This is a genomic window from uncultured Salinicola sp. (genome assembly GCF_937921195.1).
In the GTDB taxonomy this organism is placed as follows: Bacteria; Pseudomonadota; Gammaproteobacteria; order Pseudomonadales; family Halomonadaceae; genus Salinicola.
The window spans coordinates 1-49,677 of record NZ_CALFQK010000191.1 but is presented as its reverse complement, the minus strand read 5'-3'; the positions used below and the strand labels follow the sequence as shown (position 1 = coordinate 49,677).

General features: G+C 63.3%; 45 protein-coding genes and 1 tRNA gene. 28 read left to right on the top strand and 18 right to left on the bottom strand.

Translation table 11 applies throughout. The annotated features are described in order from the left end of the window. The first annotated feature begins 109 nt into the window (after positions 1 to 109). The gene (locus Q0602_RS22725; protein ID WP_298848275.1) at positions 110 to 763 is read left to right on the top strand and encodes a TetR family transcriptional regulator C-terminal domain-containing protein; all 654 of its coding nucleotides are present in this window, start codon (positions 110 to 112) and stop codon (positions 761 to 763) included. A gap of 372 nt (positions 764 to 1,135) precedes the next feature. Here Q0602_RS22725 and modC read toward each other — a convergent pair whose 3' ends face one another. From modC to Q0602_RS22665, 12 genes are all read right to left on the bottom strand, one after another. After that, positions 1,136 to 2,269, bottom strand: a complete 1,134-nt coding sequence (gene modC / locus Q0602_RS22720; protein ID WP_298848273.1) for a molybdenum ABC transporter ATP-binding protein — start codon at positions 2,267 to 2,269, stop codon at positions 1,136 to 1,138. Next, entirely contained in the window at positions 2,266 to 2,979 is a 714-nt protein-coding gene (gene modB / locus Q0602_RS22715) for a molybdate ABC transporter permease subunit (protein WP_298848271.1), read from the bottom strand. The genes modC and modB overlap by 4 nt, the downstream gene beginning before the upstream one ends. 7 nt (positions 2,980 to 2,986) lie before the next feature. Then, entirely contained in the window at positions 2,987 to 3,778 is a 792-nt protein-coding gene (gene modA / locus Q0602_RS22710; protein ID WP_298848270.1) for a molybdate ABC transporter substrate-binding protein, read from the bottom strand. Positions 3,779 to 3,871: 93 nt separating this feature from the next. Continuing rightward, complete coding sequence (locus Q0602_RS22705; protein ID WP_295040633.1) at positions 3,872 to 4,288, bottom strand: winged helix-turn-helix domain-containing protein; 417 nt, start codon at positions 4,286 to 4,288, stop codon at positions 3,872 to 3,874. Positions 4,289 to 4,349: 61 nt separating this feature from the next. Further along, positions 4,350 to 5,759 carry a PepSY domain-containing protein gene (locus tag Q0602_RS22700; RefSeq protein ID WP_298848268.1) on the bottom strand — a complete coding sequence of 470 codons (1,410 nt, stop codon included), beginning with the start codon at positions 5,757 to 5,759 and terminating at the stop codon, positions 4,350 to 4,352. Between the two features lie 118 nt (positions 5,760 to 5,877). Further along, positions 5,878 to 6,276: a DUF2946 family protein gene (locus Q0602_RS22695; RefSeq protein ID WP_298848266.1), complete on the bottom strand. Its 399-nt coding sequence runs from the start codon at positions 6,274 to 6,276 to the stop codon at positions 5,878 to 5,880. A 105-nt stretch (positions 6,277 to 6,381) separates the two neighbouring features. Continuing rightward, positions 6,382 to 6,918 (bottom strand): methylated-DNA--[protein]-cysteine S-methyltransferase, encoded by a 537-nt coding sequence (locus Q0602_RS22690; RefSeq protein ID WP_295040639.1) that lies wholly within the window; start codon positions 6,916 to 6,918, stop codon positions 6,382 to 6,384. Further along, on the bottom strand, positions 6,915 to 8,279 hold the full coding sequence (locus tag Q0602_RS22685; RefSeq protein WP_298848264.1) for an AlkA N-terminal domain-containing protein: 1,365 nt from the start codon (positions 8,277 to 8,279) through the stop codon (positions 6,915 to 6,917). The genes Q0602_RS22690 and Q0602_RS22685 overlap by 4 nt, the downstream gene beginning before the upstream one ends. Positions 8,280 to 8,445: 166 nt before the next feature. Further along, on the bottom strand, positions 8,446 to 10,581 hold the full coding sequence (locus Q0602_RS22680) for a YjbH domain-containing protein (protein WP_298848262.1): 2,136 nt from the start codon (positions 10,579 to 10,581) through the stop codon (positions 8,446 to 8,448). Between the two features lie 9 nt (positions 10,582 to 10,590). Continuing rightward, entirely contained in the window at positions 10,591 to 11,427 is an 837-nt protein-coding gene (locus Q0602_RS22675; RefSeq protein WP_298848260.1) for a capsule biosynthesis GfcC family protein, read from the bottom strand. Positions 11,428 to 11,500: 73 nt separating this feature from the next. After that, complete coding sequence (locus Q0602_RS22670) at positions 11,501 to 12,181, bottom strand: hypothetical protein (RefSeq protein WP_298848258.1); 681 nt, start codon at positions 12,179 to 12,181, stop codon at positions 11,501 to 11,503. After that, a complete protein-coding gene (locus tag Q0602_RS22665) occupies positions 12,181 to 12,396 on the bottom strand; it encodes a hypothetical protein (RefSeq protein WP_298848256.1) in 216 nt (71 codons plus the stop codon). The genes Q0602_RS22670 and Q0602_RS22665 overlap by 1 nt, the downstream gene beginning before the upstream one ends. A 1,019-nt stretch (positions 12,397 to 13,415) precedes the next feature. Here Q0602_RS22665 and Q0602_RS22660 point away from each other — a divergent pair. The 13 genes from Q0602_RS22660 (at position 13,416) to Q0602_RS22600 (ending at position 29,684) form a co-directional block, all read left to right on the top strand. Next, positions 13,416 to 14,546, top strand: a complete 1,131-nt coding sequence (locus tag Q0602_RS22660; RefSeq protein ID WP_298848254.1) for a polysaccharide export protein — start codon at positions 13,416 to 13,418, stop codon at positions 14,544 to 14,546. Further along, on the top strand, positions 14,515 to 14,985 hold the full coding sequence (locus Q0602_RS22655) for a low molecular weight protein-tyrosine-phosphatase (protein ID WP_367277006.1): 471 nt from the start codon (positions 14,515 to 14,517) through the stop codon (positions 14,983 to 14,985). The genes Q0602_RS22660 and Q0602_RS22655 overlap by 32 nt, the downstream gene beginning before the upstream one ends. 18 nt (positions 14,986 to 15,003) lie before the next feature. Further along, a complete protein-coding gene (locus Q0602_RS22650) occupies positions 15,004 to 17,208 on the top strand; it encodes a polysaccharide biosynthesis tyrosine autokinase (RefSeq protein WP_298848250.1) in 2,205 nt (734 codons plus the stop codon). A gap of 55 nt (positions 17,209 to 17,263) precedes the next feature. Beyond that, positions 17,264 to 18,607 (top strand): oligosaccharide flippase family protein, encoded by a 1,344-nt coding sequence (locus Q0602_RS22645; protein WP_298848248.1) that lies wholly within the window; start codon positions 17,264 to 17,266, stop codon positions 18,605 to 18,607. 105 nt (positions 18,608 to 18,712) lie between these two features. Further along, positions 18,713 to 19,873: a hypothetical protein gene (locus Q0602_RS22640; RefSeq protein WP_298848246.1), complete on the top strand. Its 1,161-nt coding sequence runs from the start codon at positions 18,713 to 18,715 to the stop codon at positions 19,871 to 19,873. 4 nt (positions 19,874 to 19,877) lie between these two features. After that, the gene (locus tag Q0602_RS22635) at positions 19,878 to 20,963 is read left to right on the top strand and encodes a glycosyltransferase family 4 protein (protein WP_298848244.1); all 1,086 of its coding nucleotides are present in this window, start codon (positions 19,878 to 19,880) and stop codon (positions 20,961 to 20,963) included. Then, positions 20,956 to 22,173: a hypothetical protein gene (locus Q0602_RS22630; protein ID WP_298848242.1), complete on the top strand. Its 1,218-nt coding sequence runs from the start codon at positions 20,956 to 20,958 to the stop codon at positions 22,171 to 22,173. The genes Q0602_RS22635 and Q0602_RS22630 overlap by 8 nt, the downstream gene beginning before the upstream one ends. After that, positions 22,173 to 23,018, top strand: a complete 846-nt coding sequence (gene kdsA / locus Q0602_RS22625) for a 3-deoxy-8-phosphooctulonate synthase (protein WP_295038807.1) — start codon at positions 22,173 to 22,175, stop codon at positions 23,016 to 23,018. Before Q0602_RS22630 ends, kdsA begins: the two co-directional genes overlap by 1 nt. Before the next feature lie 20 nt (positions 23,019 to 23,038). Further along, positions 23,039 to 23,593 (top strand): HAD family hydrolase, encoded by a 555-nt coding sequence (locus Q0602_RS22620; protein ID WP_298848239.1) that lies wholly within the window; start codon positions 23,039 to 23,041, stop codon positions 23,591 to 23,593. Positions 23,594 to 23,911: 318 nt separating this feature from the next. After that, positions 23,912 to 24,844 carry an SIS domain-containing protein gene (locus Q0602_RS22615; RefSeq protein ID WP_298848237.1) on the top strand — a complete coding sequence of 311 codons (933 nt, stop codon included), beginning with the start codon at positions 23,912 to 23,914 and terminating at the stop codon, positions 24,842 to 24,844. 168 nt (positions 24,845 to 25,012) lie between these two features. Further along, the gene (locus Q0602_RS22610) at positions 25,013 to 26,374 is read left to right on the top strand and encodes an undecaprenyl-phosphate glucose phosphotransferase (RefSeq protein WP_295038803.1); all 1,362 of its coding nucleotides are present in this window, start codon (positions 25,013 to 25,015) and stop codon (positions 26,372 to 26,374) included. A gap of 136 nt (positions 26,375 to 26,510) precedes the next feature. Then, entirely contained in the window at positions 26,511 to 27,569 is a 1,059-nt protein-coding gene (locus tag Q0602_RS22605) for an acyltransferase (protein WP_295038800.1), read from the top strand. Between the two features lie 147 nt (positions 27,570 to 27,716). Next, the gene (locus Q0602_RS22600; RefSeq protein ID WP_298848235.1) at positions 27,717 to 29,684 is read left to right on the top strand and encodes an acyltransferase family protein; all 1,968 of its coding nucleotides are present in this window, start codon (positions 27,717 to 27,719) and stop codon (positions 29,682 to 29,684) included. Between the two features lie 405 nt (positions 29,685 to 30,089). On the opposite strand, the gene Q0602_RS22595 is transcribed toward Q0602_RS22600, so the two are convergent. The 3 genes from Q0602_RS22595 to Q0602_RS22585 all read right to left on the bottom strand — a co-directional run bounded on the left by Q0602_RS22595 (position 30,090) and on the right by Q0602_RS22585 (position 33,707). Continuing rightward, a complete protein-coding gene (locus Q0602_RS22595; RefSeq protein WP_298848234.1) occupies positions 30,090 to 32,450 on the bottom strand; it encodes a right-handed parallel beta-helix repeat-containing protein in 2,361 nt (786 codons plus the stop codon). A 163-nt stretch (positions 32,451 to 32,613) separates the two neighbouring features. Then, entirely contained in the window at positions 32,614 to 33,342 is a 729-nt protein-coding gene (locus Q0602_RS22590; RefSeq protein ID WP_298848232.1) for an LrgB family protein, read from the bottom strand. Continuing rightward, positions 33,339 to 33,707, bottom strand: a complete 369-nt coding sequence (locus tag Q0602_RS22585) for a CidA/LrgA family protein (protein WP_298848229.1) — start codon at positions 33,705 to 33,707, stop codon at positions 33,339 to 33,341. Before Q0602_RS22585 ends, Q0602_RS22590 begins: the two co-directional genes overlap by 4 nt. 257 nt (positions 33,708 to 33,964) lie before the next feature. Between Q0602_RS22585 and Q0602_RS22580 the strand changes: the two genes are divergently transcribed. Beyond that, positions 33,965 to 34,041, top strand: a tRNA-Pro gene (locus Q0602_RS22580). 125 nt (positions 34,042 to 34,166) lie between these two features. On the opposite strand, the gene Q0602_RS22575 is transcribed toward Q0602_RS22580, so the two are convergent. Then, positions 34,167 to 35,621, bottom strand: coding sequence for a DASS family sodium-coupled anion symporter (locus Q0602_RS22575; RefSeq protein WP_298848227.1), 1,455 nt, complete (start codon positions 35,619 to 35,621; stop codon positions 34,167 to 34,169). 184 nt (positions 35,622 to 35,805) lie between these two features. Between Q0602_RS22575 and cysQ the strand changes: the two genes are divergently transcribed. From cysQ to Q0602_RS22515, 12 genes are all read left to right on the top strand, one after another. Next, positions 35,806 to 36,612 (top strand): 3'(2'),5'-bisphosphate nucleotidase CysQ, encoded by an 807-nt coding sequence (cysQ, locus tag Q0602_RS22570; protein WP_298848225.1) that lies wholly within the window; start codon positions 35,806 to 35,808, stop codon positions 36,610 to 36,612. 90 nt (positions 36,613 to 36,702) lie between these two features. Then, positions 36,703 to 37,185, top strand: coding sequence for a DUF2489 domain-containing protein (locus Q0602_RS22565; RefSeq protein ID WP_298848223.1), 483 nt, complete (start codon positions 36,703 to 36,705; stop codon positions 37,183 to 37,185). 377 nt (positions 37,186 to 37,562) lie between these two features. Next, on the top strand, positions 37,563 to 38,444 hold the full coding sequence (locus Q0602_RS22560; protein WP_295040476.1) for an OmpA family protein: 882 nt from the start codon (positions 37,563 to 37,565) through the stop codon (positions 38,442 to 38,444). 297 nt (positions 38,445 to 38,741) lie between these two features. Continuing rightward, positions 38,742 to 40,652: a threonine--tRNA ligase gene (gene thrS, locus Q0602_RS22555; RefSeq protein ID WP_298848221.1), complete on the top strand. Its 1,911-nt coding sequence runs from the start codon at positions 38,742 to 38,744 to the stop codon at positions 40,650 to 40,652. 34 nt (positions 40,653 to 40,686) lie between these two features. Next, a complete protein-coding gene (infC, locus tag Q0602_RS22550) occupies positions 40,687 to 41,226 on the top strand; it encodes a translation initiation factor IF-3 (RefSeq protein ID WP_295040483.1) in 540 nt (179 codons plus the stop codon). Between the two features lie 90 nt (positions 41,227 to 41,316). Continuing rightward, positions 41,317 to 41,511, top strand: coding sequence for a 50S ribosomal protein L35 (rpmI, locus tag Q0602_RS22545; RefSeq protein WP_071230088.1), 195 nt, complete (start codon positions 41,317 to 41,319; stop codon positions 41,509 to 41,511). 36 nt (positions 41,512 to 41,547) lie between these two features. Next, entirely contained in the window at positions 41,548 to 41,898 is a 351-nt protein-coding gene (gene rplT / locus Q0602_RS22540; RefSeq protein WP_149434914.1) for a 50S ribosomal protein L20, read from the top strand. 148 nt (positions 41,899 to 42,046) lie between these two features. Next, entirely contained in the window at positions 42,047 to 43,066 is a 1,020-nt protein-coding gene (pheS, locus tag Q0602_RS22535; protein ID WP_298848220.1) for a phenylalanine--tRNA ligase subunit alpha, read from the top strand. Between the two features lie 28 nt (positions 43,067 to 43,094). Beyond that, positions 43,095 to 45,476 (top strand): phenylalanine--tRNA ligase subunit beta, encoded by a 2,382-nt coding sequence (gene pheT / locus Q0602_RS22530; protein ID WP_298848218.1) that lies wholly within the window; start codon positions 43,095 to 43,097, stop codon positions 45,474 to 45,476. 28 nt (positions 45,477 to 45,504) lie between these two features. Continuing rightward, complete coding sequence (ihfA, locus tag Q0602_RS22525) at positions 45,505 to 45,813, top strand: integration host factor subunit alpha (RefSeq protein WP_110599554.1); 309 nt, start codon at positions 45,505 to 45,507, stop codon at positions 45,811 to 45,813. A 187-nt stretch (positions 45,814 to 46,000) separates the two neighbouring features. Further along, on the top strand, positions 46,001 to 46,462 hold the full coding sequence (locus Q0602_RS22520) for a flavodoxin domain-containing protein (protein ID WP_298848215.1): 462 nt from the start codon (positions 46,001 to 46,003) through the stop codon (positions 46,460 to 46,462). Then, positions 46,459 to 46,845, top strand: a complete 387-nt coding sequence (locus Q0602_RS22515) for a hypothetical protein (protein ID WP_298848213.1) — start codon at positions 46,459 to 46,461, stop codon at positions 46,843 to 46,845. Before Q0602_RS22520 ends, Q0602_RS22515 begins: the two co-directional genes overlap by 4 nt. A 235-nt stretch (positions 46,846 to 47,080) precedes the next feature. Here Q0602_RS22515 and ppnN read toward each other — a convergent pair whose 3' ends face one another. Beyond that, positions 47,081 to 48,445, bottom strand: coding sequence for a nucleotide 5'-monophosphate nucleosidase PpnN (ppnN, locus tag Q0602_RS22510; protein ID WP_298848211.1), 1,365 nt, complete (start codon positions 48,443 to 48,445; stop codon positions 47,081 to 47,083). 33 nt (positions 48,446 to 48,478) lie between these two features. Next, complete coding sequence (locus Q0602_RS22505) at positions 48,479 to 48,766, bottom strand: YfcL family protein (protein WP_187775944.1); 288 nt, start codon at positions 48,764 to 48,766, stop codon at positions 48,479 to 48,481. 330 nt (positions 48,767 to 49,096) lie between these two features. Between Q0602_RS22505 and Q0602_RS22500 the strand changes: the two genes are divergently transcribed. Further along, positions 49,097 to 49,677: LysR family transcriptional regulator (locus Q0602_RS22500; protein WP_298848207.1), on the top strand; the 581-nt coding region annotated here is incomplete at its 3' end.

The following is a 49,677-nucleotide window of genomic DNA, read 5'->3' as shown; positions in this document are numbered from 1 at the left end:
GCCGCCGGCAGACAACCCGCCCGATTCAGCATAGCATCGGCACCGTGGGCCACTAAGCGCGTCCCGGGGCGGGCGATTTCATTCCGATAGAAGTGTGCAAGGAGCTCAGGTGGATAATCACGATCTTCCCGAAACCACGGCTCGGGAGCGTAACGAGCAGCGGATTTTCGAGGCGGCGGAGAGCGTCTTCGCCCGACACGGCTATCGGGGTGCCAGCATTCAGGCGATCGCCGCGGCGGCCGGAATCCCCAAGTCCAACGTCCTCTACTACGTCGGTAGCAAGCGGCGCCTCTATGTCACCCTGCTCGAGCGCACGATGTGGCGCTGGAACGAGATGCTGAGCGATATCAGCGTCGACGACGATCCGGCGGAGGTGCTGGAAGCGTTCATCCGCAGCAAGATGCAGCTGAGCCAGACCCATCCCAGAAGCTCGCGGCTCTTCGCCAACGAGATACTGCAGGGCGCCCCGTTTCTGAAGGAGTCGCTGTTCGGCGAGATGCGGGAGTGGGTGGAAGCCCGCGCCGAGGTCTTCCGCCAATGGGCGGAGCGCGGGTTGATGGATCCGGTGGATCCCGTCTGGCTGATCTTCCTGATCTGGTCGGCTACCCAGCACTACGCTGACTTCGAGACTCAGATCGTGGGTATCACCCATCGCGACAAGCTCGACGAACGAGACTTTCAGTCGGCCGGCGATTTCCTGTGCCAGGTGATCATCAAGGGGTGTGGGGTCCGAAGGCGCGATGGCGCGGTCCGGGAGCCGTGACGGATCGGAGTGGAGCACGACAGTCGTCGAGGGGGAGAAGGTCGGGGGGAGGTCGGCTGGCCGTGGCGGCGATCGACCCGGTAACGGAAGCGAGTCCTTTCGCGCTCAACTTCCTGTCGAGTCTCAACCTTGAGGGCCGGCAACGTCCTGTTGCTCTGCTGTCGATCCCTGGATGCTGTCCCTAGCGCGATCCGTGCGTCGTCGCATCGTCCTTGAAGGGGCTTCCTTGCGGCAGCGGCATCCTGCCACCGGCAGTGTATACGAGATTTCCTCCCCAAAGCGAAGGGAAAATCGCTAAAAAGCGTTAAGTTACAAAGTGATACGCTTGGCGGGGGCGCTATGGGGTCGCATGCTCAAGTCATTGTTTCACGGCTAGAATCGGGAATCGAAGGCGACACTCCGGATCAGCGCGACTATGGGCCTGCCAACCGCCAGTTGCATTTCGTCACAGGCCTGGCGGGTAAGCCGGGCCCGCAGCCGCTGCCGGCCGACCATCAGACGCACTTCATTGGCGCTGGGTTCCTGGGTCGAGGGCTCGATGGCGTCGATCACCGCCGCCAGCCCATTGCGATAACTGGTGCCTTCGGGCATGGCGTGGGCGAGGGCGACATCGCGCACCCCCACGCGCAGACGTATCGGCGTGCCTGGGTGCTGGTCGAGCGCCGGGATGCGAAGCGTCTGTCCATCGTCGAGGACGACCTGGGTCAGGGCGTAGGCGTGGTCGTGATCGACCACCTGGGCGCGCAGTCGCGTGGCGGCATCGAATCCGCCCAGTCGCTCGGTGAGGTCGAGTCGCATCATCAGCTCGTCCAACTGACCGTGCGCCGTCAGCCGCCCCTGCTCGATCAGGGCGAGATGATCGGCGATGGCGGCGATCTCAGCCGTGTCGTGGCTGACGTACAGCACCGGCAGATCGATCTCCCGGGTCAGGCGGACGAGATAGCTCAGCAGCTCCCGCTTGCGTTCGCCATCCAGCCCGGTCAGCGGTTCGTCCAGCAGCAGCAGGCGAGGCTGGGTCAGCAGCGCGCGGCCAATGGCGACTCGGCGCGCCTCTCCCCCCGAGAGGGCGCCGGGCAGGCGCTCGAGGAGATGGCCGATCCCCAGCAGGGTCACCAGGTCGTCGAATCGGGCGCGGCCGCTCCTCGGCATGCCATAGGTGAGGTTGCCGCGAACCCGGTAGTGGGGGAATAGCCGCGCTTCCTGAAAGACGATGCCCAGCTGGCGTCGATGAATCGGTACGTGAATCTTCTGCTGGGTATCGCTCAGCATACGCTCGCCTAGCCGGACGTATCCGCCATCCGGGCGGTCGAGACCGGCAATCAATCGCAACAGACTGGTCTTGCCGCTGCCGGACTCGCCAAACAGCGCGGTCACGCCGCTGGCCGGCACCGTCAGCGCGATATCCAGATCGAAGGTGCCCAGGCGCTTGCGCAGCCGGCACTCCAGTGCGGTGCCGGCCGGGGCGTGGATCTCGCCCGGGGTCGAGTGGTGAGCGTTCCCGCTCATCGGTCACGCTCCTGGAGGCGCTGTCTGGCGCGGCGGGCCAGCCATTCCGACGCCATCAGCGAGAGCATGGCGATGACGATCGACAGCACGCAGAGCCTGGCGGCGGCGGCTTCCCTTCCTGGCGTCTGGATCAGGGTGTAGAGCGCCAGCGGCAGGGTGCGGGTCTCGCCGGGAATGTTGGAAGCAAAAGTGATGGTGGCGCCGAATTCGGACAGCGCGCGGGCGAACGCCAGGACCGTGCCGGTCAGCAGTCCCGGTACCGCCAGGGGCAGGGTAATCGTGAACAGTACCCGCCAGCGGTTGGCGCCGAGGGTGCCCGCGGCCGCCTCCAGCTTGGGATCGACGGCTTCCAGCGAGAGCCTGACGGCACGAACCAGCAGCGGGAATGCCATCACGCCGCCGGCGACGGCGGCGCCCTGCCAGGTGAACGGCAGCGACAAGCCGAAGCCCTGGTAGAGCCACTGGCCCAGCCAGCCATGGCGTCCCAGCGATAGCAGCAGCAGGTAGCCCACCACCACGGGAGGGAGCACGAGCGGCAGATGGAGCAGGCCGTCGAGCAGGGCCTTGCCGCGAAAGTCTTGACGAGCCAGCAGCCAGGCAACGGCGACGCCGGGCACCAGAATCCATCCCACGGCACTGCCGGCGATCTTCAGGCTGAGGATGATGGCCTGCCACTCGGCGTCGGAGAGCGCTATCGCCTCGAAAAGCATCCGGGGCTCAGTCGGATTCGACCGGCGTGAAGCCGTAACGGCTGAATATCGCCAATGCGTCGTCACCCGCCAGCCATCGTCGGAACGCCTCGGTGTCATCGCTCGGTGTCGGATCGACCACGGCGAGAGGGTAGGTGATGGGCTGGTGGCTGTCGTCGGGGAACACGCCGACCTGCTTGACCCGGTCACTCGCCTCGGCGTCGGTCTGGTAGACGATGCCGAGCGGGGTCTCGTTGCGCTCCACCAGCGCCATCGCGGCCCGGACGTTGTCGCCGCTGGCCAGGCGCGATTGCAGCGCGTTCCACTCGCCGATGGACTGCAGCGCCTGCTTGGCATAGATACCGGCCGGCACATGGCTGGTCTCGCCAACCGACAGGCGCTGACCGTCGCCCAGCCGGGAGGCTATCGTGGTCCCGTCGCCCGGAGTGAAACCGGCGATGTCGCTGGCCGTCGGCGCGATCAATACCAGCCGGTTCCTGAGCAGGTCGACGCGCTCCCCGACCGGCAGGTCCTGCGCTGCCAGCCAGTCCATCCACTGCTCGTTGGCGGAGAGATAGATGTCGGCGGGAGCGCCGCTGGCGATCTGGCGCGCCAGTGTCGATGAGGAGGCGTAGACCGGGACGATATCGACATCGTGGTCGGATTCGTAGGCCTGGATCGCCGCGTTCATGGCATCGGTCATCGAGGCGGCGGCGTAGATCCGGACCGGATCGGCTCTGTCGCCGGCATCGGCGACCGCCGGGATACAGAGCGCCAGTGCCAGCAGAGCGGGCGGGACTTGACGGGCCGAGAGATTCACGGGCTTCTCGCTATGTCTGAATGGAAATAACGGGAAGCCACTATAGCCGCCGGCAATGCGGTGGTCGAGAGGGAATCGCGCGAAGCGATGGGCTCAGTCGGAATCGGCATCGGCCGCCGGTGCGTCGGCCTGGCTGTCCTCGGCATCGATGGCGCGGGGCGGCGCGAGACGATTCATCAGCGCCTGTCCATGGGGATTGTCGTCGAGATCGGCCATCAGCCGGCGATAGTCGTCGACCAGGGCGCGGCCCTGTGCCGTCAGGGTCGCCCCGCCACGCCGGGTGCCGCCGATGACGGTATCGACCACCGGCGCGGCGAGGTGCCGGTTCATGGTGTCGAGAAGTTGCCACGCCTTCTTGTAGCTCAGGCCCATCTCACGGCACGCCGCGGCGATCGAGCCGTGCCGCTCGATCGCCTCCAGCAGCTCGATCTTGCCCGGGCCGACGACGATCTCCCGGTCGGCGACCAGGCGAAGCTGAAAGCGTGGCGAGGGGTGGTGGGTGCGGGTCATGGCAGCATCGTGGCGGTGGCGAGCGCCTGTTGTATCACAGCCGCTCGCCACCGGCCCAGGATCAGGCCGTCTGCGCCACCTGCTGGCGGACACCGGCACGCCAGTGCAGATAGTCCACGGCGACGAACAGCAACAGGCTGACGCCCATTACCGGCAGGGCATAGCCGAAGGCGGCCGCAACGAGCAGGACGACCAGCCGCGACCGCCGATCCATCAGCCGGAAGATGGCGGTCAACGTCTGCGGCTCGCGGGAAGCGGCGGTGCGTCGACGCCACCACATCGCGTAGCCCCAGCAGATCAGGGTGACGAGGCAGGAGGCGAACGCGACCAGTGCCAACTGGTTGGGCAGTCCGAACAGCACTCCCATGTGCAGGTCGATCCCCCAGCGGGTCAGTTTGGCGGCCAGCGGGGAGGTGGCGAAATCGGCACGATCGGTGACGGTAAAGGTCTGCGGGTCCAGGGCGATCTGGTCGACCTGCGTCGGCCACCCGCGCCCGATTTCACGAATTTTCCAGGCGGTCATCGGTGAGTTCGGCGGCACGATCTCCAGGCTGTCGGCATCGATGCCGGCGGCTCTCGCGGCGGCGAGCGCCAGGTCGAAATCAGCGGGCGACGATGCCGGCCGCGACGCGGCCATGCCGGTATGGCTGGCGGCGGCGTGATGCGCCGCATGGGGATCGCCGGGGGCCGCGCCGGCCGATCCCTCTGCCGTTGGTGCCGGCGCCGCGAGATCGGTGGACACGCTGGGCGTGCCCCAGCCCCAGGCGTGTCGCAGCTGGGCGATGTTGCCGCCGGCCCACTGCGACCAGGTCAGGCCCGTCGCCGAGAAGAACAGCAGCCCGATCAGCGCCACTGCCCCGAGGGTGGCGTGGCGCTGGCGCAAGCGCTGCGGTCCCGCTGCCTGGCGGCGAGTTCGACGGCGGCGCCACCACAGGAAGCCGCCGCCCAGCGCGGCGATCCAGAGCCAGGAGGCGGCCAGCTCGCTGTAGAGACGACCCGTATCGCCCAGCAGCAGGCTGCGGTGGAACTGATCGATGGCGGTACGCAGGGGGAGCACGCCGCTGGTGCCGTAGACCGTCATGTCGCCCCGAACCGCCAGCGTGACCGGATCGATGAACAGGGCACGATGCTCCGAGGGCCCCAACCCTTCACCCGCGAACATGACCCGCGTGGTCGCTCCCGGCGCCGGTGCGGGACGAACGGCGGCGGGACTTGTGCTGATCCCCGCGGCGACCTGGGCGGCGGCGATCTGGCGTGCCAGCGGCTGCGCCTCACCCTCGCTCTGGGTGGTCAAGGCATCATGGTAGAGCCAGTTCTCGAGCTGGGGCGTCAGCGCATAGGCTATCCCCGATAGCGCGGCAACGAGCAGAAACGGCCCGACGAACAGGCCGACGTAGAAGTGAAGGCGAGTGATCAGTGCGACCCACAAGGGGGGCTGGCGGCGATCGGTCGCCGCTGAAACGGTGTCCATGGGTGAACTCCAGGCCTGAACCGGATGGCAGCGCCCGACGACGGTCGTCGGACGGGCATGACATGGGGCTCCGGATACGCATCGGGTCACGATGGGCATGCGGAGCGAGAGAACGGCTTCAGGCCAGGGGCGGTGCGCGGGAGGCGTAGCGGGGATAGACCGGCGTCGGCGACGGCGGGGCGACGACCTCCGGCGGATGTACCACCGCCGGTGGCGGCGAGACCGGGGGTACGGCTCGCGGCGGCTCGATGCCGGGGGCGTGGAGAAACAGCTCGCAGTAACCGCAGGCGGCCAGGTGCCAGTGGTCGTCTGCCGTCATGGTTCGGGCGGACGATGGCATTCGGTGGTCGACGCCGGTGGCCGCGTGATGGGACGGAGCCATCATCATGCCGCCGTGGGCCGGCATCTCCATCAAGCGCTGCATCTGGCTGATCAACGGGCCCGTGAACGCCATCAGCATGGCGAACAGCGCGAGCGCGGTCAGCGGGCGGTAGCAGCGATGCCAGAAATGCGTCATATCTCGTCCAGGACGCCGTCGTCAGAGGGGGACTCTACGCGCTGGCGCTTGCGCCGCCAATCACCACCGGCCGGGTGTGTAATTATGCCGCACCGGAATCCACCCCTACAGCGCCAGCCGTTCACCTGACACTGTCTGTTCGTGGCGTAGTAGCCAGTGCTTTCTGCCGATACCGCCGGCATAGCCCGTCAACCTGCCGTTGCTGCCGATGACCCGGTGGCAGGGAGTGACGAGAGAGATTGGGTTGCGCCCGTTGGCGGCGCCGACCGCCCTGACCGCCGACGGGGCGCCGATGGCGACGGCAATCTCGCGATAACTGCGGGTCTGGCCATAGGGGATCGCTCGGAGTGCCTGCCACACCTTCGCCTGGAAGTCGGTGCCCCGGGGGGCCAGCGGCAGGTCGAACGTCGTCAGTTCGCCCAGGAAGTAGGCTTCCAGTTGCCGTGCGCAGCGTGCGGTGACGGCGTTGGGGTTGTCGACATGGCCCGGCGTCGTCGAGAAAGCGATCCAGGTTAGGCCCAGCGCGGTGGCGCGAATCTCGATGGGACCCAGGGGGATCGACGCCGGTGGCTGATAGCGCTGGACGAATTCGTCGTGACGCGCCGGCAGGCGGGCGTCGCACTGGGGGAAGTCTGTATTCATAGGATCTGGTTCCAGAGCTGCATCGTGAGATAGCTGCGCCATGGGGACGCGGTGGCGACATCCACCGGCGTCTCCAGGCGGGCGAGTGCGCGGCGCAGGCCGACATCGCCGTCCAGCCAGATGTCGGGGTCGCCGTTTCCGCGCATGGCGACGACCTTGGCCGTCCACGGCCCGATTCCCTTGAGCGAGAGCCACTGCCGCGGCTCCTCGCCGAGCTCTCCCCGATCCCAGGCGGTCGCCAGCCGCCGGACGGTTTCCCGGCGACTGGCGGGCAGTTTCAGGAAAGCGAGATCGCTGGCGGCGATGGCCCCGGCGGTGGGGAAGCGCCGACGTCCGCCGGCATCGGTTTCCCCGAGATGGTCGACCAGGCTCTGAATCAGGCGGTTGGCGGCGGCAATCGAGACCTGCTGGCCCAGTACGGCACGGATGCCGGCTTCGAAGACGCCCCAGGATCCCGGCAGGCGCAGCCCTTCGGCCAGCGGCAACTCCGGTAGATGCCGCTGCAGATGGGCTTCGATGGTGGCGGTGTCGGCGTCCAGGTCCAGCATTCGCCGAATCTGGCGCACGATGGCACTGAGGTCGCCGAGCTCGCTCAGGACCAGCGTGACCACGAACTGATGACGCTCGGGATCGTGCACGGCCTCGAAGTATCCGGTGGTCTCCCCCTGTCTCAGGGTCCGTCCCAGCGAATGGTCGTCGACCCACTCCAGGCCTTCGATGAGGTGGAGCGCGTAGAAATGGCGCAGCCGTTCCCACTGGTAGGGCGGGCGATAGGCGAGCTTGATGGTCAGGGCTGCGTTGCGTCGTTTTTGTCGCCGGATATCGCTGGGGGTCAGCGCCATCTGCCGCTTGAAGGCGTCGTTGAAGCGCCGGAGGCTGGAAAAACCGCTGGCGTGGGCGACGTCGGTCACCGGCAATGCGGTCTCGTGCAGCAGCTTCTTGGCGAACAGGCACTGGCGGTAGAGGGCGTACGCCTTGGGCGATACCCCGAACCGACGCTGAAACAGCTGGCGCAGGTAGCGCTCGCCGATACCCAGTCTGTCGCAAAGCGCCGTCACGTTGCCCTGCTGCAGTGCGCCGGCATCGATCAGGCGGATGGCCCGTGACAGCGTGGTCTGGGATCCCTGCCAGGCGGGAGAGTCCGGTGCACTGTCCGGACGGCAGCGCAGGCAGGGACGAAAACCGGCGCGGGAGGCGGCGACCGCCGATTCGAAGTAACGAACGTGCCGCTCCTGCGGCAGCGTCGCCGGGCAGATCGGGCGGCAGAATATCCCGGTGGTCTCGACGGCAATGAAGAAGCGGCCATCGAAGCGGGCATCCCGGGCCAGTCGGGCACTGCGGCATTGCTGGGGGTCGAGCATGGGGGCGCGTCCTGATCATCGTCTCGAGCTCATTGTAGCGGGGCGAGGCGGCGGGGCTGGCCGGATCCGGCACTCAATGATCGCCCCGGCGAGGATATGGCGTCGAGGGAAGAACGGCGCCGGCGAGGCGCCGTCTTGGGGGCGGGACGGCAGGTCGCGAGAGTCGCTACTTCCAGAGCTTGTCGTAGTCGTCCCAGTAGTGGCCCATGTCGCGATCCTGGGTCAGGCCATAGAGCGTGTAACGCCGGGCGAGGCGCGCGCCGCCATCGCGGGTCAGGGGTTGCCAGGCGAGGGTCGTGCTGCCGCGGCTCGATTCCGAGAAGAAGACGTCGAGGGGGATCGAGACATAGAGCCCCTTGTCGAAACTGCCCTCGCCGTAGTCGTCGCCGGCGTCCGTCAGCGTCGCCCAGGCGCCGATCCGCACCCCGGAGTCGAACTCTCGGGAGAGATCGAACGTCGCGCCCAGGTCCTTGGCCAGATAGCGACCCACGCTGACCTGAGCGAGAACGTCCTCGATGCCGGTTTCGATATAGGCGGTCGCGTGGCCGGTCCAGGTGTCGTAGTCGCGCATGTCGAAGCGCTGGTCGAAATCCCGCTGCTTGACCCAGTTGAGATCGACGCCGAAGGCCACCGGGCTGTTGAACGGGCGATAGAGCACTTCGCCCCCGGCGCCGGCATACATCATCTCGAGCAGACCGCCGTAAGCCATGCCGTACCAGTCCTGGCCGAATCGCAGGGTACGGGTGTACTGCAGGTTGTAGATCCCGAGGCTGGTTTCATCCAGATAGCTGTTGATGTTGGTGCGAACGCGAGGCAGCTTCGAATTGGCGACGTAGTCGAAGTCATCGAAATTGTCCGCCAGGTTCAGGGCGGCGCGGCCGCTGAACCAGCCGTTGGGGTCGGTCCGGTATTCGGCGTCGAGCTTGGCGTAGATCTGGTAGAGGTAGCCGTCGGGCCCTCCCAGGTTCTGATTCAGGCCCGGCGACAGGCTCCAGGTGAACTGGTCGAGATCGTTCTGGTAGAGCAACTCCCCGTCGGGGGGCGTATCGCCGGGTTGCGTCAATGCCGAGGCGTACAGCCCGTAGTGGTACTGCTGGTCGTAGGCCGTGGAATCGGCCGCCTCGAGATAGGCCTGGCGATCATGGACGTCGTCGCGCAAGCCCATGCCGACACTCTGCCAGCGGTAGCGGTAGGTGCCGATATCTTCCGCGGTATGGTTGTTGAGAATGCGATTGGCGCGACCTTCGCTTTCCAGCATCGAGCGATATCTGGTCGCTTCGGCCTCGACGATCAGCTCGTCGTCGTCGCGGGTGATACGCCGCACCCGCATCCCGGCGTTGTTCTGCAGTTCCGAGCTGACGGCGTTCCAGTCCTGCGCGGTCCGCTCCGGTGCCGCCTGGATCGGCACCGGTCTCGGATCATCGGTCTTGGGTTGGGAAATGCCGGCGAGATTGCCGCGGAAGGTGATGCCGAACATGGCGGTGTCGCCGCGCTCCCACCCGGCGCTCAACGAGATGTTGTCGTTGAGGCTCAGGCGGGCACCGAGATTGACCGGAGAGTGCTGAGTCAGCGTGGTCTCGAACGGTTCGCTGCGGTAGTCGTTGCCATCGTACTCGAGCTGGAGCGACAGCGGCTCCCAGCCGGTCTGGTATTCGATGCCGCCGAACAGGCCAACGTCGCCGCTGAAGATGTCGCCGAACTCGAAGTCGCCGGCTTCCTCGGGATTCTCCGTGGAGCGCTCGTCGAATCGATCCGATACCGCCCCCAGCGGGTTGCCGATGCCGCCGCCGTTGGCCAGATAACCCCAGCCCAGGCCGAGGGTGAAATCGAAGTCGTACCAGCGCTTGCTGGCGACCAGATATTCACTGCCGAAGAGGCCGGTACCGCCGAAGTCGCGAAAGCCCAGCGCCACGGCTGGCGTGTTGCGGTTCTCTTCCAGCAGCCGGAATTTGAAGTCGATGCCTTTATCCAGATAGGAACGCCCGGGATCGGTGGACGCGGGATAGTCCTGATTGGTGATCGCCGTGTAGCGAAAGCCGGCCTCCAGCCAGTCCATGGGCTGAAAGCTTATGTTGTAGCGGAGGTAGGGCGACACATGGCTGTGATTGAGGGAGATGTCTCCCAATGGCGCCATGCGTGCCGTCGGTGTCTGCATCAGCCCAACCCCGCCGAAGTCGGTGCGGGCCTGGCCCAGGTCTGCCTGCGTGATGGGCGCGTATGCCATCAGGATCGGGAGAGAGGCTCCCATGACCGGGGTGAAAAGGCGCAGCGGGGTCCAGCGGCGATCTGCGAATGTCGTCATGAGCATGGCTTAGTGGTAAAGATTGGCTGGGTCGACCGTGATGCACTCATCGCCGGGCAAGCGCGTGGCCAGAAACTGGGGGAGGGCCATGTCGACCCACTGGGCGCCAACCGAGTTCAGAGGGAGGGCGACGACCACACGAGTGCCGGGGACCAGCGGTGCCCGCTGGTGATTCCAGGCGGCGATGCCCAGGCTCTTGATATCGCCCTGGGGGCTCACCAGTTGCAACGTATCGGCGCTGGCATAGGCCTCCCCGTCGAGTCGGTCGAGCAGTGTATCGGTGGTCATGCCCGGCTCCCACGCCAGCCTGGCAACGCCCAGGGGCGTCCACGCTTCGATCCAGTCGGGCGTTTGGCACCAGCCTAGGGTGTCGACGTCCTCGAGTCGCGGCACCTGGCGCAGATGCGCCATCAGCCAGGTCGGATCGACGCGCCCCGGTATCCGCCCCTGGTCCAGTTTGCCGAGCGCCTCGCGCCAGGCGTCGAGGCCGTCACCGACCTGGGGCGCATCCAGTAGCCGTGCCTGCATGGCAAGTCCCGCCAGCTCGGCGTCGAGGCGTCGTTGGCGCTGCCGATCCTCGGCCGTCGCGTCATCTCGAGCCACGAAGGCGCGCGACCAGTTGACCGGGGTTTCCCGCCCTACCGTCAACCAGGCATCGAGCAGCGAAGGGGAAGGCGCTGGTGGACGACGCCCCTCGATGTCGATGGTAAAGGTGGAGGCCGGCTGGGTGTCGTCCTGCGCCTCGGCGGTGCCGACCAGACCGAGACCGCACAGTGCAACGGCGAGAAAACGGCGGGCGGCACGCCATGACCGGCGCCGGTGAAATGGAAAACGGGGGGTCACCATGTGTCGGTCTCGTCCTTGATGGGCTTCACGAAAATCCCTGTCTCGCTTTCGCCGAATCGCGACGGTGTCAGTGTCACCAAGGGCGGGCGACCTGCCAGTCGAATATCGGCCCGCCGGGCCATGGCTGGGTTTCGACCGCCCACAGGCGGCCGTCTTCCGGCGCTCGCCAGAGCGTGCCGTGAGTGACGTTGCCATCCTTCCAGTTCAGCGTTTCATGGCACACCTGCAACTCTCGCGACGTCAGCGGTAGTTCGACACGGGAAGGTGCCGCCTCACAGTCGAGGAGGGCGGTCGCCTGGCCATGATGTAGATTGCCGTCTGCCGTCTGCCACTCCCGCTCGAGACGGTAGGCAGTCGAGGAGGGGCTTCTCCAGGGAGGGGTATCGAGAACGTTTCCTTCCCCGTCACGGAGTTGCGTGTCGATCACGTTCTGCTCGAGGCCGGCACTACTGTGCAGGTAGCCATCCTCCAGGGCGACGGTGGCCGAGTCACGGAACTGCCAGTAGGTCATCTCCCCAGCCTGACTCGCCAGAATCACCAGCCCGCCATGCCCCGCGACGTGGAAGTCGAGCGATGCGTAGGAGGTGGCGGCGGCCTGGTCGGAGACATCATCGCCAGCGAGTCCCGGGACGATGCCATCGAGCGGGCGGCTTCCCCCCAGGGAGCAGCCGGAGAGGAGCAGGCTCGTCATGGCGAGACAAAAGAAGACCGCCCGAGGGCGGCCTTCCAGGCGGTAATGACGTGCCGCTGTCATTACCGGGTCCCGGTCGTACCGGTGGTGCCGGTCGTTCCGGTGGTGCCATCACTGCCACCTGCAGCGGCCAGCGCACCGACCGACGATGCCGCAGTGCTGGTGCCGGCAGCAGATGCTGTCGACGCACTAGCGGCAGAGCCGGCTCCGGCGGCGCTGCCCGTTGCCACTTCCTGGGCGACGGCGAGTGAAGAGACAGCCATTAACGCGACTGCCATTATGGCCAGTTTCTTCATAAGTACCTCCTAACGTGTTGGTTAAACCAACGATGTGGTCCGGAGACCACCTGTATTCTTACCAATATCACGGATTTGATCAATTATAACTTTCAAATTTATGGAATTGTAGTGTGTCAAAAACAAGACACCCGTCGGGTTGCACTGAAGAGCATCAAGTATAGTTAGCGACGCTCGTATATGGTGCAAGCGTCGCGAGATAAAGCAATAAAATTATAATGTGTTTTTGTGAAACATTGGTTGTCGTTATCGTGATTGCCAAGTTTAATTTGTCTAAAAATGGCGACAGTCGACCTGTTTGTAAGGTTGGTGAAGTGCGTAAATTGGTCGAATGGCAGAATGAAAGGTCGGGCTCATCGCGCCTCGCTTGGGCCGAAACCCCGGTTGGGTAAGGCAATTTCGTATGTGTGATTCTGTAAGTCATTGAAAAACATAGGCAGGCCTCTTTGGGATGCGGATTTGTTTCAATGAGTTTCTTGCGTCAGTTGATGTGTGTTTCAAGCACTGAAAAGTAACTGGCTGCTTTTGTTGATATCTCCGGCTGTCGCGAATTCGTCACACCTGTTCGTTATCAGTAAGGGCGGGATCCGTGTTGATTCATGGAATTCTTGGTTCTTGCACACTTCGGAACGCCGTTTTGTAACTAAAGGGTTAGGTATTTTGTTTGTTTTGAAAAGCTGGCACGTTATTGGCATTGGTTGATTTGTGAAAGGGCTGAGTCAAGGATTGCTCGACTTCAAGCTCGCGCATTGATGGCCAGTCGCCGTCGATGACGGGCGATTCATGTTTTTGAGTCAATTGACACGATAAATAAGGGCGTCAGGGAATGCCGTTAAAATCCTGGGGCGGTAGCGTGTTTAAATTTTAAGGTTTAAAGCGGAAGTCATTCGCGAGTCATGTTAGTCAGGACTCTATATGGAAGAGAGAAGGGGTGGTCGACAGGGATGATGAAATTTCGCGAGGGTCGCAGGCGTTCCATTACCCGATGGCGCTTGCCCGTCTTGTCGTTGTCACTGGTCGTCGCGGTTTCCGGCTGCGCCTTTGCGCCAGGGGGACACATCGACTACGACACGGACTCCGCGCCGATCGATGATTTGGTCGATGTGGAGCCGATCACGCTGGGGCTGGTTCGGACACAGCAGGCGGTCACGTCGCTGCGGGGTGGCAGCGGTGACGAGGCTGACCTGCAGCGAGCGGCGGCCGCTTCCCACCGTGACCCGGCGCTGGAGGGCCGCTACGAGTATCACATCGGCATTGGCGATGTGCTGTCGATCATCGTCTACGACCATCCGGAGTTGACCATACCAGCCGGCAGTGAGCGGCCCACGGAGGATACGGGCAATACCGTCTATAGCGACGGCACGATCTTCTATCCTTACGTCGGGCGAATCCAGGTGGCCGGTCGCACCGTGGAGGATGTCCGCTCGCAACTGCAGCGTCGCCTGGCAACCTACGTCACCGAGCCGCAGGTCGACGTCAAGGTCGTGGGCTTCAACTCGCAGAAGGTTTACGTCACGGGACAGGTCGAGAACCCCGGGGTGATGCCCATCACCAACGTTCCCATGACGGTGCTCGACGCGGTCAATCTCGGTGGTGGCCTCAACGGCGACGCGAATTGGCACGACGTGGTGCTGTCGAGGGGCAGCAGCGAGACGCATATCGACGTCTATTCGATGCTCCAGAATGGCGACATGCGCCAGAACCAGCTGCTCCGGGACGGCGATGTCCTCCATGTGCCCGATATCGGAAGCCAGAAAGTCTTCGTCATGGGCGAAGTGATGGACCCGGTGACCCTCCCGATGGGGAATTCCCGCCTCTCGCTGACCGACGCCCTTTCCGAGGCTGGCGGCATGGACGAAACCCAGGCCAACGCGAAGGGGATCTTCGTGATTCGCCAGTCCACGCTGGACAGCGGCAAACTGGCCACTGTCTATCAGCTCGACGCACGCAATGCCACGGCACTGGTGCTCGGGGCGCAGTTCATGCTGCAACCCACCGATATCGTCTATGTCACCGCCGCACCGCTGAGTCGCTGGAATCGGGTCATCAATCAACTGACGCCGACGATCAGTTCGGTCTATCAGGTGACACGAGCCACGCGTGACTTCGACGAACTTCGCGACGGCAACTGACATGTTCGATCGGATACTGGTGTTGTGCACGGGCAATATCTGCCGCAGCCCGGTGGCGGAGGCGCTGTTCAGGCAGCGGTTCCCGGGCAGGCAGATCGGTTCCGCGGGACTCGGGGCGCTGGTCGGCGAAGGCGCCGAGCCCACGGCCCGGGAGCTGGCGGAGCGTGAGGGACTGGATCTGTCCGGACATGTCGCCCGACAGGTGGATGTCGGCATGCTGCAGTCCGCCGACCTGGTCCTGGTGATGTCCGATGGTCAGCGTCGTGCCGTGTCGGAGCTTCATCCCGCCGCCAGTGGCAAGACGATGCTGCTCACTCGCTGGATCGGGGAGAGCGAGGTACCCGACCCCTATCGCAAGAGTCGGAGCGCTTTCGAACACGTTCATCGTCTGCTGACACAAGCCGTAGATGCCTGGGTAGGCAAGTTGCCGGATCGCTGAAAGGATGCAAAACCCCACATGACCACAAGCAATACATCGACGACATCGGCAGCGGGTAACCACGAAGAGATAGACATTCGTCGGCTGCTGGGGATTCTGCTGGACCACAAGAAGTGGGTGATGGCGAGCGTTCTGGGCTTCGCGCTGATCGGAATCCTGTACGCCAGCCTGGCGACGCCCATCTACCGGGCGGACGCCCTGGTGCAGATCGAGAGCGACTCGCCAGGCAACAATCCGCTCCAGGAGGTCACGAGCCTGCTGGGCGAAAAGCCGCCGACGCTCTCCGAGATCGAGATCATCCGATCTCGAATGGTGCTGGGCCAGGCCGTCGACCTGCTCAATCTCGACATCAACGTGGCGCCAGTCACCATGCCGATCATCGGGGCCTTCCTCGAACGTCAAGGTATCGGGCGTCCCGGCTTCGCCGACGGGTGGGGCTATGCGTTCAGCGGGGAGAGCATCGCCGTCAGCGAAATGCCGATGTCGGAAGCCTATCTCGGCAAGACGTTCACCCTCCAGGTCCAGGACAGTTACACCTACCGTTTGCGGGATGCGGACGGGGAGTCGCTGGGTACGGGCAAGGTCGGGCAGCTGAGTAGCTTCTCGGGCGGTGACGTCGCCTTGCGGGTGACGTCGATCCAGGCACCAGCCGGCGCCGAATTCACCGTGCAGCACGTGCCGCGACTGGCTGCCATCAACGGTTTGCGGGGGCGCTTCGAGGTCGGGGAGGCCGGCAGCGAGACGGGTATTCTCAGCTGGCGCCTGACCGGCCCCGATCCGGACGCCGCCAAGAAGACGCTCAACACCATTGCCGACATCTATTACTCCCAGAACGTCCAGCGCCAATCGGAAGAGGCGCGCAAGAGCCTCGAGTTTCTGAATACCCAGGTGCCGCAGATCCGTAGTCAGCTGAACCAGTCGGAGGAGAAGCTCAACGAGTATCGGGAGTCCAGGGACAGCGTCGACCTCTCGCTGGAGACGAAATCGGTCCTGGAGCGGATCGTCAACCTGGAGTCCCAGCTGAACGAGCTGGAGATGAGCGAGGCGGAGATCTCCCAGCGGTTCACCAAGAGCCACCCGACCTACCAGGCGCTGCTGGAGAAGAAGGCGCAGCTCCAGCGCGAGCGGGACAATCTCGACAAGCAGGTCAAGGGGCTGCCGGAGACGCAGCAGGAGATACTGCGGCTTCAGCGGGATGTCGAGGTCACCAACGAGATCTACGTCCAACTGCTCAACAAGGTGCAGGAGACCAAGATAGCCGAGGCCAGCACGGTGGGTAACGTGCGGATTCTGGACGGCGCTGAGGTTCTTCCGGCCCCGGTGGCACCGAACAAGCCGCTGCTGGTCGCCGTCGCCATCATCGTCGGGTTGGTCGTCGGGGTCGCCGCCGTCTTCCTGCGGGCGCTGTTCAACCGCGGTATCGAAACCCAGGAGCAGATCGAGGATCTGGGACTGCCGGTCTACGCCACCATTCCGTTGTCGGACGAGCAGGGCAAGCTGAACCGACGCGTGAAGCGCTCCAGCAAGGAGCAAGGCCGCAGCTTCCCCAGCGGCCTGCTGGCCGCCCGCAATCCCGCCGATGTCTCGGTGGAGGCGCTGCGCGGCCTGCGGACCAGTCTTCACTTTGCCATGCTCGAGGCCGGCGACAATCGCCTGATGATCACCGGGCCCAGCCCCGGCGTGGGCAAGAGCTTCGTCAGCGTCAATCTGGCAGCGGTGTGTGCCCAGGCGGGGCAGCGCGTGCTGGTCGTCGACGCGGATATGCGCAAAGGGCAGATCCATAGCGCCTTCGGGGCCGCCTCCGAGAACGGACTGAGCGATGTGCTCTCCGGCAAGCAGGGTCTCGAGCAGGTGATCCGTACGGTCGACAACGTGGACAATCTGCATTACGTCGCTCGTGGCATGGCGCCACCGAATCCCTCCGAGCTACTGATGACGTCGCGCTTCAGCGAATTCCTGGCCCAGGTCAGCGAGCGCTTCGACCTGGTCATCGTCGACTCTCCGCCGATTCTCGCGGTGACCGATGCGGCTATCATCGGCAAGCAGGTGGGCACGACGCTGATACTTGCCCGTTTCCAGACCAACCCGGTCAAGGAGATGGAGTTGGCGATCAGCCGGCTGAAGACGGCGGGCGTCGAGCCCCGAGGCGCCATCTTCAATGCCGTGGAGCGCAAGGCCGCTACCGAGTACGGCTACGGCTACTACCACTACAGCTACAAATGATGGACACCCGACCCTTCGCATTCGAACGGCTTGATCCGATGCCGGGACTATCGTCATGAGCCTTTCTCTGCTGGGCGACAGGCACGCCCGGATCGTTTCGCGGTTGCGTGGCGACCTGTTCGTCAACCTCTGCCGCACCTTTGCCGCCCGGGGGATCGCCGCACTGGGCACGATCCTGCTGGGTGTCGTCCTGGGGCGCCTCTACGGCGCCCAGGGCGTGGGTGTCTTCGCGTTGGCCCAGAGCGTCATCTTCGGTGCGGGCATCATTGCCTGTTACGGCCTCAACGGCTCGCTGATGCGCTACATCAGCCAGGACAACGCCAGTCCCAACATCATGCGCTACCTGCGCTGGGCGATGGTGCGGGCGGGCTGGCTGAGCCTGCTCCTGGGGGGCGGAATCGGCCTGCTGCACCGCCAGATCGCCGAAGCTTTCGGTTCGCCGGAGCTGTCGTCGCTGCTGATCAGCATCGCGGTGGCGACGCCGGCCTTCACGCTGTCGTTCGTGCTGGCGGGGTTCCTGAAAGGCGTGCACATGCCGGCCAGGGCTAGCCTGCAGGAGAACGGCTCGATATCGCTGCTGGCCGCCATCTGCATTCTGGCCATGGTCCTCGTCACCGGTTCCCGCTCGCTGCCACAGGCCGGCTGGGCATTCTGTCTGTCGGCCTGGCTGGTGTGTCTGCAGGGGGCGTTGCAGATGGAGCTCTGGCTGCGTCGGCATCCTGCCGTCCGGCGGGGCGAAGGGATGGGCGTCGAGGCGCCGCCTCGCCGCAGCGAGTTCTTCGCCACCGCGCAGAGTTTCATCGTGCTGAACCTGTCGATGTTTCTCCAGCAGGTGGTGGCGATGCTGATTGCCGGGGCGCTGCTGAGCCACGCCGACCTGGGGTTGTTCAAATCCGCCGAGCGGGTCGGCATGGTCATCAGCTTCATCCTGCTGGTCATCAATGCGGTCTTCCCGCCGCGTTTCGCGCAGCTGTTTCATCGCGGAGAGCACGAAGCGCTGGGGCGCTTGGCCCGTCAGAGCTCGATGGTGGCGGCCGGCATGGCGACGCCGCTGGCGATCGTCTGCTTTCTCTTCCCGGAGTGGGTGCTGGGCTGGTTCGGGGCGGAGTTCCGCGAGGCGGCGAGCCTGCTGCGCATCGTGGTCATCGGCCATCTCGTCAATGTGTCGTTCGGCTCGGTGGGGTTTCTGCTGACGATGACGGGGCGGGAGAAGGTGATGCGCAATATCTCCCTGGTCTGCAGCGCCCTGGGGCTGCTGGCCTTCGTGGTGTTGATCCCGCTGTGGGGAGCGGTCGGTGCCGCGATCTCCCTCGCCATGGTGCTGGGGATGCAGAACCTGGTCGCGGCATGCTTCGTCTGGCGCCGCATGGGCATTCTCATGCTGCCGATCCGGCGCTGAAACGCCGCTGATGCCCGGGAGCGGAGACGATTCGGCTCCGCACCACACCTTGATCGAAACCGCAGGCCACGGATTGCCGTCGGCGGTTAATGGATAGCGAGAGACATGCTGGTAATCAACGCCAAACGGCTGTTCGTGGCGATGGCGATCATCTTTGCCATTGCGCTACCGAAATCGGGGGTCGCCGTGGGCGGCATTCCCCTCAATACCATCTATCTGCTGATCTGCTTCTCGTTCCCGATCCTGTTCATCAAGGCGATCCTGGGAACGGGGCAACTCGGTCGACAGGATCGCTACTCGATCTACATCTGGTTGCTGATGCCGTTCTGGGCGTTGTTCCTGACGGTGACGCTGCTCAATGGCATTGCCAGCGTCGGGATCTACTTCGGCTACATCATGGCGCTGATCGTGGTGCCGATCTTCTTCTACGTGTGGTCGAAACGGCTGTCGGCGGAGAACGTTCGCTATCTCCTGGTCTGCCTGCGCAACTGTATTCGGTTCGCGGTCGCCTTCGGCCTCTTTCTTTTCGTTCTCAAGATCGGAACCGGGCAATATTTCTCCATTCCCGCGCTGACGACGACCTTCGGTGCCGAGCGAACCCTCGAGGCCCGGATGAACGACCGGGGCGGAATCTACAAGCTGTTCTCGACCTACAACAACGGCAACATCTATGCGGTCTGCATGATCATGCTGCTGCCGGTCTTCGCCGTCATCGAGAAGAACCGGCTGTGGCTCCTGGCACTGATGCTGACGATCATGTTGACGCTCTCGCGCACCGCCTGGGCGCTGTTGCTCATCTATTGCGCCTTCGAGTACCTGATCTTCAACAAGGCCATCTCGGTCAAGAAGCTGATCGTGATCTGCCTGGCGGTGTGTCTGGTGGTACCGGGCATCATCGGGCTGCTGGGCATGATGGGCAAGGACGTCACGTTCCTTTTCGACAGCAATCTGGGTGGCCGGGCGGCTTATCTGGAGTACTTCTTCGATGCCGGTCTGATCTCCAGCACACCGATCTACTGGTCCTACGAAATTCCCTACGTCTCCATCGCGGAGTTCGTCGGCCTGATCGGACTGATCCCCTTTCTGATGTTCTTCGCCAACATCGTGATGGCGCGGAGCCTTTTCGACACGACCCGGCCGATCAGTCGCGCCGCTTCGATCGGATGCGTGATGTATGGGGTCGCCACCTTCTCCGATGCCGCGCTGGTCCTGGTCCCGACCTTCATCATCTATTGCCTGCTGGTAATGCTCTCTTTCAGCGAGTGAATTCATGAAAATCATGCATGTCTGCGAGACGGTGACCGGCGGCATCGCCACGTATCTGAACAACGTGGTGGCCGAGCAGGCGCGGCGTCCGGAAGTCGAGGCCGTGTCGGTACTGCTGCCGCTCACCCAGCTCGAGGAGATCAACCTGGGCGACATCGCGGAGTTGAAGGACAAGATCCACATCATCGGGTTTGACGGGGCCGGCCGGATCCAGCGACTGAAACACCTGGCCATGCGTCTGCGCGGCGCGGTGTCCCAGGCGCGCCCCGATGTGGTGCATGTCCACAGCACCTTCGCCGGTTTTCTCTGCCGCACGCTGCCGGTCTCTTTTCAAGGCGCCAAGTTGATCTATCAGCCCCATGGGGTCGCGTTCGACCCGCATCGCATCTCCGGCCTCAAGCGGCATGGCATCCAGTGGGTGGAAAGAGCGCTGTATCGGCGCACCGACGGCATCGTCGCCATCTCGGAGTATGAGCGCACGCTGCTGGAACAGGCCGGGATGGGGGAGAAGACGCTGCTGATCAAGAACTGCGTGCGTGATACCCGGGAAGCGATCGGCGAAGGGCGCAAGGAGGATTTCTATCTGTTCATCGGGCGCTTCGATCGTCAGAAAGGGTTCGACAAGCTCCACGCGTTCTGGGGCGAAGATCGCCCGCTGCTGAAGATCGTCGGCGGCAATGTCGTCGATTCCGATGCCACGTTCACCGCCTGGGACAACATGGAGTTTCTCGGCTGGCAGGACAATACCGCGCTGGACGGACTGATCGCGCGGGCCAAGGCGCTGATCGTTCCCAGCCGCTGGGAGGGATTCGGCCTGGTGGTGTTGGAAGCCTACCGAAACGCCACGCCGGTGATCTGCTCGAATCGCGGTGCGCTGCCTGAACTGGTGAGCCATGGCGATACCGGCTTCGTCTTCGATTTCGACGACTTCCCGGCCTCCTTGTCCACGGCGATGGCCGCTTTCGAACGCTGCGACCGGCAGGCGATGGGGCGACGCTGTCGTGAGCGCTACGAGCGGGATTTCTCGCCGGTCAGCATGAATACCGAACTCTTGAAACTCTACCAGCATAACGGGCAGTGCTATGTATAGTCAGGTTCTGATCAATATCTCCAACCCCGAGGACTACCGCTTCTTCAAGCGCGTCTTCGCCGCGCCCGGCGCCAGCGGTTGCCGTGTCGAGTTCGTGGCCAACAACCTGATCATGTACGTCTACCTGACGCTCAAGCGCGAGACGGTGTTCATGCCGCGCCGGGGTCGGGGACGTACCTGCCGGGAGAACAACTTCAGTATCCTGACCGGCCGCTTGACCCATGCTCAGGCCGACAGGGTCTACTCCGGTTTCGCGGACTTCATCGAGCGCGAGCAACCCAGGCGCCAATGGGATCTCTACATCCTGCCGAGCGGCCGGCTCGCCTCCCAGTCGGCGCTGGCCGACCACGCCCGGGCCAATGGCATCGACGTGCTCTACACCGGCTACGGCAATATCGGCAACAAGACCTTCGCGGATCCCAAGGGCACCGACATGCAGTCCTATCTGTACGAGCATGTCGAGGTACTGGACGATTACCAGGTCGATCTCGAGGCCTTTCGTCGGTGGAAGCGCGAATACACCGCCGCGCGCATGAAGCGGCACGTGATCGGGCAGGCGCGCAAGCTCGACTTCAAGACGGTGTTCCAGAAGTTCGTCCAGGTCGTGGGATGCCGTCTCGAGGCGATCCTGGGTTATGCCGGCGAGAACGCCTACGGCTTCGACGAGCTGAGGAAGCTCCGCAAGGCGGATGAAGTCGTGCTTGACGAGATGGATTGGGCAACGCCCTACCTGTTCTTTCCGATGCAGGTGAGCACCGACGCCCAGATCATTCTGAACTACCGCAAGAACAGCGTGATCGACGGCCTCAAGGACGCGATCGCGATGGCCAGGGAGAAGGGGTTGCGACTGGTGATCAAGCCCCATCCCGCGGAGATCAACCAGGCCATTCCGTCGATTCTGGCCGGGCTGCGCGCGGAGCACGACTTCCTCATCGTCAACGAGAATACCTTCCAGCTGCTGGATCGGGCCGCCGAGGTGGTGACCATCAACTCCACGGTGGGTCTCGAGGCCAAGCTGCTGGACAAGAAGGTGACGTTTCTGGGCAATACCTTCTACGCGCATTTCAGCGAGCGTCGCCTGGCGGCCTACATCGATCACTATCTGGTGAACGAGGACTACTTTCAGGATACTCCCTTCAGCGAGGCGAACTTCGTTAAGCTTATGGACCGCGCAAGATTGCATTCAATGGATAGAAGTGAGGTGGCTTGATGAAATCCGTATCGGTCGGCGGGCTGGCAGTGGCCAACGACGCGCCTTTCACGCTGTTTGGCGGCATCAACGTGCTGGAAGATCTCGACAGCACCTTGAGGGCCTGCGAGGCCTATGTCGAAGTGACCGGCAAACTGGGCATCCCCTACGTGTTCAAGGCCTCGTTCGACAAGGCCAACCGCTCCTCGATCCACTCCTTCCGCGGTGTCGGCCTCGACGAGGGGATGAAAATCTTCGAAGCGGTCAAACGCGAGTTCAATGTGCCGGTGATCACCGACGTGCACGAGGTAGCGCAGGCGCAGCCCGTCGCCGAGGTCGCCGACGTGATCCAGTTGCCGGCGTTTCTGGCCCGCCAGACGGACCTGGTCGTGGCGATGGCGAGGACCGGCAAGCCGATCAATATCAAGAAGCCGCAGTTCCTGAGTCCGGGGCAGGTCAAGAATATCGTCGACAAGTGCGCCGAAGCGGGCAACGAGCAGGTCATCCTGTGCGAACGCGGCAGCTGCTTCGGCTACGACAATCTGGTCGTCGACATGCTGGGTTTTCGCGAGATGATGGACGTCAGCGGCAGCGCGCCGGTGATCTTCGACGTGACCCACAGCCTGCAGCGCCGTGATCCGACCAGCGAGGCCTCGGGCGGGCGTCGTCGCCAGGCTCTCGAGCTCGCCCGCGCCGGAATGGCCGTGGGGCTGGGCGGTCTCTTTCTCGAGTCGCATCCCGACCCCGACAACGCGCGCTGCGATGGACCCAGCGCGCTGCCGCTCGACAAGCTGGAACCGTTCCTGGCCCAGATCAAGGCGGTGGACGATCTGGTCAAGAGCCTGCCCCCGGTCGAGATCGATTGATGGAAAGTCGAGATCGATCGATGCCCCGTCCGGATCGTCGTGACCAGATCGAACTCGTGCTGTTCGATGTCGACGGCGTGCTGACCGATGGCACGCTGTTGATCGGGCCGGAGGGGGAAGCGCTCAAGCCGTTCAATGTGCGTGACGGTGTCGCGATCGGGCTGCTGCGGCAGCACGGCATCAAGAGCGGCGTGCTGTCGGCCAAATCGAGCCAGCCGCTGATGACACGGGCCACCCAGTTGGGCATGGACGTGATCAAGATCGGCTTCAGTCGCAAGCTCGAAGCCATCCAGCAGATCGCCGAGGAGCAGGGCATCGCTGCCGACCGCATCGCGTTCGCGGGGGACGATGTCATCGATATCCCGGTGATGCGGGAAGTCGCCGCGGCCTATGCCCCGGCCGATGCCCATCCTCTGGTTCTCGATGCAGCCGACTACGTGACGAAAGCCGAGGGCGGGCGCGGTGTCGCACGCGAGATCGCCGAAGACCTGCTCTCGGCGCGCGGCCTCGACCTGGCCGGGATGTACGCGCACCTGCTGGGAGATGACGAGGCGCTGCGCCGCATCGTTCAGTAGATCCGGCGGGAGGCCGCCTGCCTGCGCCTCCCGCACGTTATCCAGGTGCCGGATTCCCCATCCGGCGCCCTGAGTGAGCCACCACCCTGCCGGTCGGTGGCGTTGCCGAGAGCCGGGCGCTCGATCTCTGAACCCTCAGGGTTACCGAGGCTCGGCCTCACCCCATTCGATCCTATCGATACCTTCGTATCACTGATGGCGCGCGTCCGCGCGCTCTCGAAACACGGGCCTCGATGCCGTTGGTACGGCGTCGTCGGTCCGCCGACGGCAGTCAGCCATTTCGGCCTGGCAGCAACCAGCGTCAGGGAGGAGCACAGCATGAATCTGGAATATCTGGAAACGGCCCGACAGGTCTTCGTCAAGGAAGCCGAATCGCTTCTGGAGGTCTCCCGCAAGCTCGACAACGACCTGAGCGCCGCCATCGACGCCATCCTGCAGACCCCGGGGCGGGTGATCGTCTGCGGCATGGGCAAGTCCGGGATCGTCGGTCGCAAGATAGCGGCCACCCTGGCGAGCACCGGCAGCCCGAGCTTCTTCATGCATCCGGGCGAGGCCTATCACGGCGACCTGGGCATGGTGACGCCCCACGACGTCTTCCTGGCGATCTCCAATTCGGGGGAAACGGAGGAGGTCGTCAAGCTGATTCCGTATCTCAAGGACAACGGCAACTATCTGGTCGGCATGACCGGCAACCGAAGCTCGACCCTGGCGCGGGCTTCCCACAGTCATCTCGATATCGGCGTCATCGAGGAGGCCTGTCCGCTGCAGCTGGCGCCGACGTCGTCGACCACCGCCACGCTGGCGATGGGAGACGCGCTGGCGGTGACGCTGATGAAGGCGCGGGACTTCCAGCCCGAGAACTTTGCCCGATTCCACCCGGGAGGCTCGCTCGGACGCCGCCTGTTGAGCCGGGTCGAGCACGAGATGCGCAGCGAGAACCTGCCGGTGGTCAAGGCGGAGGCGGAGGTGCTCGATGTGATCCAGGCGATGTCGCGGGGACAGCTGGGGATGGCGGTCGTCCAGCACAACGGCAGTTGGGGCGTCATCACCGATGGTGACATTCGCCGTGCCATCGAGAAGTACGGCGAATACGTCTTCTCCAGGAAGGCCTACGATTTCATGACGCCGCAGGCGTCGCGAATCGCCCCGACTGCTCGTGTCGAGGATGCATTGGCGATGATGGATTCCAGGAAAATCAATGCATTGCTGGTTTTCGACAACGATCAGCTGGTGGGTGTTTTCCAGAAGTAGCGGGTGCGTTCGGGCGGCTGTCCGTCGAGACCGAACGTGATCTCCCCGGGCGCTTTTGCGCCTGGATCTCGATGACGGGGTTTGAAACGACCCCGGGAATGAGATCCGACAGCAGTTTTCAACAATAGCTATGTCAAGGGTTACCAGGATGGTATCGGGAGAACGAATATGAAAAGTCTGAATCCTGTCAGGCGGTTGGCACCGTTGATCGACGTCATGGCAATCCTGCTGGCGGGCATTCTCGCCAACGGGATTCGGTTCCAGACACCGCGACTGGAGAGCGTGAATGCGCTGGTGCTGATCGTGATGGCGTTGGCCGTCGTGCTGATCAACCTGTCCGGCGGCGGCTACAGCAAGTGGCGCTCCACCCGGTTGCGCAGCCGGATCTATCGGCTGCTGTGGGTGTGGGCCGCGGTATTCGCGGCCGTGAGCATCCTGATGTTCCTGCTCAAGCTGTCGGACGAGGTCTCCCGGCAGTGGCTGGTGTTCACCTTCATGCTGTCGTTCTGCCTGGTCGCCGCCTCCCGGGCACTGCTGATGATGCTGACGATGTACCACAACGGCAGCATCCGCAATCGACGCAAGGTGTTCCTGGTCGGTCCGGAAGAGAATCTGCTCGATGTGGCGCGTTCATTGCGTCGACACCAGGAGCAGGGGTATGCGATCGCCGGTGTCTGCCGCGGGCGCGTGCTGCGGGCGGAGAAGGCACCGCGCAACCTGGCACGCCGGGTGGAGAAGTCGGGTGCCAAGGAGGTGTGGATCTGCCTGTCGGTATCCGAGGGCGAGCACGTCAAGGCGATCATGTACAACCTCCGCCACCTGCCGCTGGAAATTCGCTTCATTCCCCATTTTGCCGACATCCCGCTGCTCAACCATCGGGTCAGTCATATCGCCGGCACCCACGCCATCGATCTGAGCGTCAGCCCGATAGCCGGCAGTGCACTGTGGGTCAAGCGGCTCGAGGATATCGTCATCGGCGGCTTGATCCTGTTGCTGATCGCGCCGGTCTGCGCGGCTTGCGCCATCGCGGTCAAGTTTTCATCCCCCGGCCCGGTGCTGTTCAAGCAGCTGCGCACCGGCGCCAATGGCCACGACGTCCAGGTCTACAAGTTTCGCTCGATGAAAATGCATCAGGAGGAGAACGGCCAGGTCGCTCAGGCCACGCGGCGGGATCCCCGAATCACGCGGGTCGGCGCGTTCCTGCGCCGTACCTCGCTGGATGAATTGCCGCAGTTCATCAACGTGATTCAGGGGCGCATGTCGATCGTCGGCCCGCGTCCCCATGCGCTGGCGCACAACGAGTACTACAAGGACCTGGTCGAATCCTACATGCAGCGGCACATGGTGAAGCCGGGAATCACCGGCTGGGCCCAGGTGCGCGGTTTCCGCGGTGAGACCGATACGCTGGACAAGATGCAGCACCGCGTCGAACACGACCTCTGGTACATCAACAACTGGTCCTTGCTGCTGGATCTCAAGATCATCTTCCTGACGGTCTTCAAGGGTTTCACCGGCAACAACGCCTACTGATTCCTCCGTGCGTCCGGTCGCCGCCGGCGGCCGCCGACCTCTCACATCGAACGCGATTCCGGCTGCGACGTCACCCGCTGTGACATCGGAGGCGCGGACGCGGAGCGATTCAACCCAATGTCCAAGGAAAGCTCTCGTGGAACAGACGACGGCAGCACGCTATCGATGGATCGATCTCGTCAGAGGGACGGCGGTCGTCCTGGTGATCGTGCTTCACTCCCAGTACGGGATTTCGATTCGCTATGACGGACTCTGGTCCTGGCTCCCGCTGATGTCGGAATATCTGGCGCCGTTCAGGATGCCGGTGCTGATGTTCCTGTCGGGACTGATGGTGGCGCGGTCGTTGCAGAAGGGACCGCGCCGCTTCTTCACCGGAAAGCTCAAGAACATCGCTCATCCCTATGTGGTGTGGACACTCGTCGCCTTCGTGCTCTACTCGCTGCGCTGGGTGCTGATGAACGAGCCGATGCCGGATGAGCTGTTTCCGCTGCTGATCCTGCCTTACAACTATCTCTGGTTCCTGTACTGCCTGTTCATCTACTACGTCCTCGCTTTCTTCCTGTTCAAGTTGAGTGCCAAGGGCGCGGTCGCGGTGACGCTGGTCGGCTACCTGCTCTATTTCTACCTGGCCCAGCATCTGGCCCCCGACTGGCTGCTGGTGCCGGACGACGACGGCCGGATGGTGCCGACGCTACCGACCAAGATCGTCTTCTACGCGGTCTTCTTCATGCTCGGCGGCTGGCTGGGCGAGAACCTGAGCGGATTCGCCGACGGGCTCGCGCGCCTGAATCCATTCGTGGTCTGGCTGCTGGTCGCGGTCTGCCTGGCCGGGTATCTGATGCCGCTGCACCCATTCTCACCGGTCTACCTGCTGATCTCCCTGGCGTCACTGGTGCCGCTGGCACGTCTCGCCATGCTCGGGTGGGTGCAACGCTGCACGACACTGCTGCAGTGGTGCGGCCGTCAGTCGATCGTGCTTTTCGTGGCCCACATGCCGATCATCCTGGTGGTGGTCACGGTTCTGTCGAAAGCGATGCCCGATTCGAATGCCAACCTGGTGTTCGGCCTTCTTTTCGGCGTCACCTTCCTTTGCTGCTGCGTTCTGGCGCGGATGTCTCAACGCTGGGCGGCAGTCAGATTCCTGTTCGCCTACAACCTGAAGGGGCGCCAGGTCCGGGTCGGAAGCCGGGCCTGATGCCGATGCCCCCTGGACAGGGAGTTGACGCAGGAGAGACCGCCGATCGTCGGCACAGGCATGAAAAGCGCTTTTCGCCGGATGGCCGGACGTCAGCCGTCCGCCGTCGCGGGGAAAAGGGCGCATGGAATGGAAAGGAGCCATTCGTTGGGTAAGGAAAGGAAGTATCTCTACGAGATTCAGGGCCTGAGAGCCGTCGCGGCGCTGATGGTCGCCGTCTATCACATCTGGATTCAGCGCGTCTCGGGCGGCGTCGATGTCTTCTTCGTGGTTGCCGCCTTCTTCGTCGTGGGATCACTGACACGTCGGGCGCCGCTGTCGTTGGCCGACGTGCTGGACTACTACGGCAAGACGCTGCGGCGGTTGCTGCCGGGCGCGGCGCTGGTGGTGTGCGCGACGATCCTGCTGTCGATGTGGTTGATGCCGGACTCGATGTGGCGCAACCAGATCAAGCATGGGATGGCGTCGATCCTGTTCCTGGAAAACTGGTCGCTGGCGTTGACCGCCACCGACTATCTCCAGCAGGGGGCGCCGCCATCGCCGTTCCAGCAGCTCTGGGCCCTGGCGGTCCAGGTGCAGTTCTATTTCGCGTTTCCGCTGCTGCTCTGGGCGGGATTGAAGTTCGATGCGCGCCGGGGGCGCCGGGACAATTCATCCTGCGTGCTGCTGTTGCTGGCGGTCACCGTGCTGTCGCTCTGCTACAGCATCTACATCACCGACAAGAACCAGTCCTGGGCCTATTTCGACACCTTCGCCCGGGCCTGGGAATTCGCCTTCGGCGGGTTGCTGGCGCTCGGTGTCTCGCGGGTCTCGCTGTCACCGCCCGCCGCAAAGGTGCTGGGCTGGGTCTCGCTGATCGTGTTGACGACCTTCGCCCTGTTTCTCGACGTTTCGACCCTGTTCCCCGGGGTGGTCGCCCTGGTGCCGGTGCTTGCCGCGGCGGGTATCGTCATCGCGGCGCGAAACCGGTGCGACATGCGGTTGCTGAACAATCGGTTCGTCGTCTGGTTCGGCGACATGTCGTTTTCGTTCTATCTCTGGCACTGGCCGCTGCTCTCGTTCTATCGCTACGCCACCGGGGAGTTCGATGTCGGCCTCCTCCCGGGGCTGGCGATCATCGGCGGTGCCGGGGTGCTCGCCTTCGTGACGACATGGGCCCTGGAGACGCCGGTGCGGCGTTCGCCACTGCTGTCTCGCCGGCGGGTTTATACCTATGGCGTCTGCGTGCTGTTGATGGCGTTTCCCTTGGCCTTGTTGGCGGTGTGGTACCAGGACTATCAAGGGCGTAGCGCGGCAGCCAGGTCGGAACTCGCGACGTTCCTGCGCGCGCCCGACGTTGCCGGCGACGATCTCCAGCCGTCGACCCTGATCGCCAGCCTGGATTTGCCCGCTTCCTCCTATGATGGCTGCCATCAGAACTATCTGCAGCCTGGGGTCCGGGAGTGCACCTACGGCGATTCGGACGCGGACTATACGGTCGTGCTCGCGGGCGGCTCCCATGCCCAGCATTGGCTGGCGGCGCTGAGGGTGGCGGCGGAGCGGGAGAAGTTCCGGTTGATCTCGATGACCAAGGGGGCCTGTATGCTATCGACCGACCCGCATGCCCGTTATCAGGTCAATCCTTCCTGTCTGGCGTGGAATCGCGAGGCGCTCGAGCGTCTCGGCGAGTTGAAACCCGATCTGGTGTTTACCACCGCGACTCGGGGGCAGGGGCCGGAGGAGCGCGTGCCGGAGGGATATCGTCAAGTCTGGCGGCGGTTGGCCGACTCAGGCATCGATGTGCTCGCGATACGCGACAACCCCTGGTACGGCTTCGACGTGCCCAAGTGCGTCGACCTCCAGGACGATCCGAGCGTGGCCTGTTCCATCCCCAGGCGTTCGGTGTTGAAGGCGCAGTCGCCCACCGACGAGGTCCAGCTGCCGAACGTCCAGTTCGCAGATCTGAGTGATCTGTTCTGCGACGACCAACGCTGCTCGCCGCTGCGGGACAACGTACTGGTCTACCGCGACGATCATCACATCACCAACACGTTCTCCTATCTGGCGGCGGATCGCATCATCGCGGCGCTGGATCGGGCAGAGTCGCGGTTCGACGATCCACCCCGGGGGCGCTGAGGCGTGAGACGCCGGCGGCAGGCCGCAAGCGCTTCCGCCGCTGCCAGTGGGCCGTCCTCATGGCCGATATCGACTGCGTGCGCCCACTCATCGACCCCACCACTTGCAGGAGAGTGCCTCATGCCGAGTCGACGTCAAGTACTGGTCGCGGGACTTGGCGGCCTGGCGATCATCGCCATCCCGTCCTGGGCCAGGGAAGCAGGCGGGCGATCATCCAGGCCATCGCCGATGTCGCCAGGCCCCGCAGGCCGGGGTCAGCAAACGCCTGCTCCGGGGGCCGTGCGTCTCCGTCAGGCGGACGCGCTCATCGTGCTGGGCTAGCCTGGCATGTCGAACGGAAGCGAGCGGACCGCGCCGTCGTGAAGCCGCTTGCAACCGTGGCGACGCGTTCCCCCCAAGTGCGGCTCAGCGCGAGCGGGTCGCCTTGAGACCGACGCGCAGCGCCCGGTAGCGTGCGACGCCATCGCCCTGGTCGGTCTCGGCGTCGACGGGGGAGAAGCTCAGGTCTCGGTTGTTCAGGGCTTCCAACTGGAGCGCCGCGCCACCGGCTCGCTGGTTGATATTCAGGATCTCGATCCGGCTCCCGGCGGTCACGAGGTTGCCGTGGAGCCGGAAGGCGTGCCCGGGCGCGCGGCCCGAGCGGCGGACATCGCCGATCAGGATCGAGGTGTCGACGCCGGGCACGTCGATTCGACACTCCATGATGTCGACGATGGTCACGCCCGCGTAGGCACGCCCCTGGGCCAGCAGTGGTATCACTCCCGACGGCTGTTCGACCGTCGACTGGATGATCCCGCCTTGCCAGCGGGCGTAACTTGAACTGTTGGGGCCGATGGCGACGAGGGCGTCGCCGTCCGCTGCCGGCTTGGTGAATGTGAACCGGTTGTCCTGCAGGTACTGTTCCCGCGCGTTGCTGTGCGCGCGCAGGTCCATCACGACGTCATGGTGACTGACGTTGCGGTAGGTGACGTTGACCCAGGAGTCGACCGCCACCAGGCCAAAGCCTTCCCCCTCGTAGACGAAAGAACCGGTGTCCAGCACGATGTCCTGCTCGAAATCCGGATCCTCGAATCCCGCGAGGCGCCTGAACAGCGTCTTTCCCAGACCCGGCTTGAAGCGTTGCGTCGCGTAGCGCTCGCGCAGTCGTGCCGCTTCGGCGGTCTGCAGCGCGTGGAAGTTCTTGATCACGTTGCCGCGGGTCGCATAGAAGACCGAGATGCCGAAATTGCCGGCATTGACCGAGTGGATGCCATCGAACAGGCAGTAGGTGCAGCCTTCGAAATCGAACGCCGTATCGCTGACGTCCCTGGCGCTGCAGCCGAAGATCTTGACGTTGTGGGCATTGTTGAAATAGATCGCGCCGTTGGACCGCGTGCAGTGGACGTCGCTGATATAGCCGTCGCGCAGGCGTCGCATCCAGCGTAGTTCGCCACCCTTGCCGGGCCGGGCCGATCCTCCCCAGCCGGAAACGTTGCAGTAGTCCATGCGCACGTGGGAGATGCTGAAGTCTCTGACGAAGTTGAGGCGCACGGCGACGGCCGCCTTGCCGTCGCCGGGGGTATAGCTGTACCGGTCGGTGCCGCCGGTGAGGTGGCTGATTCGAATGGCCTGGTTGAGATCGTCCGGCGTGTTCGGATCGAAACCCGCGAGGACGGCGTTGTCGGTCGTGGGATCGTCCTCGTGGGCGAGGGAATAGCGGCGGTTGAGCTCCAGTTCGTGGAAGAACTTGATGCCACCGCAGCGAACGTGATGGTTATCGTGGTAGTCGACGCCGCGCACGCAGACCATTGTGGCCGCGGCGCTGGCGAAGTCGCTGGCCTCGAAGGTCAGCCCCCGCAGCTCGATGTCGTGGCTGAAGCCGCGGTCGACATCGCCGGCAGGGCGCCCCTCGGCCCAGGCCTCCACGACGTGGGGTTCGCGCAGCCACAACAGGCCGTCGCGAAAAGAGGCACCGACGTATTCGCTGACGATGCGGCTGTTGGCGAGCGCCCCATCGCCGATGATGCGGGTGCCGGAGCAGAGCCGGATCCGCCGCTTGCCGACGTAGAGCCCCCGTTCTGCGGGCAGGCTGGGCAGGTACTTGGTGCGATAGGGGGTCTTGTCGAGGGTCTCCTGGAGCCAGGCCGATTCGTCCGTGCCGGAGCGCCGGTCGTCGCCGGCGCCGTAATCGGCGCGAAATCCCACCTTGAGCAGGTGGACGTCGTGACTGTCGTGGAGATACGCCGCGCCATCATCGGCCCATAGCGTGAAGTAGTGATAGTCGGGCTGGGCATCGGCAGCCAGCCAGGCTCGTTGGCCGGCTCGCGACGGGTCGTCCCATGCCACGCACCGTGTCAGTTCGACATTGACCTCGTCCGCCAGGTCGTGGTGGAAGCGGCGGCAGATGACCGCGCAACCGTCGGGTACGCGATCTGCGGGCCAGCGCCTGAGGGTATCGACCGACTCGACCACGAGCAGCCGTTGATCGAGCGCCTCGGTCAGAGACTGTCGGCCGGAGGCGGAGTGAACCTCGCCCTGATCGAAGAACTGCGTGCTCAGGCGTTGCTGGCTGCCGTCGCTACTGACCTCGATGCGATAGTGTCCGTTGGGTGCCGCGAACTGGATCTGGCCCTCGTCGCCAGCGGAGAAGGGATTGTCGAGCGGATCGCCGTCGGCGTTGCGGAGCGTGTTTACCGGATCGGCGCCCTCGAGGGAGTATACGGCGACCCGTGCATGGGGAATGACGCGACCGTCGCTTCCTTGCGCAAAGAAGGTTTTCAATTCCATATCGCTGTTCGCCTGAGCCTAATCCGTTAGTCGCATTATCCGGGCTCGACAGGGACGATGCCTTAGCGAAGCGTTGTTCTTTTGTAAGAGGGATGGGGCATCGAGTAAACACCCTGAGAGGTGCCGGGCGATGCGCCATGGGAGGCCGGTTCGGCCGCGTGGCTCAAAGTCCGAACAGATGGACGAGCGGAGGCAGCAGGAACGCGGTGATCAGCCCCGATAGTCCCATCGCCAGGCCGGAGAAGGCGCCGGCAACCGCGCCGATCGAGGCAAAGCAGTAGGCCGTGCCGAAGCCGTGGGCTGCCAGACCCATTGAGTATCCCTGAACGGTAGGGTCGGTAATCCGAGTCATGCGGAAGATCCAGGGGCCGACGATGCAGCCGACGACGCCGGTGATGAGGACGAGCCCCGCGGTCAGGGATGGGATGCCGCCCAGTTTCTCGGCAATGCCCATGGCGATCGGCGATGTCACCGATTTCGGCGCCAGCGAGAGTATCGTCTCGGTATTGGCACCCAGGGCCATGGCGATCCCCACGGCGGAGACAACCGCCGTGGCAACGCCGGAGATCGTACCGATGAGGATAGGCCAGAGCATTCGGCGCACCCGCTCCCGATGATCGTAGAGCGGAATGGCCAGGGCCACGGTGGCGGGCCCCAGCAGGAAATGCAGAAACTGGGCGCCCTGGAAATAGGTCGGATAGTCCGTGCCGGTCAGCAACAGAAAGCCGATCAGCAGCGCGATGGTGACGATGACGGGATGGAGCAGAGGCGTTCCTCCCGCCCAGCGGTTGATGACCGTGGCGACAATGAACGCCAGCAGCGTGGCGAACAGATGCAGCAGGGGGCTGGCGGAGAGATAGACCCAGATCTGCTCGAGCCGGAGATCGTTCATGCTTCTCTCTCCCCGGCCGCCCGGCCCTTTCGGGCGACGCGCTGAAGAATCTGGCTGGTCACGAGAATCGTCACCGAGGTCGAGACGAGCAATGTGGCGATCAGAATCCCTAGTTCCTGGCGAATCAGTCCGAAATGCTGGATCAAGCCGACCCCGGCAGGGACGAAAAGCAGCGTCAGGTACTTGAGCAGCCCTTCGCCCATGGTCCTCAGGCTGGCGGGGACGCTGCCGCGGATCAGCAGGCCGATCAGCAGAATCAGCATGCCGAGGACCGGCCCGGGCACGGGCAGGGACAGGGCCCGGCTGATGACTTCCCCCAGGAACTGGCAGCCGAGCAGTATGCACATACCGATAATCAACGACATGACGCCACCTTGTTAGACTTTGGTCTCGATGTCGGCAAATTGTACCCATGGCTCGCCGTGGAGACGAGGCTTGCGCTCACCGATGTCGTCGCCGCCGGGCGGGTGCCGAGACGGGCTTTCCGCCTCGCCTGCCGGTGTCGAAGAGGCTTTCGCAACCGATTGAAAAAAAAGCCTTAAGAAGCGCTTTTCATTTGTGGGACCGCAAGGTAGTATACGCAGCGTTTCGCAGGGACCGCCGCTGGTGGCCCGATCGAAATCGGAGCGTGGCGCAGCTTGGTAGCGCGCTGCAATGGGGTTGCAGAGGTCGCAGGTTCGAATCCTGTCGCTCCGACCAGATACGAGAGAAAGGCCGCCGGACACTGTCCGGCGGCCTTTTTTCGTTGCCTCGCCTTGCGTGAGGAGCCGGCATCGGAATGTGTCCCTGATGCCGGCTTCGGCTCGCGTCGGCTATGGCGCTCCCTACAACCAGAACAGCTCGATCAATCCCAGGCAGATCAGCGTCACCACCACGGTTCCCGCGATATTCAGGAAGAAGCCTGCGCGGATCATCGACTGGATCGACATTCGACCCGTGGCGAAAACGATGGCGTTGGGCGGCGTGGCTACCGGCATCATGAAAGCGCAGCTCGCCGCGATGGCGGCCGGCACGGTGATCAGCAGCGGATCGACCCCCAGCGATACCGCCAGGGCACCGAGCAGCGGCAGGAAGGCTGCGGCCGTTGCCGTGTTCGACGTCAGTTCGGTAAGGAAGATGATCACAAGCACGATCACGCCGATCAGGAGGAGCAGCGGCAAGTTGCCGAAGACGGTGAGTTGATTGGCGATCCAGTCTGCCAGGCCGGAACTGCTGATCGTGCTGGCCAGGGCGAGGCCCCCGCCGAACAGCAGCAGAATTCCCCATGGGAGATCCCGGGCGTCCTCCCACAGCAGTAGCGGACGATGCCGCTCACTGCCGCTCGGAATCAGGAACAGTCCGACGCCGGCCAGCAGTGCGACCGAAGTGTCCGAGAGCCATTCGACGCCCCAATCGTTGAGTAGCGGTCGCGTGACCCAGGCCAGGGCGGCGAGGAGAAAGACGACGCCGACGCGCTTTTCGGCCGGTTTCATCTCGCCGAGCTTGGCCAGTTCGTCGCCGATGACGTCGCCGTCGTCATTGTCGAGCTTGAGTTCGAACTTGCCACGGGTCAGCCACCACCAGGCCACGACCATCATGGCCAAGCTGACCGGAAGGCCAATCACCATCCATTGCGCGAATCCCAGTTCGATGTCCTGCTCGCTGGAAAGATAGCCCGCGAGTATGGCGTTGGGCGGCGTGCCGATCAGCGTCGCGACGCCGCCAATGCTGGCGGAGTAGGCGATGGCCAGCAGCAGGGCGGTGGCATAACGTTTCACTTCATCCGATTCCGCGTCGGCGAAAAGGGATATCACCGACATGCCGATGGGCAGCATCATGATCGCAGTCGCCGTATTGGAGACCCACATGCTGATGAACCCCGTGGCCAGCATGAATCCGGCAATCTGCTGCTTGGGTTTCTGGCCGACGACGTTCAGAATGCGCAACGCAATCCGGCGGTGGAGATTCCAGCGCTGCATGGCGATTCCCAGTAGAAAGCCGCCAAGGAACAAAAAGATCGTGGGGTTGGCGTAGCTGGCGGCCGTTCCCTTGAGATCGGCGATGCCGAGCGCGGGCGCCAGCGGGATGGGTAGCAGCGAGGTGGCTGGAATCGGAATGGCTTCGGTTGCCCACCAGGTCGCCAATAGCAGTGCCAAGCCCACGCAATGCCACGCTGCCGGTTCCATGCCGGCGGGGGCTGGCAGGATCTGTGTCGCGACGATCCAGACCGGGCCAAGAATGAGACCGACACGGGCCGCCGTCGAGGGCGCTTCGGATGCTGGTTCGGGTGCTGCCGTCATCGGATGAATTCCTTTTCGGGAGGCGGAGTAGTTCCATTCTACTTAAGATGTAGATAGCTCCGGGACTGCCTGGCCTTAGCCTTTGGTCTAACGACATGGGCGCGTGACAATGACTGCCGTTTCACCAACGACGATCGGGTACTCCGGATCGTCGATCGACTTCCCTTATCAGAAGAGCCGACCCATGAACCTACCGCTGCAATCCTTGATCGCTCCTCTCGTCGCCTTGTCACGGGAAGCCGGGGCCGCCATCGAGGCTGTCGGGCATGGCGCTCTCGATACCCAGCAGAAGGCGGATGACAGCCCGGTCACGGCCGCGGACCTGGCCGCTCACCAAGTGCTGGTCGAAGGGCTGTCGTCGATGGGTTCTCGCGACTGGCCTGTCCTGTCCGAGGAGTCGGCCTCCATTCCGTGGTCGGAGCGTCGGCAGTGGTCGACCTACTGGCTGGTCGATCCGCTGGATGGCACCAAGGAGTTCATTCGAGGTTCGGATCAATACACCGTCAATGTGGCCCTGATCGACCGAAATCTTCCCGTCCTGGGAGTGGTCGAGAAGCCCCGCACCGGCGAGGTATGGGTCGGGCAGCCGGCCCGGGGAGCCTGGTATCAGTCGCGTGACGGTGGGGTCTGGGAAGCGCTCAAGGTCCGCTCTCACGCTCCTTTGCGTGTCGTCGTCAGCCGGTTTCATCGAGGTGCGACCACTCGTCGTCTGCTCGAGTCGCTGGGCAATGTCGAGGTCGAGGAGCTGGGCAGTTCGCTCAAATGCTGCCGGGTGGCGGAGGGCCTGGCCGATCTCTATCCTAGGTTCGGCCCAACCAGCGAATGGGACACTGCTGCGGCGCAGGCTGTCCTGGAGGGTGCTGGCGGACATCTCGTCGACTGCGAATCCTGGAAAGCGCTGCGTTACAATACCGGCGACAGCTTGCTGAATCCCGCCTTCGTGGCCTGCGCTTCCCTGAGCGGCGCGTGGCGGGATGCCTGGACGGACTGATTCTCGACCCGGGTCGCCACGGCAGCGTCGTGGCGGCGGCGGCCCGGAAACCTCCATGGTAAACATCACCAGAAGGCGACTTTCACTCTTATGTCATTGTCTGTTGCGGTGGGGCTATCGCTCCTGGCCATCCTCGTCATCGTTGCGCTCTCCGTTTACGCCTTGCGACTTTGGCGTGAGGTCGAGCGCCGCAAAGCGTTTCGGCAGGACGAGGTGGCGCGCGCCAATCAAAATTGCATAGAGAGCCTGCACGCTCTGTCGCAGGCCATGCTCGAGCGCCAGGTAGACATGGTGGAGGGGGCGTTACGCTGTAAAGTGCTGCTCGATATCATCGACCATCGCTTGACGGAGCGGGATACCTGGAAGGTGTTTCGCGAGGTGCAGGCCGAGGCCGGGCATCTCCACACGCATCAGGCTCGCCGCGAGCTCTCGCCGAGAGAGCGCTATCGGGAGGATAGAGAGCGTGAGGCCATTGCAGTCAGGCACGAGCACAGTCTGCACCTGGCGGCGGAAGCACTACAGGCTTTCTGTCTCGAACGGACGGAGCAGGGGGATCCCCGCGTCGCACGCTGAGACCCGTGTCCGTCACGCGGTTTCGGCGCGAAGTGACCGAAGCGTGCAGCGCCTCCTTGATGCGAAAGGATAGGCATTAAAAAGCGAAGTTTTCGCTAATCCGCTTTGCCAATCTGGGAAATGATGCTAAAAAAGAACAGTGTTTCCCGACACGGGTTTGCATCTCGGGCTGGAATCGATAATGCTGTTACGGAGCTGCAAAGAAAAGGGACAATGGGAACATTGACCGCTGCTCAAGTCGACGCGAATGACGGTCGCCGAGAGATTTCTTTGTCGTTGGGGAAGGAACACCTTTCTCTTGACGAATTCGGCTTCTATACTCGAAGCCGCTGGGTAACGCCCGTTACGACTAGCGCTGTGTTAAGAAGGAGTCTTACATGAAAAAATCAACGACTGGCCTGCTACTGGGTTCCGCTCTGGTAGTCGGTCTCTCTGGTTGTGCCAGTTCCGGTATGGAATCCACTGGTAGCTCGTCAGACCAGGCTTGGTATCAGTCCCCGTTCGTCTGCGGCATCGCCGGCGGCCTGATCGGTGGCGGGATTGGCTACGCGACTAGCAGCGATTCCGACGAAGATACCGGCGCTGCGGTCGGTGGCGTTGCTGGCGCGACGGCCGGTGCGCTGCTTTGTGCCGACTACTCCTCCAACGTCATGGATAGCGATGGCGATGGAGTTCCGGACGACCGCGATCAGTGCCCGAACACGCCGGCTGGCGTAGCGGTCGATGCCGTTGGTTGCCCGCTCGACACCGACGGTGACGGCGTGCCGGACTACATGGACCAGTGCCCGGGAACCCCGGCTGGCGTTGAAGTCAATGCCCAGGGTTGCCCGCTGGATTCCGACGGTGACGGCGTGCCGGACTATCAGGACCAGTGCCCGGACACTCCGGCCGGTGCAGAAGTCAACTCGCTGGGTTGCCAGGAAGACCTCGTGCTGCGTGACGTCAACTTCGAGTTCGACTCGGCCCAGTTGACTTCCAATGCCGAAGCGATTCTGGATGGCATCTCCGAGAAGCTGATGACCAACGACCAGCTGCGCATTCGCCTTGAAGGCCACACCGACTCCGTCGGTCCTGCGGCCTACAACAAGGAGCTGTCACAGCGTCGTGCCGACTCTGTCAAGGCCTACTTGGTCGACAAGGGCTTCTCCGCCGATAACATCACCACTATCGGTTATGGTGAAGAGCAGCCGATCGCCAGCAACGATACCGCTGAAGGTCGTGCTCAGAACCGTCGCGTCGAACTGGGTGAGTGGGAATAAGCTTCTTCCCGACACGTTGTTGACGTGAATATGGGGGCGCCTTCGGGCGCCCTCATTGTTTGCAGGCTTCAAAAACCGCCTTCCGGGAAGCTCCCGGCTGCCGGCAGATGGTAAAGAGGCCTGTCCGCTGCTAGTCTACTTCTCCCCGTGACCGCCAGTCGGCGGTAAGAAGCCACGCTCCTCGCGCATCGGTTGGCTTGCCCGTATGCAAGTCCGTCGCGAGAGGGGTGTTCTGTTGATCGAGCGAGCTCATGTGGTCTTTGGTGTGGACCACCACTGAGCGTAAGGATGTTTTTGATGCCCATTGTGACGCTGCCCGACGGCAGTCAAAGAACTTTTGAAGAACCCGTAACCGTGATGCAGCTGGCCGAGTCCATCGGTCCGGGGCTGGCCAAGGCGTGCATCGCGGGCAAGATAGATGGCGTTGAAGTCGACGCCGCTGACGTCATCGACCATGACGCCGAGGTGGCGATTCTGACCGCCCGCGATGAAGAGGGGCTGGCGATCATTCGCCACTCGTGCGCCCATCTGCTGGGGCACGCGGTCAAGCAGTTGTATCCGGACGCCAAGATGGCTATCGGTCCGGTGATCGATGACGGCTTCTATTACGATATCGATTTCGCGGCATCGCTCTCTTCGGAGGATCTGGAGGCCATCGAGGCCCGGATGAAGTCGCTCATCGAGCAGGAGTACGATGTCGTCCGGGAGTATGTCGATCGCTCTGAAGCGCTGTCGGCCTTCGTGTCGAGAGACGAGCCCTACAAGCAGGAGATCGTCGAGGGTATCCCTGAAAACGAGACAATCCGTCTCTACCATCATCAGGAATATATCGACATGTGTCGCGGCCCCCACGTGCCGAACACCCGCCATCTCAAGGCGTTCAAGCTGACCAAGTTGGCAGGGGCCTACTGGCGTGGCGATGCATCGAAGCCCATGCTGACGAGGATCTACGGCACAGCCTGGGGCGACAAGAAGGCGCTGAAGGCCTATCTGACGCGCCTGGAGGAGGCGGAGAAGCGCGATCACCGCAAGCTGGCACGGCGCTTCGACTTCTTCCACATGCAGGAAGAAGCGCCAGGCATGGTCTTCTGGCACCCTCGTGGCTGGACGCTGTGGCAGGTCGTCGAGCAGTATATGCGCGGCGTCTACAAGCGCAGCGGGTATCAGGAAATCAAGTGCCCCCAGATCATGGACGTGTCGTTGTGGAAGAAGTCCGGTCACTGGGACAACTACGCCGACAACATGTTCTTCACCGAGTCGGAAAAGCGTGAATACGCGCTCAAGCCGATGAATTGCCCGGGACATGTCCAGGTCTTCAATTCAGGCTTGCGCAGCTATCGCGAGTTGCCGATTCGCTATGGCGAGTTCGGCGGTTGCCATCGGAACGAGCCTTCGGGTGCCTTACACGGTATCATGCGGGTTCGGGCATTCACCCAGGACGATGGGCACGTCTTCTGTACCGAGGGGCAGATCGAGCCCGAGGTGACGGCTTTCCATCGCCAGGCGCTCGAGGTCTACGGCGATTTCGGTTTCGAGGATATCGCCGTCAAGATCGCGCTGCGGCCCGACAAGCGTCTCGGCAGTGATGAAACCTGGGATCGTGCCGAGGATGCGCTCCGCGCGGCGCTGGGCAACTGCGACGTGGAGTGGCAGGAGTTGCCTGGCGAGGGGGCGTTCTACGGTCCGAAGATCGAATACCACATGAAGGACTGCCTGGGGCGTGAGTGGCAGGTCGGAACCATGCAGGTCGACTTCATGATGCCCAGTCGCCTGGGAGCGCAGTATGTCGCCGAAGATGGCTCGCGCCAGGTGCCAGTCATGCTGCACCGCGCCATCGTCGGTTCGATGGAGCGTTTTGTCGGTATTTTGATCGAACATTATGCCGGAGCCTTGCCTTTGTGGCTTTCGCCGGTGCAGGCTGTCGTGCTCAATATCACGGATGCTCAGCGTGATTATGCCGAAAACCTTGCCAAACGCTTGCGTGAAGCGGGTTTCCGCGTCGAGTCGGACTTGAGGAATGAGAAGATCGGCTTTAAAATCCGCGAGCATACGCTGCAGAAGATTCCTTATCTGCTGGTTGTCGGCGATAAGGAAGTCGAATCGGGTGCCGTTGCAGTGCGTACTCGGTCCGGTGAGGATCTGGGGTCGCTATCTGTCGATGCGCTGTTGGCGCAGCTTCAGCGAGACGACCGGCCGGACAGGCACTGAGCAGCAACGTTAATCGCCAAACGGAGATCTAACGATCAAGCGTAATAATCAGCGCGGGCGCCCTCAGGAAAAGCGCGCGCCCATCAATGACCGTATTCGTGCAGACGAAGTTCGCCTTATCGATGCCGAGGGCGAGCAGGTGGGAGTCGTTCCCATGCAGGAGGCGCTGGAACGCGCCGAGGAAGCCGGAATGGATCTCGTCCAGATTTCCAATGCCGATCCCATCGTCTGTAAAATCATGGACTACGGCAAGTTCCTCTTCGAGCAGAAGAAGCAGAAGTCTGCCCAGAAGAAGAAAACCAAACAGATCCAGGTCAAGGAAGTCAAATTCCGGCCTGGCACGGACGAGGGCGACTATCAGGTGAAGTTGAAAAACCTGATACGTTTCCTCGAAGGTGGCGACAAGGGCAAGGTCACGCTGCGTTTCCGGGGTCGTGAGATGGCACACCAGGACATCGGTCGTCGACTGATGGAAAGGATTGCCGCCGATCTGGAAGAGCTGGCGACCGTCGAGTCCTTCCCCAAGATGGAAGGCCGACAGATGATCATGATCCTTGCGCCCAAGAAGAAGTGATCCGCGGGCAAGTCGAACGGGGCGTGACGAGTACGATCTCTTCACGTCCGGCCTCGGGTTTTCTCAATAAAACGGAGTGGAGTTTTTCCCATGCCGAAAATCAAGAGCAACAGTGGCGCTGCCAAGCGCTTCAAGAAGACTGGTAACGGCTTCAAGCACAAGCAGTCTTTTCGTAGTCACATCCTGACCAAGAAGTCCACCAAGCGTAAGCGTCAGTTGCGTGGCATGAAGCAGGTACACGCTGCCGACAAGCAGCTCGTAACCCGCATGCTGCCCAACCTGTAACACTTGGTCGTCAGTCTTTAACGTCAGGAGAGTACTATGTCTCGCGTCAAGCGTGGTGTCGTCGCACGTCGTCGTCACAAGAAGATCATGAAGCAGGCCAAAGGCTATTACGGTGCGCGCTCGCGCGTCTTCCGCGTAGCCAAGCAGGCCGTCATCAAAGCCGGTCAGTACGCGTATCGCGACCGTCGCCAGCGCAAGCGTCAGTTCCGCGCTCTGTGGATCACGCGTATCAATGCGGCGGCTCGCATCAACGGCATGTCCTACAGTCGTTTCGTGGCGGGTCTGAAGAAAGCCGGCATCGAGATCGACCGCAAGGTGCTGGCTGATCTGGCAGTTCACGAGAAAGCGGCCTTTGCGGCGCTCGTCGAGAAAGCCAAAGCTGCATAAGCGGGTCATGTCTTGCCCTCGCGGGCAATACGTCGTATGACCGATCCAGGGGAAGGGCAGCTGCTCTTCCCCTGTTTTTTTATACCGTGTTGACGCGCTGTCCACCATTGGCGGCGCTATATGCCGAAAGATAAGCGGAGCTCGACGGATGGATCATCTTCCTGCCCTGGTCAACGAGGCGAGAGCGGCGATCGCCGCGGCCGAAGACGCCCAAGCCCTTGACCAGGTGCGCGTGCGTTTCCTGGGCAAGAAAGGCGAGATCACCGCTTTGCTGAAAGGGCTGGGTCGGCTCTCCGCCGAAGAGCGCCCGGCGGCGGGTGAGCGCATCAACGAAGCCAAGCAGGCCCTGCAGCAGGAGCTCGACCACCGCAAGCGGGTGATCGATGAGGCCGCCCTGGAGGCGCAACTCGCAGCCGAGCGCATCGATGTCACGCTGCCGGGGCGCGGCGAAGTCAGCGGTGGACTGCATCCCGTCACCAGAACGCTGGAGCGTATCGAGTCGCTGTTTCAGCACATCGGCTTCGAGGTCGCGGTCGGGCCGGAGATCGAGGACGATTTCCATAATTTCGAAGCGCTCAACATCCCGGCCCACCATCCGGCACGGGGCATGGCGGACACGTTCTATTTCGACGCGACACGTCTTCTGCGGACTCATACCTCGCCTGTCCAGGTGCGCACCATGCAGTCCCAGCAACCGCCGATCCGCATCGTCTGTCCCGGTCGTGTCTACCGTAGCGATTCCGATCTGACGCACACGCCGATGTTCCATCAGGTAGAAGGGCTGCTGGTCGACGAGGGGGTCAGCTTTGCCGATCTCAAGGGGACCATAGCCGACTTTCTGCACGCGTTCTTCGAACGGGATGATCTGGAAGTGCGGTTTCGGCCCTCCTACTTCCCCTTTACCGAGCCGTCTGCCGAAGTCGATATCCAGTGCGTGATGTGTCGGGGCGAGGGCTGCCGCGTCTGCTCCCAGAGCGGTTGGCTCGAGGTGATGGGGTGCGGCATGGTGCATCCGGCGGTATTCCGTCACTCGGGTGTCGATCCGGAACGCTATACCGGTTTTGCTTTCGGGATGGGGGCCGAGCGTCTGGCGATGCTGCGCTATGGCGTGAACGACCTTCGGTTGTTCTTCGATAACGACCTGCGTTTTTTGAGTCAGTTCAACTGAGTCCACCGCCCAGTCAAGGAGTGTCAAGATGAAGTTTTCCGAAGCGTGGCTGCGCGAGTGGGTATCACCGGCCCTGGAGACGCAGGCGTTGGCCGACGCGATCACCATGGCGGGGCTGGAGGTCGATGCCGTCGAGCCGGTCGCGGCAGCCTTCCACGGCGTGGTGGTGGCAACGGTGACCGCCAAGTCGCCGCACCCCGACGCGGACAAGCTCAATGTCTGTCAGGTCGACGATGGTTCGGGAGAGCCGGTGCAAGTGGTGTGCGGCGCCCCCAATGTGGATGTGGGCCAGCGGGTGCCGTTCGCGCGGGTTGGGGCCGTGCTGCCCGACGACTTCAAGATCAAGAGAGCCAAGCTGCGTGGGGTGGAGTCGTGCGGCATGATTTGCTCGGCCTCCGAGCTCGGATTGGAAGAGGGGCGTTCGGAGGGTATCTACGTTCTGCCGTCGGACGCACCCACCGGGCAGGATTTTCGTGCCTGGCTGGGCCTCGATGACCACACCATCGAGGTCGACCTGACGCCCAACCGCGGCGACTGCCTCAGCCTGCGCGGCATCGCGCGCGAGGTGGGTAGCGTCACCGGCGCCAAGGTCAGCGAGCCGACCGTCTCCACCGTCGTGGCACGTAACAACGCCCAGTTCCCGGTCAGCGTTCGCGATGGCGAAGGTTGCCCGCGCTATCTCGGACGGGTCATTCGCGATGTCGATGTCACGGCGAAGACCCCCTTGTGGATGCGCGAACGCCTTCGGCGCAGTGGCATCCGTAGCATCGACCCGGCGGTCGATGTGACCAATTACGTCATGCTAGAACTTGGCCAGCCCATGCATGCCTTCGATCTCGACTCGCTGGAGGGCGGGATCGAGGTCCGTCGCGCTGTCGCTGGCGAGCGCCTGACCTTGCTGGACGGGCAGGAGGTAGCGCTGGACGACGCGACGCTGGTGATTGCCGATCGCAATGGCCCGCTGGCGATCGCGGGGGTGATGGGCGGCGAGACCACGGGTGTCACGCCCCGGACACGCCATCTGTTCCTGGAGGCTGCCTTCTTTTCGCCCCTGGTCGTCGCCGGCAAGGCACGGGATTTCGGGCTTCACACCGACGCCTCGCACCGTTTCGAAAGGGGGGTGGACCCGGACATCACCCGCACCGCAATGGAGCGGGCGACCGAGTTGCTGCTCTCCATCGTCGGCGGCGCGCCCGGACCCATCACCGAGGTGAGAAATCCCGCCACGCTGCCGCATCGGGGCAGCGTCGAGCTGCGCCGTGACCGTCTGGCGTCATGCCTCGGCGTGCGCCTGGCGGACGAGGAGATTCAGCGCATCTTTCGCTCGCTGGGCATGACCAGTTCGGTATCGGGGCAGACCTGGCATGTGCAGGTGCCCAGCTGGCGCTTCGATGTCTCGATCGAGGAGGACCTGATCGAGGAGCTTGCGCGCATTCATGGTTACAACCGGCTGCCCGCCACGCGACCCGAGGCCCGCCTGAAACTGGCGGCCGACGACGAGGCGACCCAGCCACTGAGGCGCCTGCGCCGTCATATGGTGTCGAGAGGCTATCAGGAAGCCGTGACTTACAGCTTCGTGTCGCCCGAGCTTCAGTCTCTGATCGTGCCGGACGGCGTCTCTCCCGTGTTGGCGAATCCCATCTCCAGCGACATGTCCGTCATGCGCCACAGTCTGTTCCCGGGGCTGATCAAGGCGCTCACCCACAACCTCAACCGGCAGCAGCAGCGCGTCAGGCTATTCGAGGCCGGACTGGTGTTTCAGGGCCCGCTGGACGACCTGACCCAGACGCCGATGTTCGGCGGCCTGATCTGTGGGCCGCGCAGCGCGGAAGGTTGGTCCGTCAGTCGCGAAGGCGTCGATTTCTTCGATCTGAAAGGGGACCTCGAGAGCCTGATGGCGATGAGTGGATGCGCCGAAGAGTGGACATTCGTCTCGGCCTCGCACCCCGCTCTCCATCCGGGGCGCTCCGCCCGTCTCGAGCGGAACGGCAAACCGGTCGGTTGGCTGGGTGCGCTGCATCCGCAAGTGCGCTCGCAACTCGATATTAAGCCTGACATCTATCTGTTCGAGGTCGAGCAGGAGGCCCTGACGCGCGGTGTCATACCAAAGTTCAAGCCGCTGTCGCGATATCCGGAAGTCCGCAGGGATCTGGCTTTCCTGGTAGAGGAGAGCGTCGGCGTCGCACCGCTGGTCGAAACGATTCGTGCCCAGGCCGGGGAGTGGTTGACCCGATGGCAGCTATTCGACGTCTACCAGGGCGCCGGCGTTGAGGAGGGCACCAAGAGCATAGCCCTGGGCTTGACCTGGCAGCATCCTTCGCGCACTCTCAATGACGAGGAAATCAATCAGTTAATCGCAGACGTGGTGCAGGCGGCGCAAGCTCGCTTCGGTGCCAGGCTGCGGAGTTGATCTGTCATCCTGCGCGAAGGGAGCGATCATGGGAGCGCTGACGAAAGCTGAGCTTGCGGAGCATCTTCACACCGAACTTGGCTTCTCCAAGAGAGAAGCCAAGTACATGGTAGAGACGTTCTTCGAGGAAATTCGCGGATGTCTGCGCGAGAATGAACAGGTCAAGCTGTCCGGGTTCGGCAATTTCGACCTGAGAGACAAGCGGGAAAGACCCGGGCGCAATCCCAAGACCGGCGAGGAAATTCCCATCTCCGCACGGCGGGTCGTGACTTTTCGCCCCGGTCAGAAGCTCAAGGCCAGAGTCGAAAGCTTCGACGGTGAGTTGCAGGAAGAGTGAGTCACGAGAAGAGCAAGTCGCGAGAAGAGTAAGTCGCAGGAAGCCTAAACCACCGGGTTCGTCCTGGGTCGCCGCGATCGCCTGCCAGCAGCTTGCTGGCCGGCGATCGCGTTTTCATTTCCGGCGCGTGAGCCCCGCTGCCGGTGTGTGCTAAGCTCCCGCGCAAATCAACTGTCGACTGAGTGTTATGTCCAAGCTGAAGATTTTTGTCGGTACCGTTTACGGTGGTGCGCTCGATGTCGCCGAGCAGGTTTCACCGCTGTTCGAACAGGCTGGTTATGACGTCGCTATCGTCGAGCAGCCCTCGCTGGAAGCGCTGACCGACGACATGCCCGACCTGGCACTGTTCTGTATATCCACCACGGGCAGCGGTGACTTCCCAGGCGATTTCGTGCCATTCGTCCGTGAGCTGAAGACCCGATCGCCAAGTCTCGCGGCTCTGCGATACGGTCTGATCGCCCTGGGCGACAGCTCCTACGGCGACACCTTCTGCGGCTCCGGCCGGGCGCTCGACGAGATTCTGGCCGATCTGGGGGGGAAGCGGTTGGGAGAGCGTCTCGAGATCGATGCCATGGAGACGTTCATGGCGGATGACGCCGCGCTGCCGTGGGTGGAGGAGTGGCTGACATCGCAGGGGTTGAAGGGGTGACGGCGCAGGGACCGGCGGCGCCGCGGGCGCTGACCGCCACGCGCTGGAGCACGCTGCTCGGACTTTGGGTGGTGATGCTCGTCTCGCTGCCGCGCTACTGGTTTCTGCATGACACGACTCGACTGTCGCTGCTGGCGATCCTGGCTGCCGCGATCACCGTCGCGCTGATCGGGTTGTGGTATCTGATGGCGGCGGCCGAGCGTCACCGCTGCCGCGGGGCCGTGGGGCACCTGATCGTCTGTCTCGCCGTGGGTGGGTTGCTGATCGCGGCCTGGCACTGGACCAACGCGGCAGCCGGGCATTGGGCGGTGGTCGTCTCCCAGGGCGCGGCCCTGGGGTTGCTGATACATGTGGTGCTGCGTATCTGGCGGCGCCGACGCTAGCCCGGTCGAGTTCTGCCTGCTTTTCCTGTCTTGGATGGTTTGAAACCACCGCTGGGTTCGGCATGCAGTTCGACAGTCGTATCGGTGCATCGAGCAACGAAAAGGCGGGCCATTGACGGCCCGCCTTTTCGTTTCGATGCCCCTCTCCCGGCTCGACAGAGCGCTTGAAGAGCCCTGCTGGCGGGGCGTCGATTACGGCTTCACAAGCGTGGTCCCGTAAACGGCGCCGACAAGCCTAACCCAGGGTGTAGCACGGTACGTATTCGCTGCCGGGCAGCTTCATGCGGCCCTGGGCGACGAATGACGTCAGCAGCGAGTCCAGGCGAGCCATCAGCTCGGGCTCGGCATGCAGGCGGAAGGGGCCGCGCGCGGCAATGGCGCGAACCCCCGGCTCCTTGACATTGCCGGCGACGATGCCCGAGAACGCCCGGCGCAGATTGGCGGCGAGGTGGTGGTTCGGCTGATCGTGATGCAGGGCCAGCGCGGCCATGGCTTCGTGAGTCGGCTCGAAAGGCTGCTGGAACCCGCGTTCGATATTGAGCCGCCAGTTGAAGTAGAAGGCGTCGTTCTGCTCGCGCCGAAATTCCGCGACCTCCTGGATGCCGTCACGCATCAGGCGGGAGACGGTGATCGGGTCGTCCACGACGATGCGATAGTGGCGACGGACCTGCTCTCCCAGGGTGTAGCACAGGAACTCGTCGATACGCTGGAAGTAGTCCCGGGCACTCTCCGGGCCGGTGAAAATGACCGGAAAGGGAATGTCGCGGTTGTCGGGGTGCATCAGGATCCCCAGCAGGTAGAGAATCTCTTCCGCTGTTCCCACGCCACCGGGGAACACCACGATGCCGTGCCCGATGCGGACGAACGCTTCCAGACGTTTCTCGATGTCCGGCATGATCACCAGTTCGTTGACGATCGGGTTGGGAGACTCGGCGGCGATGATGCCGGGTTCGGAGATCCCCAGATACCGGCTGCCATGGCGGCGCTGTTTGGCGTGGGCCAGATTGGCGCCCTTCATGGGCCCTTTCATGGCGCCAGGGCCGCAGCCGGTGCAGATGTCCAGGCCGCGCAGCCCCATGTGATAACCCACGCCCTTGGTATAGTCGTACTCCTCGCGGGTGATCGAATGTCCTCCCCAGCAGACCACCATGCTCGGCTCCTGCGCCGTACGCAGGGTGCTGGCATTGCGCAGGATGTGGAATACGGCGTTGGTGGCGCCCTCGTTGGTCTCCAGGTCGAACTTGGGATTGTTCTGGATTTCGTTGTAGACGTAGACGATGTCACGCAGCACGGCGGATAGCTGCTCGCGCACGCCGCGAATCATGCGGCCATCGACGAACGCGCAAGCCGGCGCATTGGAGAGCTTGAGCCGGATGCCGCGATCCTGCTGCAGGACCTCGATGTCGAAGTCCTTGTAGGCCTCCATCACCGCCAGGCCATCGTCGGTGGGCGTGTCACAATTCAATATGGCCAGTGCGCAGCGGCGCACGAGATCGTGAAGGCCGCTGGTGGAGGTGTCCCTGAGTCGATTGACTTCGGATTGAGAGAGCACCTCGAGACTGCCCTCGGGGGAGACGATGGTCGATAGCGTCTCAGGCATGGACGGCATCCTCGTGCAAATAGGTTCGGTGATTCAATGTTCGGCTCTTGCGGCGGCGGTTTGCCAGAGTCCTGCGATCTGTTCGCGATCGGCTTCGCTCATGTTGTCCTGAGCGAAGGTGCTCTCCAGCCACTGCCAATAGGTGGCGTCGAAGTCTTCCGCTTCGACGTCGGCTGGATCGTACTCGGCCATCTCCTGCACCAGGCCGATCTGGGGAATCATGTAGCCGAGCGCGAAAAGCTCGCTGTCATCGGCGCTCTGTTCCATCGCGAGTAGCGTTTGTTGCACGGCCTTGGCGCGCTGCGCAAAGGGATCAGACATAGTGTTCTTCAATCCTGAGTGAGAGCCCGCCAATGCTAACATAGGCGCTGGCGCCTATCGCAGTGGGGCGGGCCAGGGCGGGCCGGTTCCATCGTGGTGTCGTTGGGGTTCGGCGGGGTATCGCGACCTGAAATCGAGGGGGAGGACGAGAGCCGGTTCGGGCCGTTCCCGGGTGTGGCGGTGCGCCCGGGTGTGGCAGTGCGAGTCCGGCCATAAATTGCTATGATTGGAGAGTCCACAGGCGACAACGAGGCGTTATCGACCTTGGCAGACTCAGGCCATCGAATCGAAGCGCTTTAACTGCGTACAGCGTGAGTGATCCGCGTTTCCATGTTCAACGCCCAGTATTTTCGCACCTACATGATGCTCGTCGAGACGGGCAGCTTCACTCAGACCGCGGGCAAGCTGGACATGACCCAGCCGGGCGTCAGCCAGCATGTGCGCAAGCTCGAGGAGTATCTCGGTCGCTCGCTGCTCAATCGACATGGCCGCCGCTTCTCGTTGACCGACGCCGGGCGCCGGGCCTACGACTACGCGGTGAAGCTCTTCGCCGAGCATGAGCATTTCCGTCATTCACTGGATGACGACTCGCCGGACAGCGGCGAATGCCGCATTGCCTCGCCCGGTAGCGTCGGACTGATGTTCTATCCTTTCCTGCTGGGATATCAGCAGATGCACCCAGGGCTGACGGTCAACTACAGCTTCGCGTTCAACCACGAGATCGCGCAGGATGTGGTCGCGGGGCGTTACGACGTCGGCATCGTGACCGAGGTCAGCAAGCATCCCGACCTGAGTTACGAGGCGTGGCACCAGGAGCCCCTGTGCCTGGTGGTGCCGGCCGACTTCGTCATCACCGAAGTCACCTTCGGCAAGACCGAAGAGCGCGTGGTGGCCGCCGAGCGCCAGGCCTC

Excerpts from the sequence above, each read along its gene's own strand:
- modC (WP_298848273.1), bottom strand. The coding sequence starts at position 2,269 with ATGAGCGGGAACGCTCACCACTCGACCCCGGGCGAGATCCACGCCCCG.
- modB (WP_298848271.1), bottom strand. The coding sequence starts at position 2,979 with ATGCTTTTCGAGGCGATAGCGCTCTCCGACGCCGAGTGGCAGGCCATC.
- Q0602_RS22705 (WP_295040633.1), bottom strand. The coding sequence starts at position 4,288 with ATGACCCGCACCCACCACCCCTCGCCACGCTTTCAGCTTCGCCTGGTC.
- Q0602_RS22700 (WP_298848268.1), bottom strand. The coding sequence starts at position 5,759 with ATGGACACCGTTTCAGCGGCGACCGATCGCCGCCAGCCCCCCTTGTGG.
- Q0602_RS22695 (WP_298848266.1), bottom strand. The coding sequence starts at position 6,276 with ATGACGCATTTCTGGCATCGCTGCTACCGCCCGCTGACCGCGCTCGCG.
- Q0602_RS22690 (WP_295040639.1), bottom strand. The coding sequence starts at position 6,918 with ATGAATACAGACTTCCCCCAGTGCGACGCCCGCCTGCCGGCGCGTCAC.
- Q0602_RS22685 (WP_298848264.1), bottom strand. The coding sequence starts at position 8,279 with ATGCTCGACCCCCAGCAATGCCGCAGTGCCCGACTGGCCCGGGATGCC.
- Q0602_RS22680 (WP_298848262.1), bottom strand. The coding sequence starts at position 10,581 with ATGACGACATTCGCAGATCGCCGCTGGACCCCGCTGCGCCTTTTCACC.
- Q0602_RS22675 (WP_298848260.1), bottom strand. The coding sequence starts at position 11,427 with ATGGTGACCCCCCGTTTTCCATTTCACCGGCGCCGGTCATGGCGTGCC.
- Q0602_RS22670 (WP_298848258.1), bottom strand. The coding sequence starts at position 12,181 with ATGACAGCGGCACGTCATTACCGCCTGGAAGGCCGCCCTCGGGCGGTC.
- Q0602_RS22665 (WP_298848256.1), bottom strand. The coding sequence starts at position 12,396 with ATGGCAGTCGCGTTAATGGCTGTCTCTTCACTCGCCGTCGCCCAGGAA.
- Q0602_RS22650 (WP_298848250.1), top strand. The coding sequence starts at position 15,004 with ATGACCACAAGCAATACATCGACGACATCGGCAGCGGGTAACCACGAA.
- Q0602_RS22645 (WP_298848248.1), top strand. The coding sequence starts at position 17,264 with ATGAGCCTTTCTCTGCTGGGCGACAGGCACGCCCGGATCGTTTCGCGG.
- Q0602_RS22640 (WP_298848246.1), top strand. The coding sequence starts at position 18,713 with ATGCTGGTAATCAACGCCAAACGGCTGTTCGTGGCGATGGCGATCATC.
- Q0602_RS22635 (WP_298848244.1), top strand. The coding sequence starts at position 19,878 with ATGAAAATCATGCATGTCTGCGAGACGGTGACCGGCGGCATCGCCACG.
- Q0602_RS22630 (WP_298848242.1), top strand. The coding sequence starts at position 20,956 with ATGTATAGTCAGGTTCTGATCAATATCTCCAACCCCGAGGACTACCGC.
- kdsA (WP_295038807.1), top strand. The coding sequence starts at position 22,173 with ATGAAATCCGTATCGGTCGGCGGGCTGGCAGTGGCCAACGACGCGCCT.
- Q0602_RS22620 (WP_298848239.1), top strand. The coding sequence starts at position 23,039 with ATGCCCCGTCCGGATCGTCGTGACCAGATCGAACTCGTGCTGTTCGAT.
- Q0602_RS22615 (WP_298848237.1), top strand. The coding sequence starts at position 23,912 with ATGAATCTGGAATATCTGGAAACGGCCCGACAGGTCTTCGTCAAGGAA.
- Q0602_RS22610 (WP_295038803.1), top strand. The coding sequence starts at position 25,013 with ATGAAAAGTCTGAATCCTGTCAGGCGGTTGGCACCGTTGATCGACGTC.
- Q0602_RS22595 (WP_298848234.1), bottom strand. The coding sequence starts at position 32,450 with ATGGAATTGAAAACCTTCTTTGCGCAAGGAAGCGACGGTCGCGTCATT.
- Q0602_RS22590 (WP_298848232.1), bottom strand. The coding sequence starts at position 33,342 with ATGAACGATCTCCGGCTCGAGCAGATCTGGGTCTATCTCTCCGCCAGC.
- Q0602_RS22585 (WP_298848229.1), bottom strand. The coding sequence starts at position 33,707 with ATGTCGTTGATTATCGGTATGTGCATACTGCTCGGCTGCCAGTTCCTG.
- Q0602_RS22575 (WP_298848227.1), bottom strand. The coding sequence starts at position 35,621 with ATGACGGCAGCACCCGAACCAGCATCCGAAGCGCCCTCGACGGCGGCC.
- cysQ (WP_298848225.1), top strand. The coding sequence starts at position 35,806 with ATGAACCTACCGCTGCAATCCTTGATCGCTCCTCTCGTCGCCTTGTCA.
- Q0602_RS22565 (WP_298848223.1), top strand. The coding sequence starts at position 36,703 with ATGTCATTGTCTGTTGCGGTGGGGCTATCGCTCCTGGCCATCCTCGTC.
- Q0602_RS22560 (WP_295040476.1), top strand. The coding sequence starts at position 37,563 with ATGAAAAAATCAACGACTGGCCTGCTACTGGGTTCCGCTCTGGTAGTC.
- thrS (WP_298848221.1), top strand. The coding sequence starts at position 38,742 with ATGCCCATTGTGACGCTGCCCGACGGCAGTCAAAGAACTTTTGAAGAA.
- rpmI (WP_071230088.1), top strand. The coding sequence starts at position 41,317 with ATGCCGAAAATCAAGAGCAACAGTGGCGCTGCCAAGCGCTTCAAGAAG.
- rplT (WP_149434914.1), top strand. The coding sequence starts at position 41,548 with ATGTCTCGCGTCAAGCGTGGTGTCGTCGCACGTCGTCGTCACAAGAAG.
- pheS (WP_298848220.1), top strand. The coding sequence starts at position 42,047 with ATGGATCATCTTCCTGCCCTGGTCAACGAGGCGAGAGCGGCGATCGCC.
- pheT (WP_298848218.1), top strand. The coding sequence starts at position 43,095 with ATGAAGTTTTCCGAAGCGTGGCTGCGCGAGTGGGTATCACCGGCCCTG.
- ihfA (WP_110599554.1), top strand. The coding sequence starts at position 45,505 with ATGGGAGCGCTGACGAAAGCTGAGCTTGCGGAGCATCTTCACACCGAA.
- Q0602_RS22520 (WP_298848215.1), top strand. The coding sequence starts at position 46,001 with ATGTCCAAGCTGAAGATTTTTGTCGGTACCGTTTACGGTGGTGCGCTC.
- ppnN (WP_298848211.1), bottom strand. The coding sequence starts at position 48,445 with ATGCCTGAGACGCTATCGACCATCGTCTCCCCCGAGGGCAGTCTCGAG.
- Q0602_RS22505 (WP_187775944.1), bottom strand. The coding sequence starts at position 48,766 with ATGTCTGATCCCTTTGCGCAGCGCGCCAAGGCCGTGCAACAAACGCTA.